This window comes from Nitrospirota bacterium (genome assembly GCA_035873375.1).
Classification (GTDB): Bacteria; Nitrospirota; Thermodesulfovibrionia; order Thermodesulfovibrionales; family JdFR-85; genus BMS3Bbin07.
On record JAYWMQ010000032.1, the window covers coordinates 1 to 43,390 of the forward strand.

Genomic DNA, 43,390 nt, shown 5'->3' on the forward strand with positions numbered 1-43,390 from the left:
TTCTGGGACGTTCAGGTATGGAGAACGGGCTGGTAACGGTCTTTTGTCCCGGCTCGACCGGGGCTGTTACAACTATAGAATACGAATCCGGTGTGCTCATGGACCTGCGGGATGCCATCGAGAGGATTGTTCCATCCGGCCAGACCTACGAGCATGACAGGCGCTGGGGTGACGGCAACGGCTTTTCCCACGTCAGGGCTGCTCTCATGAAACCCTCTCTCACCATTCCCCTCATCAGGGGGAGCCTTACCCTGGGAACGTGGCAGCAGATAGTCTTTATTGATTTTGATAACAGGGGAAGAAAGAGGGATATAATCGTGCATGTTACAGGGGAGTGAACGGAACACTGTTTCAGAGGGCAGGCTGAATTGATTTAATTGCCATGATTGTGCTATAAAATATGTCAGGCATGATTCTCCCGGTGTTTCAATGTCGGGGAAATTACTCCTTGCCCTTATCAAGGGCTTTATATCCGGAAGGAGGTTTTTTAGATGGAAATGAATTTTTATGAGAACATTGTAATTATTGACCCCGCCCTTAGTGACGAAGAGATCGAAGCTGCTGCCCAAAAAATCAATGACCTTATAGTCAAAGCCGATGGTGAAGTGCTTAAGGAAGACCGCTGGGGAAGAAAAAAGCTTGCCTATGAGCTGAACAGGAAAACCCAGGGGTACTACATACTTTACACCTTCAAGGCACCCGCCACATGTATCAAGAAACTTGAGGATTTCTACAAGATATATGATCCCGTCTTCAAGTACATGGTAATTAAACTTGAAAAGAACCAGATAGCAGCCCTGATGAATGAACTCAGGAAGTCTGCCGAGCCTGTTGCCGAGCCGGTTACCGAGCCGGTTACCGAAGAGGCTGTTGAATCTGCTGAAGGAGTGTAGGAGATGTTTAACAGGATAATTCTTGTAGGCAATCTTACAAAGGACCCTGAACTGAGATACACCCCGCAGGGCACCCCGGTAGTCAGTATGCGTATTGCGGTCAATTCCCGTATAAAACAGGGCAATGAATTCAAGGATGAAACCCTCTTTATCGATACAGTTGTATTCGGCAAACAGGCTGAGAATATAACGCAATATCTTGGCAAGGGGCGTGGTGTGCTTGTTGAGGGAAGACTGAAGGAGAGACGCTGGGAGTATGAGGGGCAGCAGAAGAGCAAGTTTGAGGTAATTGCAAGCACCGTGAGGTTCCTGCCAAGGAAAGACGCATCGGCTGACTATGGCTCAGGAGATGAAACTCCGCCTCCGGAAGAGACAACCGAGCTTGAACCGTTTTAACCAGGGCAGTTGATAACATATAATCCATTACAAATAACTTAACACCTGAATAAAGAAAGGAGTGTCGAAAATGAGAAGGTTTCAACGCAAAAAGTACTGCAGGTTTTGTGCAGACAAGATACCTTACATTGATTATAAGGATATGAAGGTTTTGCGCGGGTATATAACAGAGAGGGGAAAGATCCTGCCGCGGAGAATGACCGGGACTTGTGCAAGACACCAGAGAGAGATTACCACTGCAATAATGAGGGCAAGAAATATAGCATTGCTGCCATTTATGGAAAAGTGAGATGCGGATACCCAAATCCTGGGTAGCTCCCATGGCAAAGAGGATTATAGATGACCTGATCGGGCGGGGTTATATAGAATCCGCTGTTCCGGAAAAGGATCTGCTTGCAGCCGTTGAGGGGATTCTTCTTTATGAGTTGATGGCTGAAGACAGGCTTAATGAGGAAGTCAGGGGGATACTTCAGCTCCATTCCTCTGAGATAGAAGAGGGCCGTCTTGATTACAGAAGGCTCTTTGATCTCACAAAGCGTAAACTTGCAAAAGAGAGGAATATTGTTCTATGATGCTGTCAGACGAAAAGGTCACCCATATGAGCCATGTTCTGTTGAAGGAGCTGAAAAAGAAGGGGCTTGTTGTTGTTAAAGAGGATGAGGGGAAGATCAGGCGCCAGATTCAGAAGTCCATTACAGACGAGCTAAAGGCAGGGGAAGAGATTGAAGAGGCCGTTAGACGCAAAATCCAGTCCTACTCAAAGAAGATAATAGAGGGCAGCTCTGAGTGGGAAGTCCTTTACAAGAAGTTCTTCAAAGAGGAGGAGGCAAAAAGAGGAAGATACTCGGGCTGATAAGGTTCCTCCCGTATTTTTTCCTGATTCTCCTGTCATTCTGTCTCTATTCAGACCTTCCTGACAGAAGACCTGTAATCTTTTCAATAGTCTTTATTCTATTTGTCTCCAGTGCCTTATACAGGTATTCAAAACACCGCAGTGAGCTGTTTCTCCTGATATTCGGGGTTCAGGCCTTTTTTGAGGCTTTTTTTCAGGTAAAGGACTCCAGCTGGCTTCACCTTGTAAATATCCCCCTTATGGCGGCCTCGGCCCTTTTCCTCAGCGTTAAATCCTTTTTTATCCTGTTGTCTTTGCAGCCCCTGCTTCATGGCAGGGAATTATTCTCCTCGGGGCGTATGGATGCATTGGTTCTGCTGGGCATTGTCATACTGACATCACTGCCGGTCACTCTTTATCTGTATAAACTGAAAAACAGGATAAAGGACTACAATGAGTCCTTTAACAAGCTGCAGCGCCAGGCCAAGGAGCTTGCGGATAATGCCCCTTCCTTTAATGATGATACCCTGATGTCCCGGTATTTAACAGACGTCCTGGAGGTGGAGGACGATATACTCGGGCTTTTGAGGATAGCAGAGAAGGCAATGGTGGCAGATGCGGTCAGCCTCTTTATTAACGAAGACAACGGGCTTGTCTGCAGGCTGTCTTCAGGCAGGTCCGGTATGGTTACCACTGGTGACGGGTTGATATATACGGTCTTCAGAAGTGGCAAACCCCTGCTCCATTATGCCGAGTCTCCCGGGAAGGATATCAGGCCGGGGTATCTGAGTGATGCCGGGATTTCAACGTTGCTCGCTGTTCCTGTTATGGAGCTGTCAACGCCCCTTGGTGTATTGTGCGCCGACAGCTTGCGATACCGGGCCTTTGATCAGCAGGACATAGGGTTAATGGAGCTTGTAGCCCGTGAAACAGCCAAAATCCTGAAGAGGCAGAGGATATATTCACAGATTCAGCTATCATACAGGAGTCTCCGAATACTGCATGAGGAGAGTGCGCCCCTTGCAAGGTCTCTTGAGCTTTCAGCACTTTGCGAGAGGATTGTGGAGAGCTCTGCAAGGGTTTCCGGGGGCAAGGTAGTCCTGTTGTTGAAAAAAGGCCGTTCGTATGAGCTGTTTACAAGAGGGGCCGGGTATCTGAATGAAAAAAAGGTAACTTCTCTTAAGGGAACACTGCTTGAGATGGTTCATGCCAACAGGGATCCACTTTATCATCCGGATGTGAGCGGATTCAGGACGAGGGTACTTCCATTCCATTTCAGGGGCGTAAAATCGGTTCTTGCCCTGCCACTTTTTCATGGGGCGAAGATTAAGGGCATACTGACGGTCCTGTCGGAAAAGAAGAATGCCTTCAATCCAATGCAGATTAATCTGCTGGAGATTTTGGTGAACCAGGTATCCGTAAGTATCTCGAATGTCCTCCTGCATGAGGAGATCAAGAAGATGGCCTTCACCGATGGACTTACAGGTCTCTTTAATCACCGCCACTTCAAGGAAAAGCTGACCGAAGAGTTCAGGAGGTCGGAACGTTTTGAAGATACGCTCTCACTGATACTTGCTGATATCGACCATTTCAAGAAGGTTAACGACACCTATGGACATCCGGTTGGCGATATTGTGCTGAAGGGTGTGGCAGGGATAATCAGCAGGACAGTCAGGGATATAGATATACCAGCACGGTACGGGGGAGAGGAGTTTGCCATCCTGGTGGTGAAGACGGATGCAAAGGGTGCCAAAAAGATAGCCGAAAGGGTAAGAAAGAATATAAAGGCTCATGACTTCAAGGTAGAGGGTCATCTGTTGAAGGTGACCGTGAGCATCGGTATAGCCTCATATCCTGCTGACGTAACAAGTGGGGATGAACTGATTGAAAAGGCGGACCAGGCACTTTATGCTGCAAAAAAGGGGGGCAGGGACAGGACGGTGCTTTATGGGGATTTGAAATGATATGCTTTGGCAGAGAAGAAAGGTTGCCGGAAGCGATATGTTTAGAGTCTTTATTTTGTCGATAGACCTGGATAACCTTTAATTTATTACTTCAAGGGACTTACAACAAAGTCCAGGTCCACCTTTAGCCCCCTCCCCCTTGCTTGTCCCTTTGGGGTCATGGCGATATACTCTCCCGGGACTTTGAAGACCTTCTCTGTGTCATCCCAGATAACGGAGCTGCTCTTTATGAGCCTCTCAGATAATACATCTTCTATGCTAACCCCTTTCATCTTTGTTTCTTTCTTCTTGAAGTCAATGTACCCCTTGCCGGCTTTGACTACCATGGAGAGCCTGTCGGCCCTGTATATCTTCAAAACAAGCCCCTTTATCACTCCCCTTGTTATAAGGCCTATCCCTTTTACAGCAAACTTCTTGCCACCGTTCATAAGGGGCAAAACACCTTCACTAAAAGAGAACAAATCCGCCTTCGAAGACATTCCCTTATAGATGTGGATATCTACTCTGACATTGGTTAAGGTGGCCTCATTAAAGGGTTTTATGTTGAAGATAAAGAATCTCCTGGGGTTTATCTTAAACTCATCAGCTTCTATTTTGGTTATAAGCCTATCCCCCTCGTAGGTGCTGGCGTTAAAGCCCTTTATCCATATTGGATAAGGAGAGGTCTTCTTCTCCACAAGAGGGGGGGCAGTCTCCTTCCTCTGGCTCAGGCCCCAGAGTATTATAAGCCCGAGGGACAGAGCAGTAATCAATATCAGAGAAGTCTTTATTATTGTCCGCTGCACGGGCATATCCTCCATCACATGTGACACATTACTCCTTCCAGGTTGACAGATGAAGAAAGAATGTGTCTGAAAATCAGATACCTTTTATGCCTCCTTGTTGATCTCTCTGATGAGCCCATCTATAGATCGGTCGTTTCAGGGTAAAAAGGGAGGAGGCAAGAGCCTACTCCCTTTTTACCCTGCGGTATCAGCAGGCTATATGTACGGATGCACGTTGTCCCCGAGGGGCCTCCCTCAAATCAAGGAGTCAGGAGAAGGGTATATACCCAGATATCATCATTTCCTGCCCTGCTTGACCTGAACACGAGTCTCGTGCTGTCAGGGCTCCAGGCAGCACCACCATCATCATCTGGATTGTCGGTAATCTGATTCTGCCCGGTGCCATCGCTATTCATAATCCAGACTTCCCTATTCCATGTCCTCAATGACCAGAATGCTATCCTGGAGCCATCCGGACTAAAATGTGGGTGTCCATTAGATGTCCACCAGGTATTGGTAAGCTGGGTCGGGTTGCTTCCATCAGCGTCCATAACCCAGATTTCACGGTTTCCTGTCCTTTCTGATTCAAATACTATCCTGGAACAATCCGGCATCCAATCCGCACGCGTATCCGATGCCGTGTCGGTAGTAAGCTGAGTCAGGCCCGTCCCATCGGTATTTATAACCCAGATCTCACGGTTTCCAGACCTGTTGGAATCGAACACAATCTTGGTGCCATCCCCTGGACATACATCTGGCCGGTTGTCATTATCTGCATCAGAGGTGATCTGTATCAGACCTGTGCCATCTGCGCTCATTATATAGATATCATAATTTTCGCTCCTGTCTGACTGGAAGATTATCCTGCCGTCAGGAGTCCAATGGGGCTTTGCATTATCTCCTGACGCGCTTGTTAGCTGAATTGGATTTGTCCCGTCGGAATCCATAACATATATGTTACGGCTTCCTTTGTCTCCTGAATGGAATACGATCTTTGTTCCGTCAGGGCTCCAGTCCGGATTACCCTCAGCTATCGAGTCAGTAGTTAGTTGGGTCGGGTTTTCAAAGATATCTGCTGTGCCATTGTTATCGGTGTCAGTATTTAGCACATCGGGGGCATATCCGTTGAGTTGTATCAGTACTCCACCAAAGGAGGGGTCGGGCAGGAGTCCTGTGGGATCATCCCCTGCAAAGGGTGGCAGGATCGTTCTCAGATTAATCCATGGGTCTGCAAAGAATTGACTCAGGTCTATGATGGTATCATCCGTGGTATCGGAAGGTGTGTCTCTGTCATCTATAGTTACAGGCGTTTCGCCATTGAGTGAGGCATTGTAATTAGTAATATCCGTTTGTGTCTCTGTAATCTCCGAGGGTGTCATATCCCCAAGGTCGATAAGATCATCATCCTGATTGTCTGTCTCCGCCTTTATCTCATCGATGGCAGCATTCAAATCATTGAGGGCAGCAGAGTAGAGGGTTTGAGCGCTATTGAGGTTATCAATATAAGACCCTGTTAGTGAAAGGAAGCTGCCGTAGTTATTAAGGAAGTCCTCTGTAGTAGTATTTTCCTTATTACCTTCTGCAGCAATATCCACATAAAGATTATAAGCATACTGTGTATAGAGGTTTGCCGCAAGACCTTCCAGTGCGGCCTTGAAGAAGAGGACATCCCCGCGGTCACTCTCTACCATGGTTTTGTCAAAAGGCTCTATCCACTGTTTGTTAAAGTCTTGGGAGACAGCACCAAGGTTGGTAATTGCGCCTTCAATCTCTGGAAGGATCTCTTTGTAGAGAAATGTTTGAAGGGCAGCGCCATCAGTGGTATTGCTTGGCAAGGGGTCTAAACATTCAATGGTGTCCCAGTTTGCACGTGCTGTATCTGAGGGGAGAGCGCCGCACCTGTCAAGGATATCCCCCAAGCTGTTCATATCACCGGGGGTTCCGTCAGAAAAGGTATCAGCGCTAATGGCAGCTACCCTTGTCAGTGCATAGAAGAACCTGGCGGTATCAGCATCGTTAGAGGTCGAGTCTCCTGCCAAATCCACAGCGGCCTTAAAGTAATTTCTTGCCTTGAGCATCCATTCATTTGATACTGCTTCAAGACCGTCGGTTATTAGTTGGTTTAAGGAAGAACCAGCCGGAGGTTCGGGGTTGGTAATGGTGTCGGGTATATCAGGATTTTCTGCTCCTCCTGTCACTCCTTGATAATCTGTGGGATTGTTTTGAGGAATGGCCTTTCCTTCTTGTCCTGTCGTATCTGTATCCACAAACCCAAGATCGATAGTTGTTGAGGAGGCTAAGGAGAAAACATTGGTATCTCCATTACTATCAAAATACATGGGATAGATACCGCCCGATGTTATCAGATAAACCCTGATATTTTGTCCGACAGGGATTCCGGTAAGGGTAAAAGGATAATTCCCGTTTGCATCGGGCGTTTTGCCTGTTGAGTCATCACTGGCAACTATCTCCCCGCTATCATTCACTGCTATAATAATGGTTCCGCTTACACTGCCGGAAATCGTAGCTGTCTCGGTTGTTGTACCTCCTCCGCTCCCCGTGGTGGTTGTTGTTCCTCCGCCTCCACCACCACAGGCGTAGATTAAAAACATGCAGGCCATTGTCACCAGAAGTCTTATTCCTAACGTCTTTCCCTTTCTCATTTTATCTTCCTCCTCCTCGTTTTTTTTACGGAGCGTTTTGACCTTGTTGCCTTTGTGCAGGATAACGTCTATGCCGGTTTTTTTCACCATTACTCAGCTTGCCTTAGGGTGGCCTGTCATGTGTTGCACAGTGTGAAGTGATGGCAGTTTTTCCCCTCTGCAGATGCGTAAATGGTATTTCGATTAATCCTGCCACAGGTACTGTCGGTCTTTCCGTAGTTCTCAAGCCAACTATTGGTGATAAATATCTCGCAATAGTTATGCCAGTTTATAACCCTTCAATATTAAAGCCTTTTGTGAAATAGCCTGCCTGAAACGCCGTTATTATTACCGGGGAAACGTAATAGTTTTTCGATTGTTCGAAGGATTGCTGTTGATCGCAAGTCAGTTGTCAATTCTTTAAGAAGCAGGAGACCCTGTTTTCTCCGGCCCTTGAGGGAAGCGGAACCGGGAATCTGTTATAATATAAAACCATGTATTCTGATTTGAATTTTTTTCCTCAAGTGAGTGATGAGGAAGTAAACAGGGAGAAGAGAAAGGCTAGGGAGCTCAGGGCTACCAGGTGGTGGAGGAATAAAAAGGGCAGGGGTGTATGCTTTTACTGTGAAAAGCAGATGTCGCCTGCGGAACTCACCATGGACCATGTAGTGCCTCTCATAAGGGGCGGCAAGAGCACAAAATCAAATATCGTTGCAGCCTGCAAGGAGTGCAATAACAAAAAGAAGTATATGCTGCCCATGGAGTGGGATGAATATACAGGGAACAGGGGTGGTGATGAAGATGTATAGATTTGACGGCCGCGTGGCCCTTGTGACCGGCGGTACAAAAGGGATAGGAAAGGCTATAGCGCTCTGCCTTGCACGGGGTGGCGCGAGGGTTGTAGTCAACTACTCCTCTGATGAGGACTCTGCTTTAAGTACAGAGGAGGAACTCAGAAAGGTAAATGGTTTTGGGCTTTCCCTGAAGGCGGATGTCTCGGATTCCCGGCAGGTGCAGGAGATGTTCGGGCAGATACTTGAGACAACCGGCACCCTGGACATTGTCGTCAATAACGCAGGGATGATAAGGGACAGTCTGCTTATGCTGATGAAGGATGAGGACTGGCAGAGGGTTATTGATGTCAATCTGACAGGTGTTTATAACTGTTCAAAGGCGGCACTGAGGCCCATGATTGGTGAAAAGTGGGGGCGGATAATAAATATTATCTCTCCGACGGCATTGATGGGCAGGGCAGGGCAGACCAATTATGCAGCCTCAAAAGGCGGAATTCTCAGCTTTACACGCTCACTTTCCAGGGAGGTGGCAAGCTATGGCATAACGGTCAATGCCGTCAGCCCCGGTCTTATAGAGACGGATTTGACATCCTCCCTCAGTGAAAAGGTAAGGAATGAATTCCTCGGCATGATACCCGGCAGGAGGCTTGGCACTACAGAAGAGGTCTCTCATGCCGTGGCCTTTCTTGCCTCAGGCAAGTCAGGATATATTACAGGGTCGTATATCTCGGTGGATGGGGGTATGACATAGCCGCATCCAGTCAGTCTCTTTTAATTACATGCCAATCCAAGTACTTTTTCTTCGGTTCATTTTTTATTCTTAAATCCTAAGACTATTTGCATTATACCAAGTAAGAAAATCAAGCCGGATGCTCCCATAAGTATTTGGTATAACGGTTCCTTTATGAAGCTTTGTCTCCCCTGGCCCATCATCATGAGTGCTTCACCAAAACCAGACGGGGGTCTCATCGAATAGACCGTGACCAATCCAATAACTCCGACAGTAAGTAAAATGATTCCAACTGTTTTTTTGTTCATAGCATGCCTCCTTTCAAGGTTGCTACAGCATTAATTCTTTATTATTCTTCCTTTGTTTAATTTTTAATGTTAGGGAGAGCGATTCACGTAAACTGGATAGTGCATACCTGTAATTATACCAGATTTAAGGATTCAGGTAATAATATTCGTGTACACATTTTCCTGTAATCTCTCAATCAGGTTCAACCCGAATCCAGTAATAAAAGGTTGTTGGAAGCGATATGACGGACTCTTCACTCAACTACAACCCCGGACCACAATTCCAGGCGGCTATCCAGTCCGCATCCCATGTCAGTATCACGGTCAATGCTGTCAGGGCCGGCGTTATTGAGACGGAGTTGACGGTGTCACCCAGTGAAGAGATAAAGCAGGAGTTTCTCGGTATGATACCCAGAGGTTCGGCTCTACTGAGGGGTCTTCTCAAGCTATGGCTTTTCTTGCCTCTGCAATGCAGGATATATTACAGGGTCATATATCCTGGTGGATGGGGGTATGACATAGCCGGGAGAGGTATAAATAGAATGGGGGAGGTTTCATGTTATTAACCCGGCAAATAAACAGGGTGACATAGGAGGGGGAAAATAGAAAAAGAAGATGCGAGAAAAATGGCACAAAAGACACAGCAACAGATGCGGAAACAGGGAATCCGACTACGCCAGAAGGGATATGGCACATCTGTTGCCTCGGAAGTACTGTTTTGAGGCCGCTTTCAGGTCTTTTTCTTCCGGAAGTCAACCTTGACGACTTTCGACGGTTTTTCCTCCCCGGTGGTTGACTCAGTGGCAGTTTCCGGCCCCATGTCCGTCAGACACAGAAACTGCGTGTTCAGCTCTGGACAATAGACCCCCATTATATGATCTGCCGGGACAATACAGTGCTGGGGGGTTGTTCCAAAGACGAGCCTGGCATCAATTCCATAGTCATCCCACGTAAATTTCATCCCCTTGTTGAAGACCAGGATGAGTCCCTTCTCCTCCTCTTCCAGGAGAAAGCCCCGGTTGCCGATAATCACATTTTCAGCATTCCTGACAACAACAAAGACCCTTCCGGCAAGATCGAGGAGTTCATAGAAGAGATGTCTCTTCAGTTCATTCAGTCTAATGCCTGTTTCTTCTCTCTTTTCCATTATATATTATACCCGGCCTCAGCAATAAAAAGCCTCCGCAACTAAATTAAAACACAGAGACACAGAGTCACGGAGAGAAAAAGAGAACCTTACTCTCAGCAACACTAAAAACTGCCTGGAACTTATAGTTTCCTGTAGTTGTTCTGTCTGTCTCCGTGCCTCAGTGTCTCAGTGTTTATTAACCCGTAAATCAACACAGGTGACAGGCGATTTTTCTGTCTCCCGTGTCTCTCAGTTCAGGAGTCTCCCTGCTGCATATTGATACTTTCTTCGGACATCTTGGATAGAAGAGGCAGCCTGAAGGTAATTCGGCCATCTCCGGGATACTGTTACAGGCTTTCACGAATTTGTCCTGCCTCTTTTCTGTAATCTCCTGTTGTGTAACCCTTACTTTTGGTATGGCATTCAGTAGCATTTCGGTGTAAGGGTGCTGCGGGTCCTGAAATATCCTTTCGGCATCCGCCTCTTCAACGATTTTTCCCAGATACATGACTGCCACCACATCAGCAAAGTAATAAACCACATTCAGGTCATGACTGATGAATATAAATGACAGCTTTTTCTCTTTTTTAAGGTCACCGAGCAGGTTGATTATCTGGGCCTGTATGGAGACATCAAGGGATGACAGGGGCTCATCTGCCACAATAAGCTCAGGTGAAAGGGCCAGAGCACGTGCTATGCAGACCCTCTGCCTCTGCCCCCCGCTGAACTCATGGGGATAACGGTTCATGTGTTCGGGTTTTAGTCCAACGGTTTCAAGAAGCTCTGCAATCCGGTCCTTAAGTTCTTTTTTGCGCACGATATTATGGATTATCAAAGGTTCGGAGAGGATGGAGAGTATCTTCATCCTTGGGTTGAGTGACGCAAAGGGGTCCTGAAATATCACCTGGACCGCCCTCCGGAAGTTTTTCAGTTCCCTGACACCGGCGTTATGGATATTGTTGCCCTTGAAGAATACCTTCCCCTCAGTGGGTCTGAGCAGTTGCAGTATGAGTTTTGCAAATGTTGATTTTCCACATCCGCTCTCACCAACAATGGCAAATACCCTGTCCGAATCAACAGATATGCTCACTCCGTCAAGTGCCTTAAGGGTCTTTGTCTTGGCAAAGATGCCTGCCTTGATTTCGTAATATTTTCTGAGGTCTTCTGTCCTTAGTATCTCCATATTAACCCTGACGGATAACATCCTCTACCCTGATGCACCTGACGAGATGGTCCTGTTCGATCCCGTGCAGTGGCGGCTCTTCGAGGTCGCATGCAGCAGTCCTGTATGTGCACCGTGTTGAGAACTTGCAGCCCGGGGGCAGTTCGTCCGGAGCCGGGACTGATCCAGGGATCGGCTTTAACTGAATATTCCTTGCCACCGGAAGGGAGTGAAGCAGGCCAAGGGTATAGGGATGTGCCGGTTTCCGGAAGAGTCTATCAACCGGGGCTATCTCCACGATTCTTCCGGCATACATGATGGCCACCCTGTTGGCATTTTCTGATATGATTGCAAGGTCATGGGTAATAAGCAGGATGGACATCCCCCGTTCCTCCTTGATATCAAGCAGGAGGTTGAGTATCTCCGCCTGAATCGTTACATCAAGGGCTGTTGTGGGCTCATCTGCTATCAGCAGGGAGGGATTGCACGCTACAGCCATTGCTATCATCACCCTCTGGCGCATACCACCGGAGAGCTGGTGCGGGTAGTCCTTTATCCTGTGTTCAGGCGATGGTATATGGACGAGGCGAAGGAGTTCCACTGTCCTCCCGGTTGCCGCCTTTCCGGAGAGCCCCTCATGTGTTGTCAGTACCTCCGAGATCTGGTAACCAATAGTGAAGACAGGATTCAGGGATGTCATTGGCTCCTGAAAGACCATCCCCATCTCTTTACCCCTTATAGAGCGTAGTGTGGATTCATCAAGATTCAGGATATCCATCTCTTTACCGGTCGGCGGATTGAATAGTATCTTTCCTGTTGCATAGGCAGTGCCTGGAAGCAGACCCATGATTGATAGTGCTGTAATGCTTTTACCGCACCCGCTTTCCCCGGCAAGACCAAAGGTTTCTCCGGGCCTGATGTCAAGTTCGAGATTGGAGACAGCCGCAAGGGGTTTGTCCTTTTTTCTGAAGAAGATGTTGAGGTCCTTTATTTTCAGGAGGGGTGATTCTGTAACAACGGTTGTCGGACGTTTGCCGTCGGCAGCCATAACGTCTATTTTTTTTCCTCTTTTCTTATAAGGTGGAGATAGTTTTTTGCCTCTTGCAGTTTAGGATTTTCCTCAAAAGCCTTTTCCCATTCCTCAATTGCGAGACCCGTGAGGCCCTTCATGTAGTAAGTGATGCCGAGCTGTACCCATGCCTGACCGTAAGCGGGATTGATCTCCTTGGCTGAATTGAAATGTATTATTGCCTCTTCATACCTGTCCATGTTCCTGAGGGCAATGCCGAGTTTTGTGTGTACATCCGGAAGCCTTGGAGATAGCTTCAGTGCCTTGCGGTATTCTTCTATTGCCTCGTCATTCATGCTGAAATCAAGGTATATATTGCCAATCTTGTAATGTTCATTTGCAAGCTTGCCGGCAACAAATGGATCAAGTGTCCCGGGTGTTGGATGGGCTACCTGGGCTGCAATGGAGAATATCTCCTGTGCCCTTTCAAATTCACCAAGGTCATTGTACGTGATGGCAAGATTCAGTGATGCCTCGGTGTATCGCGGGTTCAGTTTCAGGGCTTTTTCAAAATAATCTACCGCTTCTTTCAGTTCTCCCTTCAGGTAGGAGATAACCCCGAGGTGATTCAGTATATCTGCATACTCGGGCTTTCTCTCCAGAACCTCTTTTAATATTGGTTCTGCTTCAGAGTATTTCCCTTCCTCAAACAGCCGGTTGCCCTCATTATAAAGTTCTTCAAGTTGTTCGTCCACAGTTATCCCTTTTCAGGCCTTAAAATGCACGAATATCATGCCTGGGTTCTTTTAGGGGATGCCTTCCCGCTTCTTAAAAGTATAGGGGCTCAAAAGATTTTTTGTCAAGATTCAGGAGGGTTTGAGCGAATTTGTAAAAAAAGCAGCCAGGGAGGTGGGCGCCTGGCTGCCAAGGGGAGGAAGTAACCGAGAGAAAATATGCCTGTATCACTCTATTTAAGAGTTTTGTTGCGATGAGATTTAACGAGCCGTTATTAAGAAATTACCCTTGATCCTGCTTATAGGATAGCTGAAGATTTTGAAAAAAGGATGAAGAAATTATGAATAAATAGTGAAGATTTGCCTTGATATAGAGGGATGTTGGATATAATAGAATTGTTGTTAATATGGGGTTGCATTTATGTGTGCATAAGTAGCAGAATATTTCATCACACAACAAGGAGGGATTATGAAAAAGCAAAGGGGAAATCAATCTGACAGGAAATCGTTTGTCAAGGGGACAAAGGAGACAAGGAGCACTTCCAGTAACCCTGAGTCTAAGGCTGTCTCCAGTAAACCTGCTGCTGGCAATCCTGTCTCCAGTAAGCCAGCTGCCGGCAAATCTGTTTTCAGTAAACCTATCTCTGGTAAACCTGCTACCGGTAAGGCTATCTCCAGTAAGCCTGCTGCCGGTAAAGCTATCTCAGCTAAACCTGTTTCCAGTAAACCTGTGAAGAGTTGGGAGGTTGCAGGGATTAAGAAACAGTACCTCAAAAGTCGTCCTGCCTGTAAGGTCACTTTCAAGCTGCCGAAAGAGGCGGCTCCAGATGCTCATAAGGTCAGCATAGTGGGTGATTTCAATAACTGGGACGGAGGGGCCGCTGTGATGAAAAGGCTCAAAAGCGGTGACTTTACTATCACCATGGAACTTGAGACAGGAAGAGAGTACTGTTACCGCTATCTTATAGATGCAACAAAGTGGGAGAACGACTGGTGTGCTGACAGGTACAGGCCGAATCCCTTTGGCTGTGATGATTCCGTGGTAATTCTATAGGATGCCTTCAGGTGTTGTGAAAAGGAGATTGGCTGAAGCAGAAGGCTACCTTGAAGAGGCAGAATACCTCTATAAAGAAAAGCTCAGCAATCTCCACACGCTTGCAAAACTATATCATGCAATGATCTACAGCCTTTTTGCACTCTTTGACCTCAGGGATATCGGGGGGTTGACGCATGCAGATTTGATAGAGAGATTTGAGAGGGATTACGTGCAAAAAGGAGTTTTTGATTCAACTGTTCTTGAAGCAATGCGATTTGCTTATGATATAACACATGAGTGTGATTGTGCTCATATGAAACAGCCTGAGGATAGGGATGTAACGAGGTTAGAGCCGATTGTGAGAGGTTTTGTCCATGAGGTTGGGGCTGTTCTGAGAGGACAATAATTCAGCATACCACCACAGTCTCAGTTTTTTTTTGCACAGCACAGAATTATCCATGTATCCAGGAGTTGCAAGCCTTCTGTGCTTCTTTCCAGCTTTTTTCTATCGGGATATCCAGGTGTAATAAGTTTTTGCTTGACTTTGATTCGGGGTATTCTTTAGAATGAGATTGAGAATAAATCTCAATTGTTATTCCCGGCCCCCGAAAGCCTTCGGGAGTAGGAAAGCCTTCTTAAAGAACGACAACTGTTAGAGCTCGGGACATCCGGAAAGCATTAAAAAGATAGATTCCGGCTTAAGAACTGCCGGAATGACAGACAGGAAAATTGAGTTTATAAACAGACACTAATTAAAGATATATGGAATGTCATAAAACAGAGAAGATAATTTCAGGTATTCAGAGGATAGTCCTTGTAGGGAATCCCAATGTGGGCAAGAGCGTTATCTTTGGTTTCCTTACAGGCAAGTACGTTACGGTTTCTAATTATCCGGGAACGACGGTCGAGATATCCCAGGGCAATATCAACCTTGAAGGTAACAAGTTCCTTGTAATTGATACTCCGGGTGTGAATAACCTGATACCCATGAGCGAGGATGAGAAGGTTACAAGGGACATCCTGCTTTTAGAGAGACCCTTTGCAGTAATTCAGGTGGCGGATTCCAAGAACCTCAAGAGGACCCTGATGATAACCTTACAGTTATCGGAGATGGGCCTGCCCCTTGTCCTGGACCTTAATATGGAAGATGAGGCCATGGACAGAGGTGTTCAGATTGACAAGGAGAGGCTGAGGGAATTGCTCGGTATTGACGTAGTCGGTACTGTTGCTCCAAGAAGAAAAGGGGTTAAAGAGCTAAAGGAGTGCATCCTCAGGGCAGCCATACCAAAGATAAAAGTTGTCTATGACGCTCTGATAGAGGAATATATTGAGAAGATAACCTCGCTGCTTCCTGAATCAGGGGTTTCTAAAAGGGCGATTGCCTTGATGATCCTTGCAGGAGATGAGAGCCTGAGGAGTTGGCTGAAACTCAAGCTTTCTGATGAAGTGATCGAGGAGATAGAGAGGCTGAGGGATGAGTGTCAGGCCCATTATCCAAAACCCCTGGGTTTGATTATTCATGAGACAAGATATCGTTATGTCAAAAGCATAACCGATGAGGTCTTAACAAAGGTGCAGGCAAGCAGGGGCAGGCTTGGTCTCTTTCTGGAGAGGGTAAGCATGGACCCCATCTGGGGCCTTCCGGTTTTCCTTGCTGTATTGTATCTGTTGTACGAGTTTGTTGGTGTTTTTGGAGCAGGCACCCTGGTGGATTTCTTTGAGAAGGTCATTTTCGGCCGCTATCTGAACCCAATGGTGATAAAACTCGTGGATGTGCTGTTGCCGGTACCCTTTCTGCGGGACATGCTTGTGGGGGAGTATGGTGTTGTTACAGTGGCGTTAACCTATTCCATTGCCATCGTGCTTCCTATTACCGCGACATTTTTCATCGCTTTTTCAATCCTTGAGGACAGTGGATACCTGCCGCGTCTTGCCATCATGAGTAACCGGATATTTAATCTCATCGGCCTTAACGGCAAGGCCATCTTACCCATGATACTTGGGCTTGGCTGCGGGACCATGGCAGTTATGACCACGAGAATACTGGAAACAAAGCGGGACAGGATAATTGCCACATTTCTCCTCGCCCTGGCCGTTCCCTGCTCGGCTCAGCTTGGCGTGATTCTTGGAATGCTGGGTGCCCTTTCATTTAAGGCTACCGTAATATGGATAGGTGCGGTTTTGGGTGTTCTTTTTGCTGCAGGTTTTCTTGCATCAAAGGTTGTTCCGGGAGAGAAGACCGAGTTTTTTCTTGAAATACCGCCTATAAGAATGCCGGGGTTGTCAAATGTATTAATAAAGACCGTTGGCAGAATCGAATGGTACCTGAAGGAGGCGGTTCCACTCTTCATTCTTGGTACCCTCGTATTGTTCTTTCTTGATAAATTCACACTCCTTGGCATTATAGAGAGGGGGGCATCTCCTGTGGTTCAGGGGTTTTTGGGTCTCCCTGCAAAAACAACAGGATTTTTCATCCTTGGATTTCTCAGAAGAGACTATGGTGCTGCAGGGCTTTTCAGTATGTCAATAGCAGGAGAACTAACCCCGATACAATCTCTTGTAAGCCTTGTAACCATTACCCTGTTTGTGCCCTGTCTTGCAAACTTTTTTATGATAATCAAGGAGAGGGGGATGAAGGTTGCACTTGCTGTAACCACTATAGTCTTTATCCTTGCCTTTTTGGTCGGAGGTATGTTGAATTTTGCACTCAGGGGGCTGAATGTATCCATATGAGAATAACTGGATCCTGTTCAGAAACTAAAATGGGAGGGGGTACCCGTTATGAAAAAGAAGCGGGAGTTAAAGAAGGTGGACCGGACAGGAAGTTCAAAGACTTCAGGCCGCATGCCTGCCCGGAAAACTGATTACGAGGAGGTTTTCAGGAATTTCCTCCAGACCAGGGGCCTGAAACTGACCAGAGAAAGAAGGGTCATCCTTGAAGAAGTATTCAAGTATCATGACCATTTCGATATTGATGAATTCTATCTGAAGGTCAGACAGGAAGGTTTAAAAGTCTCGAAGGCTTCAATATACAGGACCTTGCCGCTGCTTCTGGAGTGTGGACTTGTGGATGAGGTTAAGACTACAGAGAGACAGGCATTTTATGAACATATCCATGGACATAAACACCATGATCACCTCATCTGCCTCTCCTGCGGAAAAGTGATAGAGTTTTATTCACCTGCCATAGAGAGGCTCCAGGAAGAGATATGTAAAAAAAACAGATTTAAGAGTTTGAGACACATCCTTGAGATTCAGGGCCATTGTAAGGACTGTGCCGATGGTTAAGTTGTTGTGTTATTATAATAATCTTAAAATTCTTTAAAACCACAATACATGAAAGAAATGAAGACCTATCTTGACTGTTTTCCCTGTTTTTTAAGGCAGGTAGTTATAGCCCTGTCCCAGGTATCAGTGGATGAGACTTTAAAGGTGGAGATACTGAAGGAGACCCTTGAGGATATCCGGGAGACTGATACTTCAAAGACCCCTGCACATGCCACTACGTTTATTCACAGGAAGATTCGGGAACTCCTTGGATGTGACCCATTCAAGGAGATAAAGCAGAGGTATAACCGGATAGCCCTCGGTCTTTATCCCAGCCTTAAGTCTCTCGTTGACGACTCCCCTGATCCGCTCTGGACGGCTTCCAGGTTGGCGATAGCGGGCAATGTGATAGATTTTGGTATTTATAAAGAGGTTGACATAGAGGCAGAGATTAACCGTTCCCTGAGGGGTGAGATTGTGTGGGATGACTATGCAGACTTCAGGGCCTCCCTGGACAGTACCGAAGAGGTGCTTTATCTTATCGACAATGCCGGAGAGATAGTCTTTGACAGGATACTGATCGAGACCATCCGGGACAGGGGGAAGAGGGTTACCGCAGTAGTAAAAGGCGGACCTGTTATAAATGATTCAACGGTAGAGGACGCTTTTGAGGTTGGGCTTCAGGAGATATGTGAGATAAAGGACAACGGTTCAGATGCCATAGGTACCATTCTTGAGTGGTGTTCTGAAGAGTTCACGCGGCTTTTTTACGGGGCATCCCTTATAATCAGTAAAGGACAGGGTAACTTTGAGACCCTGATGAACGTGGATAAAGAGGTCTTTTTTCTTTTTCAGGCAAAGTGCGATGTGGTCTCCGGTTTCCTCGGTGTTACTAATGGTTCGATGTTGCTTGTTGAAAACAGGAAACTCTTTAGCCGCGAATCTCCACGAATGGGCACGAATTGAAAGTATCATTGATTACTTATTCAGATATTTGCGAATTATAAACCACAGAGGCACAGAGACACGGAGATTAGAACTAATCCCAGCTTATGATATGGATTATTAAGACTTTAAAAGTGAAAGTTCATAAATATTTTTTTTCTGTGTCTCCGTGTCTCTGTGGTTTAATGAAGTCTTTATTCTTAACGCTGAAAGCTTACGGAGGTGAGCATTATGGAGTATCTGAGACTCTCAAGGGCTAATGAAGAGGAGATTATTCAAAAGGCCATAGATGTGCTGAATAGAGGTGGCGTTGTTGCCTTTCCCACAGAGACCTTTTATGCACTTGGGGCAATGTATGACAAGGAAGAGGCACTTAAGAGGTTGTATGAGCTTAAGAGGAGGCCTTTTGAGAAGGCCATTCCGGTAATGATAGGTTCTACCGAACAACTCTCTCTTATAGCAACGGATGTCCCTGAAGAGGCAAGGAGGCTTACGGAGAAATACTGGCCCGGACCACTTACCATAGTGCTGAAGGCCGGAGCAGGCCTGAGCCGCTATCTTACAGCTGGGACAGATAAGGTTGCAGTGAGGATTCCGGGAGAGTCCTTTGCCCTCGGTCTTGTCAGGAAGGCCAACTGCCCTATAACTGCTACCAGTGCAAACCCTTCGGGTGTGCCTCCAGCCGAGCATGCCCAGGCTGTACTGAAATATTTTGGTGAAACCCTGGACCTTATAATAGATGGGGGACTGACTCCGGGGGGGGCTCCCTCAACCATAGTTGAGATAGTCAAGGGTGAGGTGAAGCTGTTAAGGAAGGGCAGAATCAGAAAGATTATGCTGGATTAGAATTTTTTTGTTCCACGGTCAAGAATCTCTCTTATCACAGAGAGCAGTTTTGAGCTCTGAAAGGGTTTTTTCAGGAATCCGTCTATCCATACATTGCCGACGTCTTCACTAAACCCGGTTGTTGCAATTATCTTAGTGCCGGGCTTTAACTTTCTTAGTTGTTCTATCAACTGGGCTCCATCCATTGAGGGCATGACAATGTCTGTTATCACAAGGTCTATTTTATTTCTGTTTGCTTTGAAAAACTCAAGACCATGCAGGGGGTTATCATATATTATTACATTAAATCCATTATGAGAGAGTGCTTCTTTAATCAGTTGAAGTATCGGAATCTCATCATCGATGACGAGTATTGTCTTAATACCGACGACCTTTTCTATTCCTTTAGAGCTGTCTCTGAAGAACTGTTTTTTAGAGACCGGTAAATATATGTTGAATTTCGTTTCATGTCCCTTCCTGCTTTCAACCGTAATGTACCCGCGATGCTCTTTAATAATTCCATATACCATGGCAAGACCGAGCCCTGTGCCCTTGCCCTTCTCTTTTGTGGTATAAAATGGTTCAAAAATGTGTGGTAAGTGTTTCTCTGATATTCCGGTTCCTGTATCAGTAACCGTTGTGTGAATATACTCTCCACTCTTGATAGCTGCCCGAATGTCAAGACTATTATGTTTGATCTCCACGAGTTTGGTTGCTATGGTTATTTCACCTCCGTCAGGCATTGCATCCTTTGCATTGATTATCAGGTTCATCAGTACCTGTTCTATCTGGCTTACATCGCCTTCAACAGGAGGAATAGATTTGTCCAGTTCTTTTCTGAGCACGATGTCTCTGGGAACAAGCCTTGAAACCATACTCATGGTATCTTCAATAACAGAGTTTATTGCAAAGGGGACAGATTCAACGCTGCCTTTGCGGGCAAAACTGAGTAGCTTGGAGACCATCTGGGAGGCCTGCCTTGCAGATGTTTCAATAACCCTTACCTTGTTGGCTATTTCAGGTAAAAGTTTATCACTCAGAAGAATCAGGTCGGCATAGCCGAGGATGGCAGTTAATATGTTATTAAAATCATGGGCTATCCCTCCAGCGAGGGTACCTATAGACTCCATCTTCTGGGAGTGCAGGAGCTGTGCCTGGAGCTGTTTCTTCTCCGTAAGATCCCGGTGAAACGACTGTATTAATAATCTGCCGTCTATCTGTATTGCTTTTGCACTTATTTCAATGGATACTTTGTTTTCATCCTTTCCGTAATGTTCGGTTTCAAATAGCAGCGGCTCTCCATTCAGCAGCCGTTCCAGGCGTTCCCTCCACATGAGTCTGTTTTTGTCTGTGTCAGGTCCAAGGTGTTGTATGTCTGTGCCTATAAGCTCTTTTTTCTCACGTTCATAGATTTCGCATGCCCGTTGATTTGCGTCCACGATCACACCGTTATCGTTCATAATCAGTATACCGTCATTGGCGTTTTCAAACAGGGTCTTGAGCATGGCCTCCGACTTCCTGAGGTCCCTGGTCCGTTCCTGAACTATTTCTTCAAGTTGCTGGGAATATTCCTTGAGTTTGGTTTTTTCTTTGTCGAGGTCGTATTGGAGGCTGAGTTCATTTATGAGGCTTTTTTGATGTAGGTATCTCCATATGACAGCAATAACAAAAAATGATATTAGAAAAGAATTGTTGGAAAAGAATAGTCTAAAATCGACTACTTTGTCGAAAAGCAAAATCGGGACTAAGTATATGGAGTATACAAGCGCTATTCCTAACAGAGAAAATGATAGGTTGAGAGGTATTAAACCGAATATACAAACTACTAAAATAATCATTCCAGCATAATAGGATGATCTGTGACCTCCAAAGTCGAGTATCATGAATTCTATCATAGTTGCAGAGACTATAATAGTGAGTATAATAATTGCGAATCGATAGTATCGATTTACTACTTTTATATTTAAGAAAAAGAAGATCAAAAGTGAGAGGGAAGCCATTACTCTATAGAACATAAATTTTTCAAAATTTTCCGGAGTGCTGACATAGTCCATGATGCCCAATATGAGGAAAAGACAAGAACCTAAGATTAAAGTGGTACTAAGCCAAAACTTGGTTAGTTCGTCGAGTTTCCTGTTTATGTATAAAGTTTTTTCCATTTTTAAAGTTTGTATTCTTCTTTTCTTAGAATTAATTTTGCGGTTTCACGTCCAATATAGGCAACTCCAGATACCCCTTGGGTTTGAGCAACCCAGTGACCAGATAAATATAACCCATTTATTGAAGTGGTCTGCCGCAATTCAGGAGTGAACATTTGTGAGGGCATGCTCGCCCAGCCATAAGCAGCTCCTTGATAATTCAGGGTATACCTGTACATTGTATCAGGCGTAGCTATTTCTTTTAAAACTATATGTTGCGATAATTGTGGGATAATTTGCTCAATCCTATTTACTAAGCATTCTGACAAACTATCTTTATTGTCAATCCAGTACTTTTTGTTTTTAAATGGAGCATTTACAAATGCCTGAACACTGTTTTTGCTGGGTGATACGCGTACCATATACCCTGTTGAATTGTTTGTACTGCCATTTTGTAAGGCGAGATACAAATCTTCTATTTTATGATGGGGCATTCCCCAGATATTTACGCCTGGGTTGGGTAGGTTGTAATATTTATCTATTCCTAAATAAACAACAAAGACTGACAAGGAAGGAATCAGTCTGTCAAGCTTGCGTAGAAGTTCACCGTTAGTTGCCTGTTGTTCTAATAGTTTTAAAAAGGTTTGTCTTGCATCGCAATTAGAAATTACATATTTTGACGAAATGAAGCCATCTTTTTCTAAGAAGACTCCTTTAACTTCGTTACTTTCTACCTTGATTTTCTGGACAGGATTGGATAGTCGTAATTCACCTCCCAGTTCCTTTAGCCTGAGTGACAATATGTCAGGTAGAACTTGCATCCCACCTTTGGGATAGTACCCACCATCAAGAAGAAATTCAGTATAAATTTTTGTGCCGGTAAAGGCTGAAATTAACGATGGAGGCAATCCACCATTCCCTAAAATAGGAAGTGATAGCATTGATTTAAGTTTGTTGTCGATAAGATGTTGACTTAGTAAGTCGTTAAAAGTCATATTTCTTAAAGCTGCGAAATCGAATGGTTTAGAATCGGATAGAAAAGAGATGAAACTTTTAATACCTTTTGCTTCGTGGGGAAATAACTCTAAGAGTCCTTCTATCGTTCTGTTTATGTCTGCCCAAAAGGTTATTTTGTAATCAGGCGAGACAATAATGTCTGAAGGGTCATGTCGTTCTATTTTTATTCTTTTGTCTAAATCTAATGTTTCCAGGATACGTTTCATATTTCCGTCTTTACGGTAACTACCAAAAGAATGAGCAGCAGCATCAAAAGTAAAACCGTTTCTTTTAAAAGAGGTACAGTACCCCCCCGGTTTATGATGCTGTTCTGCAATTAGCACCTTCATCCCTGCCTTTGCCAGATAGCAACCGCAGACAAGGCCACCTATTCCTGCACCAATAATTATTGCATCATAATGATTATTCTTTCCACTGTTCATGTCTGATCGCTCTGTGAAAGCAATCTTTTTGTTAAATCTATTATCTGCTCAACAGTGTTGATTTCAGGTATGTCAGAGTCTCTAATGGATATCTTGTACTTTTTTTCAAGTGCAACGGTAAGCTCGATCGCCTTGATTGAGTCAATCTCCAGGTCATCTGGCAAGTTTGTATCAGAGGTTATTTCTTCCTTCTCAAAGCCTGAAATATCCGAGATTATCGAAATGATTTCATCTTCAATTTTTTCAGCCAACATATAGCTTCCTCCTTATTGAATGAATTTCTTCACTGTGCCACAGATTTCCACGAACTACATATATTTTTTTAGCCGCAGATTTACGCCGATTAGCACTGAGATTTTTTTCTTTTATTATCATAGATAAATTTTTATACTTAAACCTATCCGTGTTCATCCGCGTAAACCTGCGGCTAAACATTGCTAAGTTTCTTCAAAACCAGGGAGGCGTTATTGCCTCCAAAGGCATAGGAATTATTCAAGGCTATATTAACAGTCTGCTTCCTTGCCTGATTCGGTACGCAGTCAATATCACATTCAGGGTCAAGTGTTTCAAAATTGATAGTAGGCGGTATCAGGTCGTTTTTTACAGCTAAGGCACACGTGATGGCCTCAAGTGCAGAGGCTGCTCCCATTGTGTGGCCCAACATGGACTTAATGGAGCTTACAGGAATTTTCTTATAGAGAGGGCCGAAGACTTCTTTAATTGCTGCGCTCTCATTCTTGTCATTTGCCAGTGTGCCTGTTCCATGGGCGCTTATATAGTCCACATCTTCAACTGTAATCCCTGTTTCCAGCAAGGCCTTTTTCATGCATTCCGCAATGCCCTCTATTGATGGGGTTGTCATGTGGCTGGCGTCGCAACTGAGGCCGTATCCTAATATTTCGGCATAAATCCGGGCATTTCTTTTTAAGGCATTCTCCAGGGTTTCCAATACAAGGATTCCTGCACCTTCTGCCAGCATCATGCCTTTCCTGTTTTTATCGAATGGCTGACACCTTTCAGGAGCGACTGCCTTGAACTGGTTAAAGCCCGTGTATTCAATCCTGGACATTGGATCAGATGCCCCTGCAAACACGATGTCGGCTCTGTTAAGTTTGACCTGATCATAACCATAAGCAATGGCATAATTGCCGGCAGCACATGCTGTAGAGAACATAAAATTGGGGCCGTTGAATCTGAATTCTTTTGATATCATTGATGGTGCTGCATGTGTTGGCATTTGGTAGAATAATTCGTTGCCTATTTCCTCATTAGCAAGGATGTGGTTGTTAATCTTCTCAATGGTCGTAATAGTCCCCAATGTTGTGCCATGAGAAACACCAACCCTGAAGCTGGCTAATTTCTCGGACGTCAAAGCTGCGTCTTCTAAAGCAAGCTTTGTTGCAGCCAGTGCCATTTGTGTGGCACGATTCATGACCTTCAACCGTTCCGCTGAAATAAAGTCTTCGGGGTTAAATTGTTTGACTTCCCCACCCATATGTGTAAAGTGTTTGGAGGTATCAAAGGATGACACAGGACTTATTCCCGATTTACCTTTCAGGAGGCTGTCCCAGAACGCATCTTTCCCGATTCCAATGGAGGATATAACGCCGATGCCTGTTATGACTACTCTGTTTTTCATTTATTTAGCCGCAGATTTACGCAGATTGGCGCAGATATTTTTCCTCTTATTATCAAATGCAAACCTTCTAACTTCTGGTTTTCTTGCAAAATTCACTAACAATCCAACCTCAATATTTGTTGCTTTCAAGTAATTGATTATTTGGGCTTCATGTGCAGGGTCAATAGTGCGTGTTGCTTTTAGTTCAACTATTACTTTTTCGTTTATAATTAAATCCGCCTTAAACCCTCCGATGACATCTCCTCTGAAAAATACCGGGATACTTTTCTGATTCTCTACTTTCAGGCCATATCCGGTCAACACAATATACATGGCATTTTCATAGATGGATTCAAGAAATCCATCACCGAGTTCATTATAAACTTCATAAAAACTCCCAAGAATTATATCTGTGATCTCTTTATGTTTAAATACATCAGCGTTCATCTGCGTAAATCTGCGGCTAAATATTTACGGTTTTTCAAGCACGACCGCTGTATTATTGCCATATGGATCAGATGATATTACAAGCGCTGTATTGATGTTCTTCTCCCTTGCCTCATTAGGTACATAATCAAGGTCACATAGAGGATCTTTTTCTGAGTAATTTATTGTGGGTGGCAGGAATCCCTTGTGAATAGCACCGACTACTGCAGATAACGACAGGGCGCCCGAGGCTGAAAATGTCTCACCTATCATTGACTTTATTGCACTTACAGGAATGTTGTAGGCCCTTTCTCCAAAAACTTTCTTGATTGCGGTTGTATCCATTTCGTCAAGCTCTCTTGTAGAGTTAGCACTTGCGGATATATAATCAATGTCAGCAATATCCAGGGAGGCTTCACGGATGGCAAGTTTAATAGCGGTTGCAAGCCCATTGTCGGAGCTGAACCTTTTGTCGTTTTCAGAGGTAAAGGAGTTTCCATAGCCTGATACCTTTGCAAGAATGACAGCCCCTCTTCTAAGGGCGTGCTCTTTAGACTCCAGGACTAAAAGCGCAGCCCCTTCTGAAAGGATTGTGCCGCATCTTCCTGCATCAAATGGACAACAGACAGGATCTCTCCCGTCTGAGCCGGAGAGAAACCCAAGTTTGTAAAAGCCCATATATGTCTCCTCACACAGCTCTTCCACTCCCCCGGCAAGGACTGCTTCAGCCCTCTTTAACCTGATAAAATCAGCAGCATAGGTCAGGGCGTCAAGAGAGGCACAGAAGCCTGTTGAGATGGTCGTGTTAAACCCCTTTATTTTGAAGCGGATAGATACCTGGCTTGCCGGGGAGTTTATCACGGTGTTTGGAAATAGTGAAGGGTTGACATATCGAGGCCCCTCAATAAGACCCGTGCGGTCAAACTGGGAGATACTATGCAAACTCCCAAAGGTAGTTCCTACCGAAACGCCGATAGAGCGGGTGCTTATTTCATTGATATCCAGCCCGGCATCATCTATGGCGAGGCGGGCTGCTGAGGTTAAGAGTTTGGTGCTCCGGTCAAGGATTCGTAGATCCTTTTTGCCGATATAAACTTCCGGCTCAAAATCGATCACCTCTCCAGCTACATGTACATTGACCCCTGAGGTATCAAACAGGCTTATCTCCTTAAATCCAGACTTGCCCTGTCTCAAACCATCCCAGTAAAAATCTTTGCCAATGCCGATTGGTGATACAACCCCTATGCCTGTGATAACTATATCTCTTTCTGTATTATTAGTTGTCAGACTTTTCATGTAGAGCTTTTTGTTTTTACCAATCAGAGCGCTTCAATGACATAAAAGATTATAACACCTGCTTCTTCCCGTGATTCTGTTATTGCACTCTCAGGTATCCCGGCCTGTTCGAATATCTCCCTGAAATCTTCTTCCTTGCGCTGGAGGAACCCGTCCCAGTCGGTTAGCCAGTGATAGTCCTGCGGTCTGTAACGGCGTACATCCTTGAATGGAGCAATCAACTTGCCCCCGGGGTTCAGAAGTTTATAAAGGGTTTTAAACAGTTTTACGAGGAAGTCATTGGGCAGATAGTCAAAAAAACCGGCACTGTAAATGATGTCCCTGGTCCCGAAGTCTTGCAGGGTTAGCTCGTAGTCGAACATCCTCAGGGCGTTGTGCTTTCTGAATTCTATATGGGGCAGGGCGCCAGTGTGATAAAGACGGCTGTAAGAGAAGGAGAGTGCATCCTCATCGTTGTCCACACAGAGGATATGTGCCTTTGATTTGAGAATCTCAGGGGCTATTTCAACGAGCTCCCTGCAGGATCCACAGGCAATATTTAGAACAGAGGGTCCGGTTCTGTTCATTAACTCATCTTTAAGGATGCCCTGTAATTTTCTTATCCTGTTTCTGACAGCAACGGCAAGTGTTGACCTGAGGGATGCAAGGTCAAGATAGTGTCCTATGCCATCAGACAGGGGTATGTTTCTGTATGCGGTTTCAAGTGTTTTATAATCACCATGATGGCCTTGTGGCCATGTCCTTGCACGGTTATAAATGTAACTTTTTGAGAATATATGATTTGTCTTTTGATGGAATTGAGCCCTGTGATGTTTGATGACTGATATATCATTAATCCCATCTTCAAACCGCTCTGCCTTGAGAAGGAAGTCATCTGAAATCTGTTCGAGTATTTCAAGGACATCATCATTGTCATCTGCCTGAGAATGTACTGTTTCTTCGAGGGCATGGAACCTTTCTATCAATTCCTCTGTGGCCTCTTCGATATAGTCTATCCACCGCTGCTGAATCTCCCTTTCATGGATATCAAGAAATTTTTCACTTCCAAAGTTGATGTTCCGTCCGCAATTCCAGCAACTTTCAGTTTTGTTAAGGTTGCGGCTGCTACAATAGGGGCATGTTTTTTCAGAGGAGAGGTTGTCTTTGATATACTGCCACAGTGTCAATCTGGAAGATTTATCGAGGTTTATAAATCTCACAGCAATTCCATCTTCATCTTTTCTGAGTATCATGCCGTTAATTTCACAATCACCAATGTTTGGCAGATGGGCCTTTAATCTGATTAGTTCATTTTCTGTTAAGTGTGATAATGAATTGAGGAAGGCGCCATTGAGTCCGAGATTTTTAATTTCAGTTTCTTGATGCACATTCCCTGAACTGTAATCTGATAAAATCGTGGCTGGAATCCTGGCATTACACCTTACGTCAAAACGTAGCATAGTCTCCTCCTTCAAATTGGATTTAATGCCAATACTTGCATATAATTATATATGAAAAATTAGAAAAATTAATAGCTTGTCTAATCCCTTGAATCTCCAGGCCGATAAAATGCCAAAATTATAAGCTGACTATTCTTCCGTCAACCATCCTGATTATCCGTGTGCATTTCCGGGCAAGCATATCATTGTGTGTGACTATGACAAAGGTTGTTCCCTTTGAGGAGTTGACTTCAGTGAGGAGATTGAACAGGTCATCACCTGTTTTTGTGTCGAGATTGCCTGTTGGTTCATCGGCAAGGACAACAGCTGGTTCCATAATCAGGGCCCGTGCCACTGCAACGCGCTGCTGCTCACCTCCCGAGAGTTCACCGGGCCGGTGTGAGATACGACCATGAAGGCCGAGTTCTGTCAGTATTGATGTTGCCCTCTCTTTTATCTTGGATTGGTTCAATCCATTGATAATCCCCGGCATCATCACATTTTCAAGGGCGCTAAATTCAGGCAGGAGATGGTGAAACTGGAAGACGAATCCAATTCTGTGATTCCTGAACGATGCGAGGGTAATATCGTCAAATGAGAAAACATCGTCACTGCCGTACAGGACCTCTCCTTCGGTAGGCTTGTCAAGGGTGCCGAGGATGTGAAGGAGCGTGCTTTTGCCCACACCGGATGCTCCCACGATTGCAGCCATTTCACCCGCTGCTATCTCAAGATCAATTCCTCTGAGAACCTCAATGTCTCCTGCAGGTGTATAAAACAATTTTTTCAGACCGCGGGTTTTGATAAGGGGCATTCTATCTGTCTGTTATCTCCTTTTTGATCTTCCTTGCTTTTTTTGTCTGTTCCTTAATTTTTTTCTTTGTGCTTTGGAGGTTGTCGGCCTTCTCCGCAAGCTCATCGCTTTTTTCCTGTATAAGTTGCCCTGCCTCTTCCGATTTCTGTCCGAACCATCTGAAGGGCTCACCACCTTTAAGGATGGCAATTATCACAAACGCCACTACCGCAATGATAGCGAGACATATCATCCGTCTGATAAGTTTAAACATCTTTCTGTCCTGGTGTTTTCATCATTCATACCTCAAAGGCTCAACAGGGTTGAGCCTTGCTGCCTGGTAGGCGGGGTAAATGGTAGCAAGAAAGCTTATACAGATGGCTGAGAGCGATACAGCAACAAAGTCAGTCAGGTTCATCTTTACAGGAATAGAGCTGAGATAATAAACATCCGGAGGAAGTTTTATTATTTCATATGTATTTAACAGATAGCCAAGAAGATACCCGCCTGTAACACCAATGGTCGTACCTGCAAGCCCTATCATCAGTCCCTGAAAGATGAATATGGCCATTATTGCACGGTTTGTGGCACCCATAGCCTTAAGTATAGCTATCTCCCTCTCTTTCTCAATGACGTTCATTATGAGGGTGCTGATAATATTAAATGATGCAACGAGTATTATTAGTGTTAGTATAACAAACATTGTGAATTTTTCGAGTTTCAGTGCCGAGAAAAGGTTTTTGTTCATCTGCATCCAGTCCCTTGCGTAAAACGTGGGGCCAAGAATCTCCTGCACCCTCTCTCTCACCTCCGGGGCACTGTATATGTCGTCAATCCTCAGCTCAATCCCCGTTACAGCGTCCCCAGTGCGGAAAAACTCCTGTGCAGCCTTGAGGGATGTAAGGGCAAGATTTGTATCATACTCATACATGCCCACCTCAAAAAGCCCCACAACCCTGAACTTTCTTACCCTCGGGAGCATCCCCATCGGTCCTAACTCCTGAATAGGGGATATCACGTTAATCTCATCGCCCACGTAAGCGCCAAGGATATTTGAAAGTTCGCTTCCCAGTATGATGCCCGGAAGTGTTGCGTCCTCAGTGAGGTTGTCAAGAGTTCCTTCCTTCATGTGCTCTCTCAGGGATGTTGTCTGGTCTTCATATGCAGGGTCTATGCCCCTCAGATACACCCCGTGTGCCCGCTTGCCTTTTGATACCATTATCTGACCAAGGACAAATGGTGATGCCCCGGTTACACGGGGAATGGTCTTTAATTCTTTAATTACCCCTTCATGGTTCTCTATGCCGCCGGTGTAGTTGAGTACGACAACATGGGCATTTACTCCGAGTATCTTTTTTCTCAGGTCTTCATGAAAGCCGCTCATTACGGACAGGACAACAAGGAGGGCCATAACTCCCACTGCAACCCCGCCTGTGGTTATAACCGTGTTGAATGATATGCCTTTGTGTTTCTTTTTTGATTTAAGATACCTGAGTGCTATGAATATCGGATAAGATAGTTTCATATGCTCCTTATTTTGTTTATTTCTCAGGCTTCATCTGAGGGAACAGGATAACGTCGCGTATGGAGTGCGAGTTGGTCATAAGCATAACAAGTCTGTCAATTCCGATGCCCTCACCTGCAGCCGGAGGCATACCATACTCGAGTGCCCTGATGAAGTCGTCGTCCATCCAGTGGGCCTCTTCGTCCCCCTTTTCCTTTGCCTCCACCTGGCGGAGGAATCTGTCGCGCTGGTCCATGGGGTCATTCAGCTCTGTAAAGGCATTGGCGATCTCTCTTGAGGCTATGAAGAGCTCAAACCTTTCCACGAGTTCCGGCGAATCCTTTTTTCTCCTGGCAAGCGGGGAGAGTTCAAGGGGATAGTCGGTAATAAACGTTGGCTGGATCAGGTGCGGCTCTACCTTCTCCTTGAATATCTCGTCAAGGAGCTTTCCAAGTGTATGGACATCCTTAACATCTATTCCTTCAGCCTTTGCCCAGTCCCTGGCCTTTTCATAATCAGTGAGTGCTTCCTCAGGCACACCATGTTTCATCATGGCCTCGTACATGGGGAGCCTCGGCCACGGAGGGGTAAAGTCGAGTGTTAACTCACCGTAGGGGATCCTGAGGGTGCCGTGTATTTCCATCAACAGTTCGGTGAAGAGTTTTTCCGTGAAATCCATCAGGAAGTTGTAGTCTTTATATGCGATATAGAACTCAAGCATGCTGAATTCAGGGTTGTGTTTTGTGGACATGCCCTCATTGCGGAAGTTTTTATTCAACTCGTACACCCGCTCATACCCCCCGACAAGGAGTCTTTTGAGGTAGAGCTCAGGTGCAATTCTCAAGTAGAGGTCTATGCCAAGGGCATTGTGGTGTGTTCTGAATGGTTTTGCAACTGCACCCCCGGGTATCTGGTGCATCATGGGGGTCTCCACCTCGATAAAACCCTCTTTTTCAAGAAAGTCCCGGATAAACTTGATGATGGCGCTTCTTCGTGCGAATGTCTCCCTTACCTGTGGATTTACAATAAGGTCAACGTATCTTTGACGGTATCTCAACTCTATATCCTTCAGACCATGCCATTTTTCGGGCAGGGGTCTGAGGGATTTTGTCAGCAGGGTAAAGCCATCAACCAGGATGGTGAGCTCGTTTGTCTTTGTCCTGAAGAGCCTGCCACTTATTCCTATGATGTCACCGATATCGAGTTTTTTTACGATCTTGTATCTCTCTCCAAGGATGTCTTTACGGAAATAGAGCTGTATGCGCCCTGTCTCATCCTGTATGTGGGAGAAGGCTGCCTTGCCAAAGTTCCTCCAGGCAATAATCCTTCCAGCCACTGAGGTCTCCACGGGGGTTTTTTCGAGGTCTTCCTTTGGGGTCTCTCCATGCTGGTTCTGGAGTTCTCCGGCCTGATGGGTGACATCGTAGGGCTGCCCATATGGATCTATCCCCATCTCTTTGAGTTCATTCAGTTTCCTTATGCGCTGCTCTATCAGTTCATTTACCTCTTCCAATCCATCCTCCGTCAATCCTGAATCTTGTATTTGAATTCTGTGGCTATGTCCGCAACTGTCCACTGCCAAGGACTATAAACTTGGTGCACGTGAGCTCTTCAAGTCCCATGGGGCCGCGTGCATGGATCTTGTCAGTGGAGATACCGATCTCTGCTCCAAGACCGAACTGGCCACCGTCGTTCAGCCTTGTGGAGGCATTTATCATTACTGCCGAGGAGTCCACTTCGCGAAGGAATCGCATGGCCCTGTGGTAGTTTTCCGTCACAATTGTATCCGTATGGGCAGAGCTGTATTTTGCTATGTGCTCCATCGCCTCATCCATATCCTTTACGACCCTGACATTCACGATTAATTCAAGGTATTCCCTGTGAAAGTCCTCCTCTGTTGCCTCCTCTATTCCCGGGAATATCCGGGCAGTCCTTGCGCAACCCTTTATCTTTACGCCTGCATCCCTGAACCTGGTGAGGATTGCGGGGAGGAACTCTCCTGCAGCTGCCTCATCCACAAGCATGGTCTCCATGGCATTGCAGGTGCCGGGCCTCTGTACCTTTGAATTAAAGCATATATCCTCAGCCATCCTGAGGTCAGCATCCCTGTCGACAAAGACGTGGCAGATCCCCTTGTAGTGTTTCAGGACAGGGATCCTGGAGTTCTCCGTAACAGTGCGGATGAGACCTTCGCCTCCCCTGGGGATGATGAGGTCAACGATACCCTCTAATTTGAGCATCTCCATTACGGCTTCTCTGTCAGGTGTGTCAATAAAGGTGATTGCACCTTCATGTATGCCCTCTGAGGAGGCAACCTCCCTGAGAATATTAACAATTGCCAGGTTTGCATTGATTGCCTCTGAGCCGCCCCTGAGCAGCACGGCATTTCCGGCTTTCAGGCAGAGGCCTGTGGCATCTGCTGTGACGTTGGGTCTTGATTCATAGATTATGCCGATAACGCCGATGGGGACCCTCATCTTTCCGACCGTCATCCCGTTTGGTCTCTGCCACATTTTTGTGACCTCGCCGACAGGGTCAGGCAGGGCAGCCACATCCCTGAGTCCCTCTGCCATTTCAGTGATCCTCTTATCTGTCAGGGTCAGCCTGTCGATCAGTGCTGAACTCAACCCCTTATCCCTTGCAAAATCTATGTCCTTGCTGTTTTCTTTTTTGAGAATGTCACTGTTTTTGACAATGGCCTCAGCCATCTTCAGCAGCGCACTGTTTTTCTGTGCTGCAGTGGCCTTGAGCAGTGCCCTTGCACCTTCTCTTGCCTCAAGGGCCTTTTGAAGAACGAAATCGTGTATATCCATTTTTTTCTGTACCTCCGTCTCTCTCCTGTTTTGAAGGTTTTTAAAGCATGTAGTCCTTATATAGAGATTAATTATACCAGAACTTACTCGAAAACATTAACCGGGTCTTTTCTTCCAGTATTGCCGGGAGAAAACATCTCAACTTTCAGAAAGGGAGACGGATACAGAGTTTGAACGGATTTAATTATCACTTTTGTCTCACCCGGATGGTGTGACGTGATAATTCCCTCGGAGACAGACAGGATGTCTGTCGAGAATGAGTGAAAACTCTGTATCCGTTTCCCTTTCCCTCTCTCTATCGCTATGTTTGGATTTCTCTGGATTTCTTATTCTGCATTGAGGTAAAGCCTCCAATAAGGTTAAAATTAACCATGCCTGAGATAAGGGTACTTCCGGAGGAATTACAGAACCGTATAGCAGCAGGGGAGGTTATTGAGAGACCCGCCTCAGTGGTAAAGGAGTTGATCGAGAACTCCATTGATGCAGGAGCCACGGAGGTCGTGGTTGACATACTCAATGGCGGCAGGCGTCTTATCCGTATCTCCGACAACGGCAGGGGTATGGAGCGGGAGGATGCCCTAATCTGTTTTTATCCCCATGCCACAAGCAAGATAAGCACAGAGGAAGACCTGTTTGATATCAGGACCCTCGGTTTCCGGGGTGAGGCCCTCTCATCCATTGCCTCTGTCTCAAGGCTGAAGATATTGACCGCCCCTTCGGGCTCAACCCTCGGGGTCTCTCAGGAGATTCACGGAGGGGAACTGAAAGAGGTCAAAGATGTTGCCCACAGCGGTACAACCATTGAGGTCAATGACCTCTTTTTTAACACGCCGGCAAGGAAGAAGTTCCTCAAGAGCCAGAGAACAGAGGTATACCATATCGTGGAGACAGTTACCGTGGCGGGACTGTCACACCCTGATGTGGCATTCTTCCTTACGATAGACAGGGCGGAGACCCTCATGCTTCCTGTGGCCAGCGGTATAAGAGAGAGGGTGCTCCAGATATATGGTGAGGAGTTTTTGAGGGGGCTCAGGGAGGTAAAGGAAAGTAACTCCAGAGCCCTGATATCAGTGGAGGGAAACTTCCGTTCATCAAGGGCCAACCAGTATATCTTTGTGAACCACAGACCAATCAGGGATGCCGCTTTAAGGCATGCCGTCTACAGTGCCTATGATACGTTTCTTCCCAGGGACAGGCACCCAATCTTCTTTCTCTACCTTGACATAGTGCCCTCTGAGGTGGATTTTAATGTCCATCCTGCAAAGAGGGAGGTCCGTTTCAGTGACAGGGAGGCAGTGTACAGGACGGTTTACAATGTTGTCAGGGAAGCTTTGACAGGTTCCGGTGAGGAGGATGCAGATTACGGGGTTGAGACCGACGATGCACCTGATGGTTTGCAACCCGCAACCCGCAACCCGCAACCCGTAACTTCCGTGTCGCAACCCGCAACTCCAGTGCTGCAACCCGCAATCCGCAACCCGCAACCCGCAACTCCTGATGCCCCCCTTGTTGCTGAATCACTGATAAAATACGGTAATAATTTCCGTTATATCTATTTGGGTGATGTATTTGTAGCCTATACCGATGGCCGGGGTATAACGCTCCTTGACCACCACGCCGCCCATGAGAGGATACTTTATGAGCGGCTGCGCAAGGGTATTGGCCTTGATGTGACATACATGCTATTCCCAAAGCAGGTGAGGCTGCCGGCAAGGGAATACAAGGTGCTCCTCCACCGTCTTGACGAGATAAAAGAGATGGGGATAGAGGCGGAGGACTTCGGGCATAATACGCTTATGGTAAGGGCAGTCCCCCAATTTCTGTTTGATGCTGATATGGCAGGAATCCTGTCTGACGTTGCTTTCTGCCTGATTGAATCCACTGCCAGCTCCCCGATTGAGGATATAAGGGACAGGATTGCAAAGCGGATTGCATGCCACAGCTCTGTCAGGGGTGCTGTTATGTTGAGCCACGATGAGATTGCCCGGCTCCTTGATGACCTTTCCGAGGCAGAGGACCCTGAGCACTGCCCCCATGGGAGGCCGACAAGGATTCACATGAGCCTTGAGGACTTAAAGAGAATGTTTAAGAGGACAGGTTAACAGACCTTGTGGTTTCTAAAGAGACTATTTATGTAAAATAAAATGCTGTATGTTATTTGTTCTGTATTGCAGGGATTATAATTCATGACAGAGATATTAGGAATAGAATACTTGAGGGAGATTGGGGCAAGGCTCAGGGCTGTTATCCCCCAGCTGAGGTTTTCAGCCACTGTCAGGGAGCCCCTTGAGGTGGGGGCTTCAGGGGATAAGACCTTTCAGATTGACAGGGTGGCTGAGGATACGGTGGTCTCAGCCCTGAAAGAGCTCAGGAGACCGTTGACTATAGTTTCTGAAGAGATGGGCATGCTGGATATTGACGGAGGTGGTGACAGGGTCCTGATAGACCCTATTGACGGCAGCAAGAATGCCGTCTCGGGTCTTCCCATGTTCTGCACCTCTATAGCTGTTGCAGCAGGGGAGACAGTGAAGGAAATATACCTTTCCTATATCATTAATCTTCTCAGTGGTGATGAATTCTGGGCTGAGAAGGGGAGGGGGGCTTACTGGAACGGGCAGAGGCTAAGGGCCCAGACAGATGATAAAGTCAGGGTGGTTATTTATGAAACGCAGAATCCGGGTAGGGACATCCCGAAGATCCTGCCGCTTCTCTCCCTTTCAAACAGGACCCGGTGTTTCGGTTCTACCGCCCTTGACCTTGCCTTTGTTTCATCAGGTGCTGTAAGTATTTATGCAAACCCCTCGCCTTCAAGGAGCTTTGATTTTGCAGGAGGGCTGCTCCTTGTGAGAGAGGCAGGCGGCATAATAACTGATACAAGGGGTGAGGATATTGACGGTGTTGAGCTTTCAATAAAGAAATCTACCCCCTTGCTCGTCTCGGGTAATGAGATGCTCCATGAAAAGGCATTAGAGACACTTTCAAAATCTCAAAAAGACAGGAACGGATAGATGCTGAATCAAGTTCAGCATGACAGCAGTGTAGGGGTGTTATTCCGGATGATGTTTTGTGGTTTGTCATTCTGAATCCCGAATCAAGTTCGGGAAATCTGATAATAACAGGAGTTGAAACTGTTGGAACGGCTTAACTTATGATCCAGGTTAACGGCTTGGATAAATCGTACGGACAGCAGGTTGTCTTTGACAATGTCTCTTTTACGATCAATCCCAGTGAGCGTGTGGGATTTGTCGGAAGAAACGGCCATGGCAAGACCACGCTTCTGAGGATGATACTTGAGCAGGAGCATCCTGATTCGGGAACCATCAATATTCCCGCCGGTTACAGCATAGGCCATCTCTCCCAGCACATCCGTTTTGAAGAAGATACGGTGCTGAAAGAGGCATGCCTGAGCCTCCCTGACCAGGAGGACGGTATTGACGAGACTTACAAGGCTGAAACCGTGCTTGCGGGTCTCGGGTTTCTCAGTGATGATCTGGAACTCCATCCAATGGCTCTGTCCGGAGGATACCAGGTGCGGCTTAACCTTGCAAAGGTCCTGGTCTCTGATCCGAACATCCTCCTCCTTGATGAGCCAACGAATTACCTTGATATTGTCTCCATGCGCTGGCTTGCCCGGTTTCTGAGGGGCTGGCAAAAAGAGCTTATCATAATCACCCATGACCGCAACTTCATGGACAGCGTTACCACGCATACCATGGCCATACACCGCTGCAGGATCCGAAAGGTTTCCGGTTCCACTGAAAAATTATATCAGCAGTTACTGCTGGAAGAAGAGGTTTACGAAAAGACGAGGACAAACGACGAGAAAAAGCGTAAGGAGACCGAGCAGTTCATAAACCGCTTCAGGGCAAAGGCAACCAAGGCCAGGGCTGTTCAGTCAAGGGTAAAGGCCCTTCAGAAAAAAGAACAGCTTGAAGAGCTGTCCGAGATAAAAAAACTTGCCTTCACATTTAATTCAGCGCCTTTTACAGGCAGGCAACTGATGGAGGTAGAAGACCTCTCTTTCGGATTTGAGCCTGACGGGCCGCTGCTGATAGAGGGTTTAAGCTTTTATGTCGGGAAAAAGGATCGCATAGCCATTATAGGTAAAAACGGCAAGGGCAAGACAACGCTTCTCAATCTGCTTGCCGGGGAATTGTCACCTGTGGGCGGAGCTATTCACTGTCCCCGTGACCTGAAATTAGCATATTTCGGCCAGACAAATATAAACCGTTTGAACCTCCGGAAAACCGTGGAAGAAGAGATAATGGACGTGCACCCCGAGCATCACAGGGGCGCAGCCCGCAGTATATGCGGGGCCATGATGTTTCCCGGGGACCAGGCCCTGAAAAAGCTGGGTGTTCTTTCCGGTGGTGAAAAGAGCCGGGTCCTGCTCGGTAAACTGCTTGTTACCCCTGCCAATATGCTGCTGCTGGATGAGCCCACCAACCACCTTGATATGGAGTCTACCGATTCACTCCTTGAGGCGATCGATGAATTCAGGGGCGCTGTAGTCATTGTTACGCACAGTGAGATGATCCTCCATGCGCTGGCAACACGGCTTATTGTCTTTGATGACGGAAAGGTGACCATATTTGAAGGTACATACAAGGAATTCCTGGACCGTGTGGGGTGGAAAAATGAAGACCCTTCCCCCCGGCCGGCAACTTCAGAGACCGGTCGTGCAAGGCAATCCGGAAACAGAAAACACCTGCGGCGTATCCGGGCCGGATTGATTAATGAGAGGTCGAGAACCCTGGGAGCGCTGCAGCGGAAGATCAACGAGATTGAAGGTGAGATAGTAAGGCTGGAAGAAAAGACAGAGCAGGATAACAGTGACCTTATAAATGCCTCTGTTGCAGGTGACGCTGAAACCATCAGGAGACTCTCAAAGGCCCTCCATGACTCAAAGTCAGAGATTGAATCACTCTTTTCTGCACTGGAATCCCTGCATAGCGATCTTGACAGCAGGACAAGGGAGTTTGAGGAGAAGCTCAATACTGTGGAAATATAGCGATTTTGCATGAGCAACAGTAAGAGTTTTTCTTGTTCTGGTCAGGTTTCAATTACAGGCTTCTGTGTGCTCCCGAAGGTCTCCATGCGGGGGAGATTACCCCTTTATGGAGGGGGTTGTGGATGCAGGCTGCCCAGGTAAGGGTGGATGGGCCGTATTTCCGGTTTAACCTGTCCATTACATCAAGCAGTTCGGCCCTCCTGTTCTGCTCATTAAATATTGTCATCTGGTTGTTGACCTGCTCAAGGCCGGACAGGGTTATCCCGAGCAGACGCACGGGCTCTCTCAGCCTTACAGAGTTTAATATATCCATGGCCGAGTGGAATATCCTGTGGGTGTCGTTGGTAGGGGAGTTGATCCTGCGCTGCCTTGTAAAGGTTTCAAAGCTCCGGTACCTTATCACCAGACCAATGGTCCTCCCCATAAATCCATGCCTCCTTGCCCTTGAGCCCACCTTTTCGGAAAGTTGCAGTATCCTGGGTGTTATTTCTGCACGTACTGACAGGTCCTGCGGCAGGGTCATGCTGTGGCCTATGGATTTTATCTCTTCGTGGTTGCCACTGTCTTTATCTGAATCAGCATAAACAGGGGTGGAATCCATTCCCATGCCCAAGGCCTTGAGCTTTTCACCGATAATACCGAAATGACTCCTCAGCAGCCCTGCAGGGGCCCTTCCGAGTTCTCCGCATGTCCTTATGCCCAGGGTCTTCAGTTTTTCGGATGTCTTTCTGCCTATACCCCAGAGTTTTTCTGTCGGAAGGTCTTTAAGCAGGTTCCCTGTCTCTTCAGCCTTGATCCATCTGAGTCCGTCGGGCTTGGAGATGTCTGAGGCGAGTTTGGCTATCAACTTGTTTGGACCTATGCCGATGGTGGAGTTGATGCCGAATCTTTCCTTTATCTCAGCCTTTATCTTTCTGCCTGTCTCAATGGGCCCCCCGAAGAGGTGATGAGAGTCTGTTATATCCAGGAATGCCTCGTCTATTGAGTATATCTCAACAAGGGGGGTGTATTTAAGATAGACTTTTTCCAGTGTTGCACATATGTGAGTATATTTGTCGTTATTCCCGATAACCAGTATGAGTTGGGGGCATAGGGCCTTTGCCTCGTAAATGTTCATCCCTGTCTTTACCCCGAATTTCCTTGCCTCATATGATGAGGTGGTGATGACGGTCCTGTGACCGGCACCTGTTACGCCTATTGGTTTGCCTCTCAGGGCCGGGTTGCTCTGTTGTTCAACAGAGGCAAAGAAGGCATCCATATCTACAAGCAGTATTATCCTCATAGTCCTTTAATCTGTTCGTATTCATTTGTGTAGATTCGTGGCTGAGTGTTTTTTACAGCTCTGTCTCCACCGCCTGAAGCATCCAGCTCAGCCCTTCGGGATCAAAACAGAGGTTGTAAAGGGTGCTGCCGTCTGTGAGGGAGAAGCAGTATAGCCTTCTGCCGCCATCATGCCGGATCCACCTGTAGGTTATTTCCTTTACAGGGATTACCCTCCCTGACCATCTGAACTTGAGAGGGCTTATTCTTTCGCCGCCGCCAAAAGAGGCAATAACAGTTACGGGTTCGTCTATGGTTGTCATGAAAACCTCCTTATGAGTCCGGTGACCTTCCCTATAATCCTTACTTCCTCTGCGGCGACTATAATAGGGGTCATTTCAGGATTTTCAGGCTGGAGCCTTATTTTTTTACCCTCAGGATAAAATCTCTTTACCGTGGCATCATCCCCGATGAGGGCAACAACAATATCCCCCCTCCTTGCTTCAACCTCCGGGTTTACAATGACGATGTCTCCTTCAAGGATACCTGCCCCCTTCATGCTTTCACCCACCACCCTGAGGCCAAAACCCTCGTCAGTCCTGAACATCCGTCTGTCCACTGATATGTATTCCTCTATATTCTCAGTGGCGAATATCGGCGTACCAGCCCGGATTCTTCCTGCTACAGGAATTTGCACTGCCTTGTAAGGGCTGAGTCCCACCACCTCAAGCCCCCTGGACCTGGAGGGAGTCTTTTTTAAAAATCCCTTTTTCACCAATGCATCGATGTGGAGTTTTGCTGAAAGGGGACTCCTGTACCCAAACTTCCCTGCCACCTCCCTTACAGTGGGAGGGTATCCTATATTGAGGATATGCTCCTTTATGTAGTCGAGTACCTTTTTTTGCTGTGGGGTTAAGTTCATGGCTATACTATACAGATGTATAGTATGAAAGTCAAGAGTGATACTGATTTGAGATAATCTGATAGGGGAATTAACCACAGAGACACAGAGAGCACAGAGCTTGAAAAGCAGAAAACAAGACTGCATTTGGCCGCAGATTTTTGCAGATAACGCAGATATTAAATTAAAATTCTTCTTGAAATCATGACAATAACCAACAGATGTGGTTAAACAGGTTTTTGAATGGTCGGGGCGAGCCGATTTGAACGGCCGACCTCTCACACCCCAAGCGAGTGCGCTAACCAGGCTGCGCTACGCCCCGAATTTTGAGGGGTTATAACTGATTGATTATCTCTCTTAGACGGGCCTTGATCCTTGAAATGGTCTCTTCCAGTCTGGTTCTGCTGTCTTCACCTTCCGGTTTGACCAACCGGAGGTGGGGCTCTGAAAACCTTTTTTTTACTCCTTCTATCGTATATCTCTCTTTATAAAGTAATCTTTTTATCTCAAGGATGCTCTCAATATCTTTTTTTATATACAGTCTCTGGCCCGAACTGCTCTTCCTCGGCCTTAGAAAGGGGAACTCGCTCTCCCAGTATCTCAGGACATAAGGCTCTATGCCTGTAAGCCTGCCGACTTCTCCAATTTTATAAAAGAGCTTTTCAGGGATATTCTGTGTTCCCGCGCTCTTTCTTTCCCTGGGCTTAATCATTCTGTTTACCTATCGTGGATTTAAGGATATTGCTCGGTTTAAAAGTGATAACCCGCCTTGCGCTTATCTCCATCTCCTCACCTGTCTGGGGATTCCTGCCCCTCCGAGGTGTCTTTTTCCTGACATTAAACGTGCCAAACCCGGTTATCTTTACCGACTCTCCTTCGGCAAGGGTCTGCTTCATGGTGTCGAGGATTATTTCTATTATGTCCTGGGCTTCCTTTTTGGGAAGTCCAACTTTTTCAAAGATTATTTTTGCCAGTTCAGCCCTTGTCATAAGAATAGTACTCCTCTGCTAATTATATTACCTGGGTTCATAATTGTCAAGTTTTTTTATTTAAAAATAGTGGCTTAGTGGAGGGGATTATTATAACTGAAAGAGGCGGGGTTCAATTACGTCCTTGCCGGGACACAGGAAAGGGGGGATGATCCCCCCTTCTTCAAATAATCCTGATAACGGATAATCTCATTTTTTAATGTATTATTTTTTCTTTCCGGCAATAATTTCTTTAAGTCCTTTACCGGCCTTAAACTTGGGGCTCTTCCTGGCTTTTATCTTTATGCTCTCACCTGTTATCGGATTTCTTCCCTTTCTTGCCTTCTGTTTAACCACGCTGAAGGTGCCGAACCCGACAATAGTGACGTTTTCGCCTTTCTTGAGGGTCTTTGATATTGTGTCGAATACAGCGCTTACTGCTTTTGCAGCTACAGCCTTTGATGACTCTGTGACAGATGCAACCTTTTCAATTAATTCGCCTTTGTTCATAAAACTACCTCCCGATTAAAGTTTTAATATATTGAAACTTTTACATATATTGAAAATTTTACAGGATTTGCCGAAAAAATTCAAATCAGACGTTGTTTTAAGAAGGGAGGCGCTTGATTACCTTGAATAGTTCTATGGAGGCAGACCTTGGTCCGATTTGCTCAAATCCCTCAATGCCGAGTCTTGTCCTGATCTGACCGACCATTGTGCCGGATTTAAACATTTGCTCAAAATAAGAGACTGCACACTTTTCATGTTCCTCTTTGCGCTGGGGAGCGCCAAAGGGATTGGCAAAATATGTATGGACAAGACCTTTTTCATCTGTAGTGCCCTTTGCAAGGCGGGCTCCACTTCTGAAGACGGAGATCGCCTCTTCGGGGGTGGAGAAGAATTCGATTGCCGGATGTTCATCGTCAACCTGCTCATAATTGTTAGCATATAGCAAAATATCCACGGGGTAGCCCTTTACTATATGGTGATATCGGGTTATCGGCATTACCAGTCTTGCGTTTGTCTTGTCAGGGTTCATAAAGACGCTCCTGTCAATCTCCTCATATGCATATCCGGGCTGCAGATCGTCAAGCCTTACAAATGCGCCTATCTCTGTGCCGTATCCGACTACCCTTCCGTTGCCGTCAAGACCCAGAGACCCCATATCGTCAAAAATTATTCGCATCTCGCAGATATGCTCTTCCGATAGTACGCGGAGGGCTTCAAGGGTTTCCGATTTCCCTGCTCCGCTGTCCCCGATTATTACGACATTTGCAGTTCCGCCGGACTTGAGTTTTATGTAGACCATGGCCCCATGAACAGGGAGTCTGCCCCTCCTGAGCATTGCTATATTATGCAGCGTGAGGGTCATCTTCTTGAAGTAGCCGAAATAGTCTACTTCTTCGGAATGCCTTATGAGGCCGATAAGTGTACCACTGCCCTTGTCTTCATAAAAGACCGTGTCTCCTGTGAAGTTGTTATTTGAGAGGCCGAAGACCAGCATCAGGTCGGGCATCCTGCCCTCTATATCCTCATAATCCGCTATTTCAAAAAGATTGCTCATGGTGAGGCCAAGGGATATAAAATCCCGATGAAAATATATAAAGGCAGTCAGGTCTCCGACTTTTGCGGGAAAACAGAACCACTCCTCCGGGTTAAGCAGGAGCATTTCTTTTGTTAACGCCGGTATTTCTTCAAACCTGCCCCTTCTTTTATTCATTGCAGGGTAGAGTATCAGGGGAGGCTCTATAAGGGAAAGCCGTATAAAGGGTATGTCCTTCAGTGTGGCATATGTTTCGGGGCAACTCCAGTCTATCCTCTCAAGGAGCATCCCCATGTTTGCCCCGGCCGGCAATTGCCTGTAGACCCGGGGGTTCTTACCTGTCAGATTTTCGCTGATACGTCTGTAAACATAGAGAACGAGGTTCTTGAACTCCTCATTTAATTTTATGAACTGGGTATGGTGGATACTGCTTTTAGAGTACATAGACCTTTTGGGGGCCTCAAGATAGATAAACCTTTCAAACCTCCGCCAGTAGTTGTACAGCTCTTCGATAAACTCATACAGGTATTCTTTTTCAGAAAGGATGGGGCCGAATTCGCTGTTCATGGCGATAATCTCTTCTGCGGTATGGCTGGAAAGCAGTCTGAAGAGATTTACAATGTGCCCGGTTAGCTCATTTCTTTTCAACCCGTGCAGATTGTTCTTCAGGAATGCAAAGATTGAACTCTCCCTGGCCGCTATTCTCTCTATAAAGCGGTCAACCGTCTCTTCAAACAGCTCACTCCTCAGGAGTTGCTCCGGTGTATCACAGTAAAGGCCCGAATAGTCAACGATTACCTTCCCGCGGGTTATAATATATGGTTTCTTTGCAGTCAACATAGTTCTTGTACTT

The 43,390-nt window shown here is 46.1% G+C and carries 46 protein-coding genes and 1 tRNA gene; 19 read left to right on the top strand and 28 right to left on the bottom strand.

Annotated features, from left to right (window positions below):
* The first annotated feature begins 17 nt into the window (after window positions 1-17).
* From VST71_07200 to VST71_07230, 7 genes are all read left to right on the top strand, one after another.
* The gene (locus tag VST71_07200; GenBank protein ID MEC4685501.1) at window positions 18-338 is read left to right on the top strand and encodes a secondary thiamine-phosphate synthase enzyme YjbQ; all 321 of its coding nucleotides are present in this window, start codon (window positions 18-20) and stop codon (window positions 336-338) included.
* Window positions 339-491: 153 nt separating this feature from the next.
* On the top strand, window positions 492-893 hold the full coding sequence (gene rpsF / locus VST71_07205; protein MEC4685502.1) for a 30S ribosomal protein S6: 402 nt from the start codon (window positions 492-494) through the stop codon (window positions 891-893).
* Between the two features lie 3 nt (window positions 894-896).
* On the top strand, window positions 897-1,289 hold the full coding sequence (gene ssb / locus VST71_07210; protein ID MEC4685503.1) for a single-stranded DNA-binding protein: 393 nt from the start codon (window positions 897-899) through the stop codon (window positions 1,287-1,289).
* A 70-nt stretch (window positions 1,290-1,359) separates the two neighbouring features.
* Window positions 1,360-1,578: a 30S ribosomal protein S18 gene (rpsR, locus tag VST71_07215; GenBank protein MEC4685504.1), complete on the top strand. Its 219-nt coding sequence runs from the start codon at window positions 1,360-1,362 to the stop codon at window positions 1,576-1,578.
* A 1-nt stretch (window position 1,579) separates the two neighbouring features.
* Window positions 1,580-1,861 (top strand): DUF507 family protein, encoded by a 282-nt coding sequence (locus VST71_07220; GenBank protein MEC4685505.1) that lies wholly within the window; start codon window positions 1,580-1,582, stop codon window positions 1,859-1,861.
* Window positions 1,858-2,142, top strand: coding sequence for a DUF507 family protein (locus VST71_07225; GenBank protein ID MEC4685506.1), 285 nt, complete (start codon window positions 1,858-1,860; stop codon window positions 2,140-2,142). The genes VST71_07220 and VST71_07225 overlap by 4 nt, the downstream gene beginning before the upstream one ends.
* Window positions 2,076-4,085 carry a diguanylate cyclase gene (locus tag VST71_07230; protein MEC4685507.1) on the top strand — a complete coding sequence of 670 codons (2,010 nt, stop codon included), beginning with the start codon at window positions 2,076-2,078 and terminating at the stop codon, window positions 4,083-4,085. The genes VST71_07225 and VST71_07230 overlap by 67 nt, the downstream gene beginning before the upstream one ends.
* An 86-nt stretch (window positions 4,086-4,171) precedes the next feature.
* On the opposite strand, the gene VST71_07235 is transcribed toward VST71_07230, so the two are convergent.
* Both VST71_07235 and VST71_07240 read right to left on the bottom strand, forming a co-directional pair.
* Complete coding sequence (locus tag VST71_07235) at window positions 4,172-4,897, bottom strand: hypothetical protein (GenBank protein MEC4685508.1); 726 nt, start codon at window positions 4,895-4,897, stop codon at window positions 4,172-4,174.
* Window positions 4,898-5,109: 212 nt separating this feature from the next.
* Window positions 5,110-7,512 (bottom strand): hypothetical protein, encoded by a 2,403-nt coding sequence (locus VST71_07240; protein MEC4685509.1) that lies wholly within the window; start codon window positions 7,510-7,512, stop codon window positions 5,110-5,112.
* A gap of 485 nt (window positions 7,513-7,997) precedes the next feature.
* On the opposite strand from VST71_07240, the gene VST71_07245 reads away from it, so the two are divergent.
* Together VST71_07245 and fabG are read left to right on the top strand one after the other, a co-directional pair.
* Window positions 7,998-8,300, top strand: a complete 303-nt coding sequence (locus VST71_07245; protein MEC4685510.1) for an HNH endonuclease — start codon at window positions 7,998-8,000, stop codon at window positions 8,298-8,300.
* The gene (fabG, locus tag VST71_07250; protein ID MEC4685511.1) at window positions 8,260-9,036 is read left to right on the top strand and encodes a 3-oxoacyl-[acyl-carrier-protein] reductase; all 777 of its coding nucleotides are present in this window, start codon (window positions 8,260-8,262) and stop codon (window positions 9,034-9,036) included. Before VST71_07245 ends, fabG begins: the two co-directional genes overlap by 41 nt.
* A gap of 56 nt (window positions 9,037-9,092) precedes the next feature.
* Here fabG and VST71_07255 read toward each other — a convergent pair whose 3' ends face one another.
* Window positions 9,093-9,323 (bottom strand): hypothetical protein, encoded by a 231-nt coding sequence (locus VST71_07255; protein MEC4685512.1) that lies wholly within the window; start codon window positions 9,321-9,323, stop codon window positions 9,093-9,095.
* 221 nt (window positions 9,324-9,544) lie between these two features.
* On the opposite strand from VST71_07255, the gene VST71_07260 reads away from it, so the two are divergent.
* The gene (locus VST71_07260) at window positions 9,545-9,868 is read left to right on the top strand and encodes a hypothetical protein (GenBank protein MEC4685513.1); all 324 of its coding nucleotides are present in this window, start codon (window positions 9,545-9,547) and stop codon (window positions 9,866-9,868) included.
* 164 nt (window positions 9,869-10,032) lie between these two features.
* Here VST71_07260 and VST71_07265 read toward each other — a convergent pair whose 3' ends face one another.
* From VST71_07265 to VST71_07280, 4 genes are all read right to left on the bottom strand, one after another.
* Window positions 10,033-10,449: a hypothetical protein gene (locus VST71_07265; protein MEC4685514.1), complete on the bottom strand. Its 417-nt coding sequence runs from the start codon at window positions 10,447-10,449 to the stop codon at window positions 10,033-10,035.
* A 190-nt stretch (window positions 10,450-10,639) separates the two neighbouring features.
* The gene (locus VST71_07270; GenBank protein ID MEC4685515.1) at window positions 10,640-11,614 is read right to left on the bottom strand and encodes an oligopeptide/dipeptide ABC transporter ATP-binding protein; all 975 of its coding nucleotides are present in this window, start codon (window positions 11,612-11,614) and stop codon (window positions 10,640-10,642) included.
* Between the two features lies 1 nt (window position 11,615).
* A complete protein-coding gene (locus VST71_07275) occupies window positions 11,616-12,641 on the bottom strand; it encodes an ABC transporter ATP-binding protein (GenBank protein ID MEC4685516.1) in 1,026 nt (341 codons plus the stop codon).
* A gap of 5 nt (window positions 12,642-12,646) precedes the next feature.
* On the bottom strand, window positions 12,647-13,357 hold the full coding sequence (locus tag VST71_07280) for a tetratricopeptide repeat protein (GenBank protein MEC4685517.1): 711 nt from the start codon (window positions 13,355-13,357) through the stop codon (window positions 12,647-12,649).
* 733 nt (window positions 13,358-14,090) lie between these two features.
* On the opposite strand from VST71_07280, the gene VST71_07285 reads away from it, so the two are divergent.
* From VST71_07285 to VST71_07310, 6 genes are all read left to right on the top strand, one after another.
* Window positions 14,091-14,390, top strand: coding sequence for an isoamylase early set domain-containing protein (locus tag VST71_07285; GenBank protein ID MEC4685518.1), 300 nt, complete (start codon window positions 14,091-14,093; stop codon window positions 14,388-14,390).
* 16 nt (window positions 14,391-14,406) lie between these two features.
* Window positions 14,407-14,778: a hypothetical protein gene (locus VST71_07290; protein ID MEC4685519.1), complete on the top strand. Its 372-nt coding sequence runs from the start codon at window positions 14,407-14,409 to the stop codon at window positions 14,776-14,778.
* Window positions 14,779-15,134: 356 nt separating this feature from the next.
* Window positions 15,135-17,105, top strand: a complete 1,971-nt coding sequence (gene feoB, locus VST71_07295) for a ferrous iron transport protein B (protein ID MEC4685520.1) — start codon at window positions 15,135-15,137, stop codon at window positions 17,103-17,105.
* 48 nt (window positions 17,106-17,153) lie between these two features.
* Window positions 17,154-17,660 (top strand): Fur family transcriptional regulator, encoded by a 507-nt coding sequence (locus VST71_07300; GenBank protein MEC4685521.1) that lies wholly within the window; start codon window positions 17,154-17,156, stop codon window positions 17,658-17,660.
* A 57-nt stretch (window positions 17,661-17,717) separates the two neighbouring features.
* A complete protein-coding gene (locus VST71_07305) occupies window positions 17,718-18,605 on the top strand; it encodes an ARMT1-like domain-containing protein (GenBank protein ID MEC4685522.1) in 888 nt (295 codons plus the stop codon).
* Window positions 18,606-18,815: 210 nt separating this feature from the next.
* Window positions 18,816-19,430 (top strand): L-threonylcarbamoyladenylate synthase, encoded by a 615-nt coding sequence (locus VST71_07310; protein MEC4685523.1) that lies wholly within the window; start codon window positions 18,816-18,818, stop codon window positions 19,428-19,430.
* Here the strand turns inward: VST71_07310 and VST71_07315 are convergent.
* The 13 genes from VST71_07315 to VST71_07375 all read right to left on the bottom strand — a co-directional run bounded on the left by VST71_07315 (window position 19,427) and on the right by VST71_07375 (window position 32,854).
* Window positions 19,427-21,568, bottom strand: coding sequence for an ATP-binding protein (locus tag VST71_07315; GenBank protein ID MEC4685524.1), 2,142 nt, complete (start codon window positions 21,566-21,568; stop codon window positions 19,427-19,429). The genes VST71_07310 and VST71_07315 overlap by 4 nt on opposite strands.
* Window positions 21,569-21,570: 2 nt before the next feature.
* Window positions 21,571-22,986 (bottom strand): NAD(P)/FAD-dependent oxidoreductase, encoded by a 1,416-nt coding sequence (locus VST71_07320; GenBank protein MEC4685525.1) that lies wholly within the window; start codon window positions 22,984-22,986, stop codon window positions 21,571-21,573.
* The gene (locus VST71_07325; GenBank protein ID MEC4685526.1) at window positions 22,983-23,240 is read right to left on the bottom strand and encodes a phosphopantetheine-binding protein; all 258 of its coding nucleotides are present in this window, start codon (window positions 23,238-23,240) and stop codon (window positions 22,983-22,985) included. Before VST71_07325 ends, VST71_07320 begins: the two co-directional genes overlap by 4 nt.
* Entirely contained in the window at window positions 23,230-23,397 is a 168-nt protein-coding gene (locus tag VST71_07330) for a hypothetical protein (protein MEC4685527.1), read from the bottom strand. The genes VST71_07325 and VST71_07330 overlap by 11 nt, the downstream gene beginning before the upstream one ends.
* A 16-nt stretch (window positions 23,398-23,413) precedes the next feature.
* A complete protein-coding gene (locus tag VST71_07335) occupies window positions 23,414-24,625 on the bottom strand; it encodes a beta-ketoacyl-[acyl-carrier-protein] synthase family protein (GenBank protein ID MEC4685528.1) in 1,212 nt (403 codons plus the stop codon).
* Window positions 24,626-25,051, bottom strand: a complete 426-nt coding sequence (locus tag VST71_07340; protein MEC4685529.1) for a GxxExxY protein — start codon at window positions 25,049-25,051, stop codon at window positions 24,626-24,628.
* A gap of 24 nt (window positions 25,052-25,075) precedes the next feature.
* Window positions 25,076-26,326 (bottom strand): beta-ketoacyl-[acyl-carrier-protein] synthase family protein, encoded by a 1,251-nt coding sequence (locus VST71_07345; GenBank protein MEC4685530.1) that lies wholly within the window; start codon window positions 26,324-26,326, stop codon window positions 25,076-25,078.
* A 23-nt stretch (window positions 26,327-26,349) separates the two neighbouring features.
* A complete protein-coding gene (locus VST71_07350) occupies window positions 26,350-27,765 on the bottom strand; it encodes a methyltransferase domain-containing protein (GenBank protein MEC4685531.1) in 1,416 nt (471 codons plus the stop codon).
* A 118-nt stretch (window positions 27,766-27,883) separates the two neighbouring features.
* Window positions 27,884-28,558, bottom strand: a complete 675-nt coding sequence (locus tag VST71_07355) for an ABC transporter ATP-binding protein (GenBank protein MEC4685532.1) — start codon at window positions 28,556-28,558, stop codon at window positions 27,884-27,886.
* Between the two features lies 1 nt (window position 28,559).
* A complete protein-coding gene (locus VST71_07360; protein ID MEC4685533.1) occupies window positions 28,560-28,811 on the bottom strand; it encodes a hypothetical protein in 252 nt (83 codons plus the stop codon).
* A 21-nt stretch (window positions 28,812-28,832) separates the two neighbouring features.
* Window positions 28,833-30,062 (bottom strand): lipoprotein-releasing ABC transporter permease subunit, encoded by a 1,230-nt coding sequence (locus tag VST71_07365; protein MEC4685534.1) that lies wholly within the window; start codon window positions 30,060-30,062, stop codon window positions 28,833-28,835.
* Between the two features lie 16 nt (window positions 30,063-30,078).
* A complete protein-coding gene (gene lysS, locus VST71_07370; GenBank protein MEC4685535.1) occupies window positions 30,079-31,554 on the bottom strand; it encodes a lysine--tRNA ligase in 1,476 nt (491 codons plus the stop codon).
* A 43-nt stretch (window positions 31,555-31,597) separates the two neighbouring features.
* On the bottom strand, window positions 31,598-32,854 hold the full coding sequence (locus VST71_07375) for a glutamate-5-semialdehyde dehydrogenase (protein MEC4685536.1): 1,257 nt from the start codon (window positions 32,852-32,854) through the stop codon (window positions 31,598-31,600).
* 371 nt (window positions 32,855-33,225) lie between these two features.
* On the opposite strand from VST71_07375, the gene mutL reads away from it, so the two are divergent.
* The 3 genes from mutL (at window position 33,226) to VST71_07390 (ending at window position 37,865) form a co-directional block, all read left to right on the top strand.
* A complete protein-coding gene (gene mutL / locus VST71_07380; GenBank protein MEC4685537.1) occupies window positions 33,226-34,956 on the top strand; it encodes a DNA mismatch repair endonuclease MutL in 1,731 nt (576 codons plus the stop codon).
* Between the two features lie 84 nt (window positions 34,957-35,040).
* Window positions 35,041-35,862, top strand: coding sequence for an inositol monophosphatase family protein (locus VST71_07385; protein MEC4685538.1), 822 nt, complete (start codon window positions 35,041-35,043; stop codon window positions 35,860-35,862).
* A gap of 140 nt (window positions 35,863-36,002) precedes the next feature.
* Complete coding sequence (locus VST71_07390) at window positions 36,003-37,865, top strand: ABC-F family ATP-binding cassette domain-containing protein (protein MEC4685539.1); 1,863 nt, start codon at window positions 36,003-36,005, stop codon at window positions 37,863-37,865.
* A 52-nt stretch (window positions 37,866-37,917) separates the two neighbouring features.
* Here VST71_07390 and dinB read toward each other — a convergent pair whose 3' ends face one another.
* From dinB to VST71_07430, 8 genes are all read right to left on the bottom strand, one after another.
* Complete coding sequence (dinB, locus tag VST71_07395) at window positions 37,918-39,147, bottom strand: DNA polymerase IV (GenBank protein ID MEC4685540.1); 1,230 nt, start codon at window positions 39,145-39,147, stop codon at window positions 37,918-37,920.
* 52 nt (window positions 39,148-39,199) lie between these two features.
* Window positions 39,200-39,448 carry a hypothetical protein gene (locus VST71_07400; GenBank protein ID MEC4685541.1) on the bottom strand — a complete coding sequence of 83 codons (249 nt, stop codon included), beginning with the start codon at window positions 39,446-39,448 and terminating at the stop codon, window positions 39,200-39,202.
* Complete coding sequence (gene lexA / locus VST71_07405) at window positions 39,445-40,047, bottom strand: transcriptional repressor LexA (GenBank protein ID MEC4685542.1); 603 nt, start codon at window positions 40,045-40,047, stop codon at window positions 39,445-39,447. Before lexA ends, VST71_07400 begins: the two co-directional genes overlap by 4 nt.
* 223 nt (window positions 40,048-40,270) lie before the next feature.
* Window positions 40,271-40,348 (bottom strand) — tRNA-Pro (locus tag VST71_07410).
* Window positions 40,349-40,360: 12 nt separating this feature from the next.
* The gene (locus VST71_07415; protein ID MEC4685543.1) at window positions 40,361-40,738 is read right to left on the bottom strand and encodes a MerR family transcriptional regulator; all 378 of its coding nucleotides are present in this window, start codon (window positions 40,736-40,738) and stop codon (window positions 40,361-40,363) included.
* Complete coding sequence (locus VST71_07420) at window positions 40,731-41,015, bottom strand: integration host factor subunit alpha (protein ID MEC4685544.1); 285 nt, start codon at window positions 41,013-41,015, stop codon at window positions 40,731-40,733. Before VST71_07420 ends, VST71_07415 begins: the two co-directional genes overlap by 8 nt.
* Before the next feature lie 204 nt (window positions 41,016-41,219).
* Entirely contained in the window at window positions 41,220-41,504 is a 285-nt protein-coding gene (locus tag VST71_07425; GenBank protein MEC4685545.1) for an HU family DNA-binding protein, read from the bottom strand.
* Between the two features lie 97 nt (window positions 41,505-41,601).
* A partial coding sequence (locus VST71_07430) for a hypothetical protein (GenBank protein MEC4685546.1) occupies window positions 41,602-43,390 on the bottom strand: 1,789 nt, incomplete at its 5' end.

Excerpts from the sequence above, each read along its gene's own strand:
- VST71_07330 (MEC4685527.1), bottom strand. The coding sequence starts at position 23,397 with ATGAACACGGATAGGTTTAAGTATAAAAATTTATCTATGATAATAAAA.
- VST71_07300 (MEC4685521.1), top strand. The coding sequence starts at position 17,154 with ATGAAAAAGAAGCGGGAGTTAAAGAAGGTGGACCGGACAGGAAGTTCA.
- VST71_07415 (MEC4685543.1), bottom strand. The coding sequence starts at position 40,738 with ATGATTAAGCCCAGGGAAAGAAAGAGCGCGGGAACACAGAATATCCCT.
- dinB (MEC4685540.1), bottom strand. The coding sequence starts at position 39,147 with ATGAGGATAATACTGCTTGTAGATATGGATGCCTTCTTTGCCTCTGTT.
- VST71_07240 (MEC4685509.1), bottom strand. The coding sequence starts at position 7,512 with ATGAGAAAGGGAAAGACGTTAGGAATAAGACTTCTGGTGACAATGGCC.
- rpsR (MEC4685504.1), top strand. The coding sequence starts at position 1,360 with ATGAGAAGGTTTCAACGCAAAAAGTACTGCAGGTTTTGTGCAGACAAG.
- feoB (MEC4685520.1), top strand. The coding sequence starts at position 15,135 with ATGGAATGTCATAAAACAGAGAAGATAATTTCAGGTATTCAGAGGATA.
- rpsF (MEC4685502.1), top strand. The coding sequence starts at position 492 with ATGGAAATGAATTTTTATGAGAACATTGTAATTATTGACCCCGCCCTT.
- VST71_07315 (MEC4685524.1), bottom strand. The coding sequence starts at position 21,568 with ATGGAAAAAACTTTATACATAAACAGGAAACTCGACGAACTAACCAAG.
- VST71_07225 (MEC4685506.1), top strand. The coding sequence starts at position 1,858 with ATGATGCTGTCAGACGAAAAGGTCACCCATATGAGCCATGTTCTGTTG.
- ssb (MEC4685503.1), top strand. The coding sequence starts at position 897 with ATGTTTAACAGGATAATTCTTGTAGGCAATCTTACAAAGGACCCTGAA.
- VST71_07390 (MEC4685539.1), top strand. The coding sequence starts at position 36,003 with ATGATCCAGGTTAACGGCTTGGATAAATCGTACGGACAGCAGGTTGTC.
- VST71_07305 (MEC4685522.1), top strand. The coding sequence starts at position 17,718 with ATGAAGACCTATCTTGACTGTTTTCCCTGTTTTTTAAGGCAGGTAGTT.
- VST71_07335 (MEC4685528.1), bottom strand. The coding sequence starts at position 24,625 with ATGAAAAACAGAGTAGTCATAACAGGCATCGGCGTTATATCCTCCATT.
- VST71_07425 (MEC4685545.1), bottom strand. The coding sequence starts at position 41,504 with ATGAACAAAGGCGAATTAATTGAAAAGGTTGCATCTGTCACAGAGTCA.
- VST71_07265 (MEC4685514.1), bottom strand. The coding sequence starts at position 10,449 with ATGGAAAAGAGAGAAGAAACAGGCATTAGACTGAATGAACTGAAGAGA.
- fabG (MEC4685511.1), top strand. The coding sequence starts at position 8,260 with ATGAATATACAGGGAACAGGGGTGGTGATGAAGATGTATAGATTTGAC.
- VST71_07420 (MEC4685544.1), bottom strand. The coding sequence starts at position 41,015 with ATGACAAGGGCTGAACTGGCAAAAATAATCTTTGAAAAAGTTGGACTT.
- VST71_07310 (MEC4685523.1), top strand. The coding sequence starts at position 18,816 with ATGGAGTATCTGAGACTCTCAAGGGCTAATGAAGAGGAGATTATTCAA.
- VST71_07360 (MEC4685533.1), bottom strand. The coding sequence starts at position 28,811 with ATGTTTAAACTTATCAGACGGATGATATGTCTCGCTATCATTGCGGTA.
- VST71_07325 (MEC4685526.1), bottom strand. The coding sequence starts at position 23,240 with ATGTTGGCTGAAAAAATTGAAGATGAAATCATTTCGATAATCTCGGAT.
- VST71_07260 (MEC4685513.1), top strand. The coding sequence starts at position 9,545 with ATGACGGACTCTTCACTCAACTACAACCCCGGACCACAATTCCAGGCG.
- VST71_07355 (MEC4685532.1), bottom strand. The coding sequence starts at position 28,558 with ATGCCCCTTATCAAAACCCGCGGTCTGAAAAAATTGTTTTATACACCT.
- VST71_07385 (MEC4685538.1), top strand. The coding sequence starts at position 35,041 with ATGACAGAGATATTAGGAATAGAATACTTGAGGGAGATTGGGGCAAGG.
- VST71_07375 (MEC4685536.1), bottom strand. The coding sequence starts at position 32,854 with ATGGATATACACGATTTCGTTCTTCAAAAGGCCCTTGAGGCAAGAGAA.
- VST71_07220 (MEC4685505.1), top strand. The coding sequence starts at position 1,580 with ATGCGGATACCCAAATCCTGGGTAGCTCCCATGGCAAAGAGGATTATA.
- VST71_07320 (MEC4685525.1), bottom strand. The coding sequence starts at position 22,986 with ATGAACAGTGGAAAGAATAATCATTATGATGCAATAATTATTGGTGCA.
- mutL (MEC4685537.1), top strand. The coding sequence starts at position 33,226 with ATGCCTGAGATAAGGGTACTTCCGGAGGAATTACAGAACCGTATAGCA.
- VST71_07340 (MEC4685529.1), bottom strand. The coding sequence starts at position 25,051 with ATGAACGCTGATGTATTTAAACATAAAGAGATCACAGATATAATTCTT.
- lexA (MEC4685542.1), bottom strand. The coding sequence starts at position 40,047 with ATGAACTTAACCCCACAGCAAAAAAAGGTACTCGACTACATAAAGGAG.
- VST71_07345 (MEC4685530.1), bottom strand. The coding sequence starts at position 26,326 with ATGAAAAGTCTGACAACTAATAATACAGAAAGAGATATAGTTATCACA.
- VST71_07270 (MEC4685515.1), bottom strand. The coding sequence starts at position 11,614 with ATGGAGATACTAAGGACAGAAGACCTCAGAAAATATTACGAAATCAAG.
- VST71_07275 (MEC4685516.1), bottom strand. The coding sequence starts at position 12,641 with ATGGCTGCCGACGGCAAACGTCCGACAACCGTTGTTACAGAATCACCC.
- VST71_07400 (MEC4685541.1), bottom strand. The coding sequence starts at position 39,448 with ATGACAACCATAGACGAACCCGTAACTGTTATTGCCTCTTTTGGCGGC.
- VST71_07365 (MEC4685534.1), bottom strand. The coding sequence starts at position 30,062 with ATGAAACTATCTTATCCGATATTCATAGCACTCAGGTATCTTAAATCA.
- VST71_07255 (MEC4685512.1), bottom strand. The coding sequence starts at position 9,323 with ATGAACAAAAAAACAGTTGGAATCATTTTACTTACTGTCGGAGTTATT.
- VST71_07200 (MEC4685501.1), top strand. The coding sequence starts at position 18 with ATGGAGAACGGGCTGGTAACGGTCTTTTGTCCCGGCTCGACCGGGGCT.
- VST71_07350 (MEC4685531.1), bottom strand. The coding sequence starts at position 27,765 with ATGCTACGTTTTGACGTAAGGTGTAATGCCAGGATTCCAGCCACGATT.